The 57,671-nt window shown below is 40.0% G+C and carries 40 protein-coding genes and 2 tRNA genes (2 of these 42 cut by a window edge); 31 read left to right on the top strand and 11 right to left on the bottom strand.

The annotated features are described in order from the left end of the window. The 7 genes from ACT29I_RS11040 to ACT29I_RS11070 all read left to right on the top strand — a co-directional run. Positions 1-576 carry the final stretch of a hypothetical protein gene (locus tag ACT29I_RS11040; RefSeq protein WP_430936088.1) on the top strand. It extends 915 nt beyond the left edge of the window, so the window shows 576 of its 1,491 coding nt (coding positions 916-1,491); its start codon lies beyond the left edge, outside the window; it ends in the stop codon at positions 574-576. 142 nt (positions 577-718) lie between these two features. Then, a complete protein-coding gene (locus ACT29I_RS11045; protein WP_444793440.1) occupies positions 719-3,136 on the top strand; it encodes a zinc-dependent metalloprotease in 2,418 nt (805 codons plus the stop codon). A gap of 267 nt (positions 3,137-3,403) precedes the next feature. Beyond that, positions 3,404-3,610, top strand: coding sequence for a hypothetical protein (locus ACT29I_RS11050; protein ID WP_444793441.1), 207 nt, complete (start codon positions 3,404-3,406; stop codon positions 3,608-3,610). 52 nt (positions 3,611-3,662) lie between these two features. Continuing rightward, positions 3,663-3,929: a hypothetical protein gene (locus tag ACT29I_RS11055; protein WP_444793442.1), complete on the top strand. Its 267-nt coding sequence runs from the start codon at positions 3,663-3,665 to the stop codon at positions 3,927-3,929. Positions 3,930-4,285: 356 nt separating this feature from the next. Next, on the top strand, positions 4,286-6,658 hold the full coding sequence (locus ACT29I_RS11060) for a DUF2339 domain-containing protein (protein ID WP_444793443.1): 2,373 nt from the start codon (positions 4,286-4,288) through the stop codon (positions 6,656-6,658). Further along, on the top strand, positions 6,648-7,892 hold the full coding sequence (locus ACT29I_RS11065) for a DUF3999 family protein (RefSeq protein ID WP_444793444.1): 1,245 nt from the start codon (positions 6,648-6,650) through the stop codon (positions 7,890-7,892). Before ACT29I_RS11060 ends, ACT29I_RS11065 begins: the two co-directional genes overlap by 11 nt. Positions 7,893-8,021: 129 nt before the next feature. Continuing rightward, positions 8,022-8,285 (top strand): hypothetical protein, encoded by a 264-nt coding sequence (locus ACT29I_RS11070; RefSeq protein WP_430936076.1) that lies wholly within the window; start codon positions 8,022-8,024, stop codon positions 8,283-8,285. Positions 8,286-8,732: 447 nt separating this feature from the next. Here ACT29I_RS11070 and ACT29I_RS11075 read toward each other — a convergent pair whose 3' ends face one another. The 4 genes from ACT29I_RS11075 to sqr are packed head-to-tail and all read right to left on the bottom strand — an operon-like array spanning position 8,733 to position 11,511. Next, a complete protein-coding gene (locus ACT29I_RS11075) occupies positions 8,733-9,233 on the bottom strand; it encodes a DsrE/DsrF/DrsH-like family protein (protein ID WP_430936074.1) in 501 nt (166 codons plus the stop codon). A 26-nt stretch (positions 9,234-9,259) separates the two neighbouring features. Next, positions 9,260-9,571 carry a TusE/DsrC/DsvC family sulfur relay protein gene (locus ACT29I_RS11080; protein ID WP_430936072.1) on the bottom strand — a complete coding sequence of 104 codons (312 nt, stop codon included), beginning with the start codon at positions 9,569-9,571 and terminating at the stop codon, positions 9,260-9,262. A 28-nt stretch (positions 9,572-9,599) separates the two neighbouring features. Then, the gene (locus ACT29I_RS11085; protein ID WP_430936070.1) at positions 9,600-10,262 is read right to left on the bottom strand and encodes a DUF1641 domain-containing protein; all 663 of its coding nucleotides are present in this window, start codon (positions 10,260-10,262) and stop codon (positions 9,600-9,602) included. Positions 10,263-10,272: 10 nt separating this feature from the next. Next, positions 10,273-11,511, bottom strand: coding sequence for a type III sulfide quinone reductase, selenoprotein subtype (gene sqr / locus ACT29I_RS11090; protein WP_444793445.1), 1,239 nt, complete (start codon positions 11,509-11,511; stop codon positions 10,273-10,275). A gap of 318 nt (positions 11,512-11,829) precedes the next feature. On the opposite strand from sqr, the gene ACT29I_RS11095 reads away from it, so the two are divergent. Further along, positions 11,830-12,516, top strand: a complete 687-nt coding sequence (locus ACT29I_RS11095) for a Crp/Fnr family transcriptional regulator (protein WP_444793446.1) — start codon at positions 11,830-11,832, stop codon at positions 12,514-12,516. An 82-nt stretch (positions 12,517-12,598) separates the two neighbouring features. Here ACT29I_RS11095 and ACT29I_RS11100 read toward each other — a convergent pair. Both ACT29I_RS11100 and ACT29I_RS11105 read right to left on the bottom strand, forming a co-directional pair. Next, positions 12,599-12,671: transfer RNA gene (locus tag ACT29I_RS11100), tRNA-Lys, on the bottom strand. Between the two features lie 61 nt (positions 12,672-12,732). After that, positions 12,733-12,805, bottom strand: a tRNA-Lys gene (locus ACT29I_RS11105). Positions 12,806-13,016: 211 nt separating this feature from the next. Between ACT29I_RS11105 and amrB the strand changes: the two genes are divergently transcribed. The 4 genes from amrB (at position 13,017) to ACT29I_RS11125 (ending at position 17,416) form a co-directional block, all read left to right on the top strand. Then, positions 13,017-14,420, top strand: coding sequence for an AmmeMemoRadiSam system protein B (gene amrB / locus ACT29I_RS11110; protein ID WP_444793447.1), 1,404 nt, complete (start codon positions 13,017-13,019; stop codon positions 14,418-14,420). 12 nt (positions 14,421-14,432) lie between these two features. Continuing rightward, complete coding sequence (locus ACT29I_RS11115) at positions 14,433-15,347, top strand: metallophosphoesterase (RefSeq protein WP_444793448.1); 915 nt, start codon at positions 14,433-14,435, stop codon at positions 15,345-15,347. After that, the gene (gene amrS / locus ACT29I_RS11120; protein ID WP_444793449.1) at positions 15,307-16,347 is read left to right on the top strand and encodes an AmmeMemoRadiSam system radical SAM enzyme; all 1,041 of its coding nucleotides are present in this window, start codon (positions 15,307-15,309) and stop codon (positions 16,345-16,347) included. The genes ACT29I_RS11115 and amrS overlap by 41 nt, the downstream gene beginning before the upstream one ends. A 637-nt stretch (positions 16,348-16,984) precedes the next feature. Continuing rightward, positions 16,985-17,416 (top strand): Hsp20/alpha crystallin family protein, encoded by a 432-nt coding sequence (locus ACT29I_RS11125; protein ID WP_430936058.1) that lies wholly within the window; start codon positions 16,985-16,987, stop codon positions 17,414-17,416. A gap of 239 nt (positions 17,417-17,655) precedes the next feature. Here ACT29I_RS11125 and ACT29I_RS11130 read toward each other — a convergent pair whose 3' ends face one another. Together ACT29I_RS11130 and ACT29I_RS11135 are read right to left on the bottom strand one after the other, a co-directional pair. Beyond that, a complete protein-coding gene (locus ACT29I_RS11130; RefSeq protein ID WP_430936056.1) occupies positions 17,656-18,729 on the bottom strand; it encodes a PorP/SprF family type IX secretion system membrane protein in 1,074 nt (357 codons plus the stop codon). 106 nt (positions 18,730-18,835) lie between these two features. Further along, the gene (locus ACT29I_RS11135) at positions 18,836-23,785 is read right to left on the bottom strand and encodes a PKD domain-containing protein (protein ID WP_444793450.1); all 4,950 of its coding nucleotides are present in this window, start codon (positions 23,783-23,785) and stop codon (positions 18,836-18,838) included. 365 nt (positions 23,786-24,150) lie between these two features. Here ACT29I_RS11135 and ACT29I_RS11140 point away from each other — a divergent pair, with 365 nt between their 5' ends. Then, positions 24,151-25,062, top strand: coding sequence for a proline dehydrogenase family protein (locus tag ACT29I_RS11140; protein ID WP_430936052.1), 912 nt, complete (start codon positions 24,151-24,153; stop codon positions 25,060-25,062). 72 nt (positions 25,063-25,134) lie between these two features. Here ACT29I_RS11140 and ACT29I_RS11145 read toward each other — a convergent pair whose 3' ends face one another. From ACT29I_RS11145 to ACT29I_RS11155, 3 genes are all read right to left on the bottom strand, one after another. Then, complete coding sequence (locus ACT29I_RS11145; RefSeq protein WP_444793451.1) at positions 25,135-27,930, bottom strand: T9SS type A sorting domain-containing protein; 2,796 nt, start codon at positions 27,928-27,930, stop codon at positions 25,135-25,137. 58 nt (positions 27,931-27,988) lie between these two features. Further along, positions 27,989-28,378 carry a hypothetical protein gene (locus ACT29I_RS11150; protein WP_430936048.1) on the bottom strand — a complete coding sequence of 130 codons (390 nt, stop codon included), beginning with the start codon at positions 28,376-28,378 and terminating at the stop codon, positions 27,989-27,991. A 158-nt stretch (positions 28,379-28,536) separates the two neighbouring features. Then, the gene (locus tag ACT29I_RS11155; protein WP_430936046.1) at positions 28,537-29,838 is read right to left on the bottom strand and encodes an MATE family efflux transporter; all 1,302 of its coding nucleotides are present in this window, start codon (positions 29,836-29,838) and stop codon (positions 28,537-28,539) included. A 278-nt stretch (positions 29,839-30,116) separates the two neighbouring features. Here ACT29I_RS11155 and ACT29I_RS11160 point away from each other — a divergent pair, with 278 nt between their 5' ends. The 18 genes from ACT29I_RS11160 to ACT29I_RS11245 all read left to right on the top strand — a co-directional run. After that, positions 30,117-30,719 carry a superoxide dismutase gene (locus ACT29I_RS11160; protein ID WP_430936044.1) on the top strand — a complete coding sequence of 201 codons (603 nt, stop codon included), beginning with the start codon at positions 30,117-30,119 and terminating at the stop codon, positions 30,717-30,719. 172 nt (positions 30,720-30,891) lie between these two features. Then, the gene (locus ACT29I_RS11165; RefSeq protein WP_444793452.1) at positions 30,892-31,929 is read left to right on the top strand and encodes a polysaccharide deacetylase family protein; all 1,038 of its coding nucleotides are present in this window, start codon (positions 30,892-30,894) and stop codon (positions 31,927-31,929) included. A gap of 5 nt (positions 31,930-31,934) precedes the next feature. Further along, positions 31,935-33,491 (top strand): lipopolysaccharide biosynthesis protein, encoded by a 1,557-nt coding sequence (locus ACT29I_RS11170; protein WP_430936040.1) that lies wholly within the window; start codon positions 31,935-31,937, stop codon positions 33,489-33,491. A gap of 104 nt (positions 33,492-33,595) precedes the next feature. Beyond that, the gene (locus tag ACT29I_RS11175) at positions 33,596-34,714 is read left to right on the top strand and encodes a glycosyltransferase family 4 protein (protein WP_444793453.1); all 1,119 of its coding nucleotides are present in this window, start codon (positions 33,596-33,598) and stop codon (positions 34,712-34,714) included. Between the two features lie 482 nt (positions 34,715-35,196). Beyond that, positions 35,197-43,122, top strand: a complete 7,926-nt coding sequence (locus ACT29I_RS11180) for a T9SS type B sorting domain-containing protein (RefSeq protein ID WP_444793454.1) — start codon at positions 35,197-35,199, stop codon at positions 43,120-43,122. 18 nt (positions 43,123-43,140) lie between these two features. After that, positions 43,141-44,070: a PorP/SprF family type IX secretion system membrane protein gene (locus ACT29I_RS11185; RefSeq protein ID WP_444793455.1), complete on the top strand. Its 930-nt coding sequence runs from the start codon at positions 43,141-43,143 to the stop codon at positions 44,068-44,070. A 28-nt stretch (positions 44,071-44,098) separates the two neighbouring features. Beyond that, on the top strand, positions 44,099-46,258 hold the full coding sequence (locus ACT29I_RS11190) for an OmpA family protein (protein ID WP_444793456.1): 2,160 nt from the start codon (positions 44,099-44,101) through the stop codon (positions 46,256-46,258). Further along, complete coding sequence (locus ACT29I_RS11195) at positions 46,248-46,661, top strand: VOC family protein (protein ID WP_444793457.1); 414 nt, start codon at positions 46,248-46,250, stop codon at positions 46,659-46,661. The genes ACT29I_RS11190 and ACT29I_RS11195 overlap by 11 nt, the downstream gene beginning before the upstream one ends. A gap of 42 nt (positions 46,662-46,703) precedes the next feature. Then, positions 46,704-47,486: a polysaccharide biosynthesis/export family protein gene (locus tag ACT29I_RS11200; RefSeq protein ID WP_444793458.1), complete on the top strand. Its 783-nt coding sequence runs from the start codon at positions 46,704-46,706 to the stop codon at positions 47,484-47,486. Between the two features lie 81 nt (positions 47,487-47,567). Next, positions 47,568-49,928, top strand: a complete 2,361-nt coding sequence (locus tag ACT29I_RS11205; protein WP_444793459.1) for a polysaccharide biosynthesis tyrosine autokinase — start codon at positions 47,568-47,570, stop codon at positions 49,926-49,928. Positions 49,929-49,937: 9 nt separating this feature from the next. Further along, positions 49,938-50,357: a sugar 3,4-ketoisomerase gene (locus tag ACT29I_RS11210; protein WP_444793460.1), complete on the top strand. Its 420-nt coding sequence runs from the start codon at positions 49,938-49,940 to the stop codon at positions 50,355-50,357. Positions 50,358-50,562: 205 nt separating this feature from the next. Next, positions 50,563-50,997 carry a sugar 3,4-ketoisomerase gene (locus tag ACT29I_RS11215; protein ID WP_444793461.1) on the top strand — a complete coding sequence of 145 codons (435 nt, stop codon included), beginning with the start codon at positions 50,563-50,565 and terminating at the stop codon, positions 50,995-50,997. After that, entirely contained in the window at positions 50,987-51,925 is a 939-nt protein-coding gene (locus tag ACT29I_RS11220; protein ID WP_444793462.1) for a hypothetical protein, read from the top strand. The genes ACT29I_RS11215 and ACT29I_RS11220 overlap by 11 nt, the downstream gene beginning before the upstream one ends. Positions 51,926-51,977: 52 nt before the next feature. Beyond that, entirely contained in the window at positions 51,978-52,904 is a 927-nt protein-coding gene (locus ACT29I_RS11225; protein ID WP_444793463.1) for a DegT/DnrJ/EryC1/StrS family aminotransferase, read from the top strand. A gap of 16 nt (positions 52,905-52,920) precedes the next feature. Then, positions 52,921-54,048 carry a DegT/DnrJ/EryC1/StrS family aminotransferase gene (locus ACT29I_RS11230; protein WP_444793464.1) on the top strand — a complete coding sequence of 376 codons (1,128 nt, stop codon included), beginning with the start codon at positions 52,921-52,923 and terminating at the stop codon, positions 54,046-54,048. Positions 54,049-54,098: 50 nt separating this feature from the next. Next, the gene (locus tag ACT29I_RS11235) at positions 54,099-55,721 is read left to right on the top strand and encodes an O-antigen translocase (RefSeq protein ID WP_444793465.1); all 1,623 of its coding nucleotides are present in this window, start codon (positions 54,099-54,101) and stop codon (positions 55,719-55,721) included. 32 nt (positions 55,722-55,753) lie between these two features. After that, a complete protein-coding gene (locus ACT29I_RS11240; RefSeq protein WP_444793466.1) occupies positions 55,754-56,722 on the top strand; it encodes a glycosyltransferase in 969 nt (322 codons plus the stop codon). A gap of 35 nt (positions 56,723-56,757) precedes the next feature. Beyond that, positions 56,758-57,671: the 5' portion of a glycosyltransferase family 2 protein gene (locus tag ACT29I_RS11245; RefSeq protein ID WP_444793467.1), read on the top strand. It continues 115 nt past the right edge of the window; only the first 914 of its 1,029 coding nucleotides appear in the window; the start codon lies at positions 56,758-56,760; its stop codon lies off the right edge, out of view.

The raw sequence follows: 57,671 nt of genomic DNA on the forward strand, positions 1-57,671 counted from the left end.
TGGATGGATTACAATAGTGAGCCTGGTTGTGAGTGGACCGCTTTTAATACCTTCACATATCCGTTGGTTGTTCCAGCCACAGATTCAATGGCAGTGTTGTATTCCGATAATGGTACTTCAGATACTAATGACGATGTTTATCACCATGCATTTAAGGTAGGTTTTTATTCGCCTAATGCAGGAAGAACAGTAAATTCATTTAATTTGAAACGCTGGTTCACTAATGACTATACAGATGAAGATAAGTCTCCAGGGTTTAACATTAGAGATGCGTTGGAGTTTTTCCCGAAAGATGGAACCAGTGCATCAGAGGGAATAGTGAAGGTAACCGGACAGGAGTTAACCATTTCAAATAAGACTTATGAAGAATTTAAGATAGAAATTAGTGGAAGTGGCACATATCAGGAAGTTTCAGAAGGTCTTTTCGAAATAATTTTGGTTTTAAAAGCTTACAGCGAGGAATTGTTCGGAGGGACGCGTGAGTCCCATTACCGGATATATAATAAAAATAGTTATGGAGGAGATCCAGAACCATTAAGCGAAGGATGCTTTGAACCTCAGGAATTAGTGAAATAATTTTCTATTAGAAAAATAACTAAAAATGCAATTATATAGATTGTAAATAAAGTAATGCAGAGCCCGGAGTGAAGAGGTATATTAAAACGATATGTCTCCAAGTCTTTGTGTTCATCCAATTTGATTCTAATTTTAAAAAAAAATGAAAATATTCCATTTATTGATAAGCCTATTGGTTATAGGTTCATTTTCGGTACAAGCCGAAGAAAAAAACGAAACTAAAACCAACGGGAAAATAAAACCTTACGAAAAGGTGATCACCTCCGATTTTACCACGCAAAAGGGAATGTGGACGGTGCATAAGAGTGAAGATAAGTTGTATTTCGAGATACCGGATTCTTTATTCAAACGCGAGTTTCTGATGGCTTCGCGTATTGCCAAGGTGAGCAACCCGGCACGCGGAAAAGCTTATGCAGGTGAGTTACGTGTAGGACCTGTGGTATTCCAATTTTCACACGATGAAGAAAATGTATACCTTTTGGTTCCTAATGTAAAAGACGTATTAGGAGAAAAAAGTGAGGACATTAAAAATGCCTTCGCCCGAAACTACATGACTCCGGTATTGGAAACCTTCCCAATAAAAGCTTTTGGTAAAGACAGTGCTTTGGTGATTGATATGACCGATTTTTTTGATAAAGAATTACCCGTGGTTACACCGTTTAAAAGCAAAGGAAAACCCGGAAAACTGGATACAGAATCATCGTACCTGGCCAAAGTGCAGGTATTTGAAAAAAATATCGAGTTACAATCTTATTTTAACTGGAGCACAAATTCTACACCCTACCGTACCATGGTCAACCGTTCCATTGTATTACTCGATAAAGAACCCATGATGCCCCGATTAAGCGATCGCAGAATCAACTTTTTCGATGGCGGTATAACCTATTTCGAGGACAATGGCGGAACATCCCGGAGGGAATCTTATATTCATCGCTATAGGATGGAACCTAAACAAAAAGACATAAAAGATTACCTGGCAGGAAAATTAGTGGAACCTAAAAAACCTATTGTTGTTTATATCGATAATGGTATGCCCAAAAGGTGGCAAAAATATGTAAAACAAGGTATCGAAGATTGGCAAATGGCCTTTGAAGCCATTGGTTTTAAAAATGCCATTATGGCCAAGCCATTTCCTGACGACCCGAAATTTAATCCTGATAACCTGATCAACACCACTTTCCGCTATGTGCCAAATACTACTATAAATGCCCAGGGGACTCGCTGGACAGATCCGCGTTCGGGCGAAATCATAAAAGGAGATATTATCTGGTATGGCGATGTGATTCAAAAGCTGCACGACTGGCGTTTGGTACAATGCGGACAGGTTGAAGAGGAGGCTCGCGAGAAGTTGTTCTCGGATGAGCTGATGGGACGTTTGATTCGTTATGCAGCAGCTCACGAAATGGGACATACACTAGGATTTGAGCACAATATGAGAGCTTCATATGCATATCCGGTAGATTCGCTGCGTTCGGTTACTTTTACCCAAAAATATGGCACTACCCCATCTATTATGGATTATGCCCGATACAATTATATAGCGCAACCAGAGGATAAGGGCGTGGAACTAACGCCGCCGCCACTGGGCGTATTCGATATCTTTGCCATTAAATATGGATATCAATGGTTACCTAACATTGCCAAACCAGCTGAAGAATACGAAACATTAAATAGTTGGTTTTTAGAAAAGGCCGATGACCCCATGTATCGTTTTACGCCCCAATTTGCCATGGGTATTTCCGGCGATCCGGCAGCTCAGGCCGAGGCTTTGGGCGATGATGCTGTTTTGGCGGGTACCTATGGTATGAAGAACCTGAAATTTATAATGAACCACCTGGTAGAGTGGGGGACTGAGCCTAACAAGGATTACGATTATCTACGTCAGTTATATAAAGAAGTAACCAGTCAGTACAACCGTTACCTGGAGCATTCCATGTCTTACATTGGTGGGGCTTACCAGTATTTTGGTGTAGAAGGTGAGGATAAACCCTTGTTTACACCGGTTAGTAAAGCCAAACAACAAGAGGCCATAGCCTGGATAGTAAATGAAATGGCCAATAGCGAATGGCTCGTTAACAAAGATATTGAAGACCGATTAGGTTCGTTACGAAATGATTACTATAAAAAAGTGATTGGTGCCTTTGATAAGATGATGAGCGGATTCTTCTTTCAACGTATCGAAACCAACCGTTCTGTTTATTCATCGGAAGCGTACTTAAGCGATATGAGCGATTTGATTTGGGGATTATCCGAAGGTGGATTAACTGATATTGAAATGGCCTTGCAACAAAGCTACGTGCATAATCTCATTACGATGACCAACTCGGTAAAAAACCATTTAAAACCACAGATTTCCAGTAAGCTGTTTGAGGATAGTTTTGGTAATGAAACAGCCCTGGCAACAGGAAATGCAGCTAAAGTAAATTATGTAGATCGTTTTATCGTGATGGCTTCTTTAACTGAGTTAGAAAAAGCAGAGAAGATAGTAAAGAAGCAAATCAAAGGAACCCATAAAGCACATTATGCGTTGATGTTAAAAATTATTGAAGCGAATAAATAGAGGGATGGCATCGCTCCAAGCGATGCTATCCTATTAATATAACTCACCGGATGAATATTTACATTACGCAAATTTTCATCCGGTGAGTAAAAACAACCTAAAGCTAGCTCGGATTTGTAATCCGAGTTCAAATAAACATTGTGCACCTTAGTGCCCTTCGTGCCTCCGTGGTAAAAAAAACCAATGAGAAAGATTTCCGAGAAATTATCATTACTTCTTTTAGCTATTTTGTTTGCATCAAATACCATCGCCTAAACCTCCTATGCCGTGGACCAGGTAAAAGGCACCAACCTTAAAACTATTGACAGGTTCTCGCTCAACTACCAATATATCGATAAAGATAATAATGTGGTTATCGATTCCGTTACTTTTCAAAAAGCATGTGTAACACATAAGCTACCTGCGTCACAAATGAAAACCTACACCGATTCGGTAGCTGTGGTTATGATGCTGGAGTTTAACGATGGAACATAGCCAACAAAGCCATTAGTACCGCGGGTATACCTGGACCAAACAAAGTTATTTTATGTGGATAGCTCCAACTGAAGCCAAAAAGTTTGCATCATCACTTGACTTACACCATTCTTATAAGCTACGCCAATGGTTAAGCGCCGAGAATAATCCCGACAAAAAGGTTTTAAAGGCATTGAAGAAGATTAAGTCAAAACTCAAAAAAGCAGGGCTATCAGAGTATGACGGAGCCTCACGTGCCAAGTTTTTAAGTTATGCTTATAGCAACAATCCTGAAAAGATTGCTTTCTATGCTAAAAAAAGAGCAGAAAAAAACGTTTAATGGAGGTCTAAAAAAAACGACATGGTAAAATAGATCGTTTAAAAATTGGCGTAGGCTGCGATGAGGAAAATTGTTGCCAGAAGTAAAGGTCAACCAATAAACGCCGTGGTATCCTCGATGATCAAGAACCTGGTTTGGGAACAACGGAGGTTTATTCCATACAGAAATGAATAGCCTATATTTCTAAAATTGGTTTTATAGTAATCCGAAGTAGTTGTTTTAAAGGATTTCACCATTGAAAAGCGTTCAGGACCTCCAATCGTCGCAGACATTGGAGCGTCAGAATATACCGTCCCTCTTGTTTCAAAAAAAATCGTACTTTGTAATACCTAAATTACAAACCGAACAGACTTGATATGGATAGCTCAGACGATCAAATCAGAAAACTGGAACAAAAACTTGACTATATCCTTAAGCGACAAGTTGATTTTACCAAGGAAATTAATAACATAAAGGAAGAAATAAACCTTATCAGAAAAATCGAAAGTTTGTCATCTTCGCAAACAGAGGAGTCGACCTCGAAAGTTTCGACAGAAAAAGGTATTTATAATCCGGCAGGTGTTAGATCGTTGCAGGAAAATAGTAATCCGGAGCAAAAGCAAAAGGCAACAGAACCTGCTATTTCTTTAAAAGAACAGGCTAGGCCAAAAGACCTGATTAAACACCAAAGCAAAACAAGCCTGGAAAAGTTTATCGGCGAAAACCTGATGAACAAAATAGGAATTGCCATCTTGGTAATAGGAATTGCTATCGGAACCAAATATTCCATCGAGCATAATCTAATCAGTCCCTTAACACGGATCATCCTGGGCTATGTAAGTGGTATTGCACTCCTTGTGGTTGGGATGAAAATGCGGAGCAAGTACGAAAACTACAGTGCCGTATTGGTCAGTGGTGCCATGACAACCATGTATTTCATCACTTTCTCGGCCTATAGTTTTTTTGGTTTAATACCGCAAGTACTCTCCTTTGGTCTAATGGTTGTGTTCACGGTTTTTACGGTTATTGCAGCGCTATCCTATAGCCGTCAGGTGATTGCCCTAATTGGTTTGGTGGGTGCTTATGCCATACCTTTTTTGTTGAGTGATGATAGCGGGAATGTACTACCCTTGTTTACTTATATAGCCATCATCAATGTCGGTATTCTGTTTATCTCTCTAAAAAAATACTGGAAACCACTTTACTATGTTTCTTTTGGTTTAAGCTGGTTGATGTTTTTTATGTGGTACCTGCCCGAATATAAGTTTGAACCGTATTTTGCCCTGGCATTAACTTTTGCCAGTATTTTCTTCATATCGTTTTACATCACCTTTTTAGCCTACAAGCTACAGAAAAACGAAGTGTTCAAACGACCCGATATTATTCTGTTATTAGCCAATTCGTTTATTTTTTATGGAATAGGATATTCATTGCTCGATAAACAGATAGGGTACGAGCAATTACTGGGTTTATTTACCCTTTGCAACGCCATTGTTCATTTTACGGTAGGACTTATTGTTCATCAACAAAAACTGGCAGACAAGAACCTGTATAATTTGGTGACAGGGCTGGTACTGGTTTTTGTGGTGATTGCTATTCCTGTTCAATTGGACGGAAACTGGGTGACACTGCTTTGGGCAGGTTTGGGTGCATTGTTATATTGGATTGGTAAAACAAAAGAGGTTTCCTTATACGAACTGCTATCTTACCCGTTAATGCTGTTGGCATTTTTTAGCCTTCTTCACGATTGGATGTTTAATTATAATGTGCCATACAGTGGTGTTGACAAGAGTTTAGTCAGTATTTTTAATATTAACTTTTTGTCTTCGTCGCTGGTGATTGCAGCTTTCGCATTTATACAATATGTACAGCATAAAAACCAATCTCACTTGTTGGAATACCCACGAATATCACAACGGTTTACTTATGTTATTCCCGGTATGTTGCTGTTTGTTACCTATTACGCATTTAAAATGGAGATATCTTATTATTGGAATCATCTTTTGGTGGATACCAGAATTTCGGTTAAACCAGAGGGAAAGGATTACTATAATTTTATCAGTAATTATGATTTAAATCGGTTTAAAACCATCTGGTTGTATAATTACTCAATGCTATTTGCAGCTATTCTATCGCTTATCAATTTAAAGAAAATTAAAAGCATAAGTCTGGCCTATGTTACGCTAGGCGCAAGTGTGTTGATTATTGGCTTGTTTATAACCAATGGCATTTACACCCTGGGTGAATTGCGGGATAGCTATGTACTTCAATCGCAGTCGGAATATTTTCATCGTGGATTTTTTAATGTAGCCATGCGGTATGTGTGTGTCGCTTTTGTGGCAGCACTTATGTATTTTGCTTATCTAAATCTGCATATCAATAATCTGTTAAATAAATATAGGCTTTACTTCGACCTGTTATTACATATCACGATTATAACAATGTTGAGTAACGAGTTGGTTACCTGGTTGTCGGTAAATGGTTTTGAATCAGTTTATAAAACCACTTTGAGCATTTTGTTTGGGGTTTATTCGCTTGCAATCATAATCCTGGGTATGGTTCAAAAAAGGCAACACTTGCGGATAGGGGGGATGTCGCTTTTTGCAGTCACGCTGTTAAAACTTTTCTTTTATGATCTGACCAACTTAAGCACCATACAAAAAACTATTGTGTTCGTTTCCCTGGGGGTGCTACTTTTGGTGATCTCATTTTTATATAACAAATACAAACCCGTAGTCAATGAAGAGTAGATATATTGTATTTCTTCTGTTTATATTGCTCAACTCTTTGATGTGTGCACAAATAGAAAAATATAAGTACAAAAGGGAGATTTTGAATATAAACGAAACATGGCATAGATTGGAGCTTCCAGATAATATGTTCGGAAACTTAGAGGATAACCTTGCCGATATTCGAATTTATGGAATAACGCCATATAAAGATACGGTTGAGGCACCTTATTTTTTAAAGGAAAATGTTCCGCAAACATCTGTCAAAAAGATCCGTTTTAAAACGATTAATAAATCGCATGATAAAAATGGTTATTACTATACCTTCGAATTAAAAGAGGGTGTATCGGTTAACGAGATAGAGTTAGACTTTACACGGAAAAATTTTGATTGGCAGGTGCGTCTCGAAGGAAGCTCGGACAGCAAAGAGTGGTTCACGATATTAGATGATTACAGAATCGTATCCATAGTGAACGATTTTACTGATTTTCAGTTTAACAAACTGTCATTTTCTTCATCAAAGTATAAATACCTGAGGCTATTTATTCCTGCAACAAAAAATCCACGTTTAAGCAGTGCGGCTCTTGTTCAATCGAGTACACTTGATGGGGAAGGAAAAAAATATCCAGTCAAGAACTTTTATGTAACCGAAAATAAAAAGTATAAGACGACCGAAATTGAAGTGGATTTTGATGACCCAGTACGTGCAGGAAAAGTGACTATTAACATTAAAAGTGATTTCGATTATTACAGACGCGTTAGTATTAAATTAATACAAGATAGTATTGAAACAGAAACTGGATGGGTTTATAGGTATGGTAAATTGCTCATAGGAACTTTAAATTCGCTGGCAACGAATGATTTTAACTTTAAAAGTACAACATTAAAGAAGATGCTCGTCTCTATCGAGAACAATGATAACGAGCCGTTGGATATTGAGTCAATAGAAGTAACGGGCTACAAACACGAATTGAACGTCAGATTTGCAAGAGAAGCGACTTATTACTTGTTTTATGGTAACAAAATGGCTTTGTTGCCCAAGTATGATATAGTCAGGTTCCAAGATCAAATACCTGCACGGTTGACTGCCCTGAATTTAGGTGATGAAGAAAGGATGTTTGACCGTAAAAACATCCCCCCATCCGCAATTTTTAACAAATTCTGGCTTTGGGGTGTAATGGTTGTTGTAATTGTTTTATTGGCGTGGTTCTCTTTAAAAATGCTTAATGGAAAGCACTCATCGGATGACGGTTAGTTTTTAGGTATAGCCGTCAGATAAGTTTGCAGTGCAGCAGCCCATAAAGCGCGTGAGGATAATGTAAAATAGAATTGACTTTTGACAGCCAAAACACTAACTTCCTGTCAACTATTAAATCCAGACATTATGAACTCAGAAAAAATCACAATTTTAGGCGTTAGTGTGTTCGATCGTACCAAAGAAGCGGGAGAAGTGCAAAAAGTGTTAACTAAATTTGGCTGCTCCATTAAAACCCGTTTGGGATTGCACGAAGTTTCGGATGACTTTTGTAGCAAAAGCGGATTGATTATCCTCGAATTGTTTGGCGATAAAAAAGAACAGAAGAAACTGGAAAAGAAACTGGTAGGCATTGAAGGTGTTGAGGTACAGAAGATGGCCTTTAAGTGTTAGTCCTAAACTCATTGGGTGACTATTTATATTGTATCAAAAGTCATCCATAAGTGTTTTGGGTTAGCCGCTTTGTTTACGGCATGGCACCTGCATTTTGTTCTGGCGAAGAGGCTGATATCTCGGTTACCAGGTTGGCAGGTTTTTGGATGTCAGCAACCGATCTGGTAAATTTCTTTCCAACCCTTTGAACTACATCTAAGCTATTGGTACCTTGCTCACTAATTTCATTGGCACAATTACGACGGCGTTCTGCTACTTATCTGCATCTTGGAGAAAGCTTAAGTACGAAAACAAAAGGTAAACCCTTTGAAGTATGAAAGTACCTATTGTCCCTACACCGGAAACCATTTGTAATAAGTATTAAATAATTAATTGGTATAAAACCTATCGACAAAGTTGCCGGTAGGTTATTTAACACTAGTCACAGATTCAATTAGAATGGTTATATTAAGTAAAAATAATCTGCGTGTTATCTCCGCCACACATGGCATAAAAATCGGCAACAGTTAATACCGCAGAGACCTCTTCGTACAAATCATCCTTGGTTAATTTAAACATGTCCATGGCTAATTTACACGCATAAATTTCTCCACCTCCCGCAGTAATCATTTCAAAGAATTCTTCAACAGGAGGAATATCCAAATCTTCCATTTGCTTTTTCATCATAGATGATACGCCAGCTTCTACGCCCGGTAACATACCCAGTAAGCTCGGAAATGCCAGGCCACCAGGCATTCGCATTGCTGGATTTCCTATGGTTGCCGTATGTAGCTTGTTCATTTGTTTTTTAGTGATCGCATCTAAACCAAAAAAGGTAAAAAATAATTTTGCTTCGATGCCTTCCATAACAGCACCGTTAGCTAATACAAGCGTAGCATAAACATCTTCAATGGATCCTTTTGCACATATAATACACACTTTTTTTAATGGACTATCTTCTTTATTCATGGCTTTTGTTTTTTAATGAGACTGACTTAAACACAGCTTGAAGGTTTTGGAATACCTGCAATTCGGGAGGCATATTTTAATGGTCCACCAGGGAATAGCTTGTATAATCCCTTAATGTCTGTGATGCCTGACTTACCCACTTTACGAATAGTTAATACTTCACCACTTTCAAATTTCTCTCTTAAATAAGCCAACACTTCAAAGTGTAATTCTGTAAGTTCAATACCTATCTCCTTGGCAATGGCATGGGCTATTTCCCGATCCCATTGTGCCGGATTGGTCATATAACCTTCATCGTTTACATCTACCGTTTTGTTTGCATATTCTTTTTGTGCCATCGTAGTATAAATTTAGTTTGTTAGAATATTATTCTTTCGACATATTTTTCATGAAGGCAACCATAAAACCCATTGCCTTCTTCATTTCAGGTTTATTCAGTTCGCGAATTAATTTAAACACGGAATACTCCGGAGTGTCTTTTACATCAATGCTTTGGTACACCTTAAGGGCATTTTGTACCGAATGCATTATTTCTGGCTGGGTGAAATTTTTAAGAGTGCCCATAATGGTCACGATATTATCGGCCAATAGACGAACATCCTCAGATGAAAAATTAGTGACTACATTGTCGATAATGCGACTTGCTTCGCGAAAGAACTCGAAATAGCCCTTTTGCTCTACTTTGTGTAAATTTCTTGTTAAATCGATGATGGAATTGCGAGCTAAGGGTGCTGCATCTTTTACGAAATCTATCGAGCTTTCAAATAGAGATAGGATATCAGATATATTATCGACGTTTTGCAACAGTTTTATGCCGAGTTGTTTTAATTGGTCTATATCAATTTCCACCTGTTGGTTCTCCAGTTCAACAACCGCCGTATCGTACATGTCCTTGCCCACAATTTGCAAGTCGGCTAGTAAGTCCTCTACGCTTTCCGCCTTTTGGTTTTGCAGATTGAGCGAATCAAGTACCAAATCCATTTTGTGATTGAGCAAGTTTATTTGCTCTTGTAAATATTGCTCATTCATAGTGTTGGCTTTAAAAGGTTACACGTTTCTTGCCGGCCATAGTCATATCTGCTTCCACAGGCAATTCCTTCCCTTTTAACAGTAAATGCCAATAAATCCATCGAAACATTATTTTGCCATAATGATTTATTTTGGTGTTTTTGAGTAAGCCAAATGGTCCAATGCCAGGTAAAGGAAAGGTGCCCGGAAGGGGTTCTGTTTCATAGTTAAAATCTATTAATGCCCCCATTCCGTATCCAGTTTCAATATAACAGTTGGCATGTCCATCGAAATGAGCGGTCAATGGTCTTCCATCTATCGCGTTCATCAGGTTATCAAACAATATTTCAGAAGCAAAATGTGCCACTGAACCAGCTTTGGACGTGGGTATGTTAGCGGCATCACCAAGTACAAATATATTGTCGTGATCCCGATGTTTTAAGGTGTGTTTATCCGTAAAGGCAAAATTGAGTTCATCACCTAAACCACTGCGATTCACCATCTCATCGCCCATATTCACAGGAATTATTGTCAGGGTATCGAATTCTACTTCCCGCTCGTCGTACGACACCAAAGTTTTTTTATCATTATCGATACGCTCGATATAAAAATCGGCAACTACATTGATGTTTTTTTCGTTGAGCAATTCTGAAAGCATCTTGGTGGCAATAGGCTTGGTAAATACACCCGACATGGGCGTAACGATGGTAATATCAACCTTATCGCGCATCCCTTTCTTAGTAAAGAATTCCTCCGCTAAAAACACAAACTCTAATGGAGCAACCGGACATTTGTAAGGTATCTCCGTAATTGCCATCACTAATTTACCTCCATTCCAACGTTTAAAGTGTTTTTGTAAGGCAAGCGCTCCTTCAATCGTATAAAAGTCAAATATATCTTTATACCAAAGCTCTTCTTTCAAACCCGGGGTTTCATCCGGCCGTGTTTGTGTTCCTGTAGCTATAATCAAAAAGTCGTATGGCAATACTTTTCCACCTTCTAATTGCACTTTTTTATTTTCGGCATCTACTTTATCTATGGAAGTGTACAACACTTTAATTCCTGCCGGAAAGAAAGAGCTTTTGGGCTTTGTGACATCGCGTTCGTTATAAATACCAAAGGGAATAAATAAAAAACCCGGCTGGTAATAGTGCGTACGGTGTTTATCAACAATTGTGATGACCCATTCTTCTTTATCCAGAGCATTGGCTAGCTTATTGGCCATCATGGTGCCAGCTGTGCCTCCACCTAATATTACAATTTTCTTCATTTCGGATATTTTATCAATGTTATACTCTTTTCCGGCAATTCGTTTTTTTATTTCGAGGTATTCAACTTTGCACATTATGAAACTTGACATGGATCATACCGCGTACATTGGGCAAATCATTATTTTTAATCTCCTTAATTTTTAAGTATATTAGAATAGTTACCTCGATGTAATTATTTGTTAAATAATCCTAGCTCTAAATGATATAAGAAAGTTAGTTGTTGTGAACGGTAATAAAGTGTAGTGAGTGGGTAATAAGTATCAGTTTATGATATATATCAATTGAAATCAAAGAATAAGATGATATAAATCAATTATATGGATCAGGAATGTAGTTGTGAAGCGTGTGAACTAAAAGAATTGTTTTTTAAGAATGTATCTTCTGACCAATTGTCGAGTCTTTGCGGAAGTAGAATAGAAAAAAAATATAGCAAAGGTGAATATATAATTGAAGAAGGAAGGTTCATAGAGGAATTTATATACTTAAAAAGCGGTTTGGTTAAACTGTTTGTTACCAATACAGATGGCAAGGAACAGATACTTTCATTTGCCAAGCCTTTTGATTTTGTGAGTCTGCTTAGTTTATTTTCAAAGCCACACTATAGTTATTCGGTTATGGTCATTGAAGACTCTACTACATGTAATATTCCCATTGAACACATAAAGAGTCTGATTCTTCTGAACGGAACTTTTGCTAAAAGTATTATTGAAAAAATGAACCGTGTAAGTGATGCCGTTATTCGCGAATCATTGGAAATAAGAAGACGAAATCTTCGTGGAAGAATAGCCTATGTATTGTTACATTTCTCTGATAACATATACAAAAGCAGAGAATTTGAACTACCCGTCAACAGAAAGGAGATTGCAGAGTATATTAGCATGACCACCGAAAATGTGATTCGCGCATTGACCGAATTTAGAAAGGATGGCATCATCAAAATTTACGGTAAATTTATTGAGATTTTAGCTTACGATAAATTAGTACAGATTTCGGAACATGGGTAACTTTGGGCGTGATCCTTCAATATTTCGCGTGATCTATAGGAATCATAAAAAAAGGAGAACAAAACTTGCTCTCCTTTCTTTGTGATTCAGCTGGGGTTCGAACCCAGGACCCCATCCTTAAAAGGGATGTGCTCTACCAGCTGAGCTACTGAATCATTCTGATATATCGGGAACCCCGATTTTATTTTCAAGACCGCTTTCGATCTTTTTAAAGTGTGATTCAGCTGGGGTTCGAACCCAGGACCCCATCCTTAAAAGGGATGTGCTCTACCAGCTGAGCTACTGAATCTCCTTGTTGCGTCGTCTTATTTCGTTAACGCGGATGCAAAAGTAGATGTTTTTTCTTAAATGCCAAATTTATTTGGCGCTTTTTTTGTGATAGTTTTTTGTAGTGTTATAACGGTTGATAACAAGAGTTTTGTTGTGAATAACTTGTGTCAAATAATCATTACAAATAAAAAAATAAAGCATTAACTTTAAAGTACTAAATACAATATGTCATGTTAAGTGTTGAAAGAGAACCTGTGGTGGCGGGTACGTTTTATAATTCAGATCCTGCGGAGTTAATTGTTCAGTTGAAAAAATGTTTCGATGGAGTTCAGGAAGCTGTTCAACGCTGCGTTTCTGCACTGATCGTTCCACATGCCGGATATTCTTATTCAGGAAAGGTGGCGGCGAGTGCATATGCCCTCGTTGATCAAGAAGCCGAATTTGATAACGTCTTTATTATTGGTTCAAGTCATCACGTGGCCTTTAACGGAGCCTCGGTATACAATAAAGGGCATTATAAAACGCCATTGGGCGTTGTTCCGGTTAATTTGGATATCGCTAATGATTTGATCAGTAAAAGTAAAAATATGCTTTTTAACAAGGAAGCGCATTCCGAGGAACACACAATAGAAGTTCAATTACCTTTCCTGCAATACAGAATTAAGAATCTTAAACACATTGTGCCGATAGTTATTGGGGTTAAAGATTATGCTCATTGTAAAAAAATAGCTGAGGATTTGCGCCCGTATTTTAATAGTAAGAACCTGTTTGTTTTTAGCACCGATTTTTCGCATTATCCTAGCGATGATGATGCGAGGAGAGTGGATGAAGGAACGGTAAATGCAATTTGTAGCAACAAACCTAAAGTGCTTATCAAAGAATTGGAAAAAAAGGAAGTGCGAAATATACCCAATCTATTTACAGGATTATGCGGCTGGAGTTCAATACTTACTCTTTTGTATTTAACCGAAGGGGAGTCAAGGTATCAGTACAAGAAAATTAAGTATATGACATCTGGCGAGACCCAGTTCAGGAATAAGGATAGAGTGGTGGGGTATCAATCTATTCTCATAGTGGATAACGGAAGAGATGAAATGGGTATCAGTGAAAAGAAAAAAAATATGTTATTGCAAATAGCGCGTCAGGCTATAAAAAGGCAATTGGGAGTAAAAGTTGACGAATCCGGGTTTATTGTTGATGACAGTATCAAACATCTCGACAGTGCATTTGTTTCGGTATATGTGGGCAGTAATTTGAGAGGTTGTATCGGTCAATTCACTTCATCCCATAGCCTGCCCGAACTGGTTGCTGAACTGGCGGTTTCATCCGCATTTAACGACGGCAGGTTTACGCCGATCTCAAAAAAAGAATTAGATGATATAACTATAGAAATATCTGTGTTGACACCAATGCGTAAGATACATAGTATCGAAGATATTGAATTGGGAAAACATGGTGTGTATCTAAAAAAGGGAGATAGAAAAGGGACATTTCTGCCGCAGGTTGCTACGAAAACAGGATGGAACCTGGAGGAGTTTCTAGGGCATTTGGCACGTGACAAAGCCCATGTTGGTTGGCTTGGATGGCAGGATGCTGATTTGTATGTTTTTGAGGCAATTGTTTTTTCCGATTAAACGTTTCAGGTAATGGGTACAAAATTAAATAGGCGAGAATTTATCCGTAATGGCGCATTGATTATAGCAGGCCTTTCTTTTTTGCCATCATGGGCTAGTCCCAGTAGAAAATTAAGGTTTGGGTGGGTCACTGATATTCATTATGCCGAGGCGCCCGTAAAATGGGGGAGATATTATTCGGAAGGAGTTTTTAAACTTAAAGAGGCGGTGAACCTGTTCAATAGTGAAAATGTAACTTTTGCCATTGAAACGGGAGATCTGAAGGATCAGTCAGAACTCCCTGTCGAAAAAGAAACTTTGGGTTACCTTAAAAAGATAGAAAACGAATTTGCCCAATTTAAAGGGCCGCGTTACCATGTCCTGGGTAATCATGATCTAGATTCCCTTTCTAAGGAACAATTCATGAGCCATGTGGAAAACACGGGAATTGATAAAAGTAAAACGTATTATTTCTTTGAGCATGCAGGGTTTAGGTTTGTGGTATTGGATGCCTGTTTCAAATCGAATGGTGCAGATTATGACCACGATAACTTTGATTATCGTGATACCAATATTCCTCAGGAAGAAATACTGTGGTTGGCCGATGTGTTAAAAAAGAGCGATAAGCCGGTTGTTATATTCGTGCACCAGTTGTTGGACGGCGAAGGGGATTTATATATTAACAATGCTTCTGCCGTGCGCGATGTGTTAAAGGCATCAGGTAATGTTGCGGCGGTGTTTCAAGGCCATCATCACGATGGAGGAGCAAAAGTGATCGACGGTATTTTATATTACACTTTAAAGGCCTTAGTTGAAGGAAGTGGCGCGGCAAACAACAGTTATGCTATCGTTAATCTGGACACAGACGGTGAGATAACTATAGAGGGGTACAGAAAAGCAGAGGGTTATGAATATGTATCGTCACAAGAAAAAATCCTTGCCATGTAAAGAAGCGCTGTATTGGCATGCGAAAGGAGATGGCGTGCAATGTGTGTTATGCCCGCACAATTGTTTTTTAAAAGAAGGCGAGGTGGGCATATGTCGTACCAGAGTCAATCGAAACAGTAAATTGGTTGCCCTGACTTATGGATACCCATGCGCTATGCATGTGGATCCCGTCGAAAAAAAACCGTTGTATCATTTTTTACCCGGGAGCAAAACTTTTTCTATCTCTACTACCGGATGCAATTTAAGGTGCTTAAACTGTCAGAACTATAGTATATCTCAGGCAGATTTTATCGAAGATGAGTTTCAATTTGTTTCTCCGGAAAATATGGTGGATGCTGCCCTGTCTCAAATATGCACCTCTATCTCCTACACATATACCGATCCTGTTGTCTATTATGAGTATGCCTATGATATTGCGGTTCTAGCAAAAGAAAACAATCTGAAAAACATAATAGTTTCCGCAGGATATATTCACAAAAAGCCTTTGCGTGAGCTGTGCAGATATATTGATGCAGCTAATATCGATTTAAAATGTTTCGACCCCAAAATTTATAAAACATTATCGGGTGTAGCCATGAATAATGTTTTGGATACGCTATTGGCATTGAAAGAAAAGGGAGTCTGGCTTGAAATAACAAACCTGTTAGTTCCGGGTTATAGTGATAGCATAAAAATGATAGAGAGGATGTGCTGCTGGTTGGTGGATAATGGATTGTCAGATTTTCCTTTGCACTTCAGCCGGTTTCACCCAACATACAAGTTATTAAACAGTCATCCAACTTCAATCTCAATATTGGAGGAAGCTTATTTGATGGCCCAAGAAATAGGGATTAAATATGTTTATCTGGGAAATGTCCGGGATGAAAAATATACTAATACGAAATGTCCGGCATGTAATAACGTAATTGTTCAACGTGATGCGTATCGTATCAGGATAGATTTAAAAGAGAACGGTCGATGCAGGTTTTGTGATTGTAAAATTGAAGGAGTTTGGAACTGAAAATTGATCATGTATCTTTTTTGTATTCATTTGTTTTTCTGTGCCTGAAAATAGCATTCTACGAAACAAAAATTTACTTTATAATCAGGTGGATTTTATAAGAGAAATGCAGTGTTTTTAGAGTTGTTGACTATGGTAGTGATTCCGACCAGGCTGATGGCATAGGTGGATCTGGAATAATTTAAGGGAGTAAGCGCTCTATGCCTAATGATCCCAATATATTATAATGTCGCAAAACAGCGAAAAAGAATAAATGAAGTCTCCGCTTAATCTATCTTTGTTTAACTTCCATTTAGGCAATACAAAGGAGGTCATATTCAGAATGAATACGACCTCCGGTACACACAGGAATTGTTGGGAGGAAAAAATTTTCTTTTGTAATATCTGAAGGCAAATATCAGTTTTTAAGCATTCTTTACTATTACCCATCTGTTACCATTATCTTAAATTAAATTACACGTTGTTTTATAGGTGTAGGACAAAATGGCGTAAAAATAAGGAATAACAATGTCAAAATGACATTGTTATGTTGTGAATGTATGACTTTATGTCCTGATTAGTAGGGTGGTATAAAGTTTGAGAATAACAGTTCAAACAATGAAAAATATTAAAAACTAAAAAATAGGAGGATTTCATTATGACACTAGTTAGAAGAACAAACAGAAATTTAGATTCATTATTAAATGATTTTATGGGTGGTGACTTTTTTATGAACCAAAACGGATTGTATTCGGGAAGTAAGTCTATCCCAGCCGTAAACATTATCGACGACAACGATCAATATTTAATTGAATTGGCGGCAGCCGGATTAAAAAAAGAAGATTTCAACATCGAGTTTAATAATGGTAAACTGACCATTTCGGCTAAGGAAGAAGAAAGTAAAGAAAACGTTAAATACACACAAAGAGAATTTAACTATGCCGGATTTACCAGAACCTTTGCGGTACCTAAACAAAAAGTAGATGATGGAGCAATCGCTGCAAATTACGAAAACGGTGTATTGAGAATTACACTTCCCAAGAGGGAAGAAGTGAAACCAAAACCGGCACGATTGGTTGAGATTGCATAATTGATTTGGTTAGTATGATTTGTATTAGGGGGCCTTCGATAGAGGGCCCTTTTTATTACGAAGTCTTTTAACTTAAAATCTATTGTCTGATTGGTAACTGTTTAAAATCATTGACCAATGACTAATTGAACCGGTATCGATCACTGAATGTCAATTCCTAAAAAAAACCGATTACTGATTGTTGAATCCCAAACACCTTTCATTTCCCACCTCTCATCAACTCACCGGTTCACCAACCACTAAAACACCCTTCGCCTTTTGCGTTTATATTTGCTTCGGCTCGTACTTGATAAAGGATTCGCTGTTTCGGAACAAGGTAATGCCGGACGCTTACCGTTAAGCCGTAAACCCATTCTCTGGTTAAACTCAAATATTACCGATAGTTCATGGGCGCCTTGAGAGTTCCATCCCAAACTGGATATGGAAACATCGTAACTATAACCAAAACGGAGTGGTCCATATTTATACGACAGTAATGCAACTATGGCATCTTGATTAATGCTTGAGCTGTTTTCCGTTGATATAAACGGAAGTCCGCGGTACCAGATTCCAATCTCTATCGGATCGTTAAACCAGTATACGCCCAAATCCATTTGAACATCCTGAGCTTGTTGTTGCAGTCTATAGCTTAATGAAAAAGATCTGGCATGACCTTTTAGACGTCTTTTTTCGTTCCAGATATTTACCCCTCCAAACAAAACTGTTTTCAAAGGCATTCTCATCTCTTCGTTTAAAAAGGAATAGTTGGGTTGAGCTAAGTGGTCTACCGTTATCCCAAACCAATATTTCGAACTGTAAAGAAATGCCGAGGCGGCAAAGTCTATGTAGTTAGCTTTTTCGTTGTTTAGTCTGCTCCAGGATCCTGATCCTCCTAAACCTTGCATTTCATCCACAAACATAAGTTTGTTAAAGTCAATAGTCTTATCGCCGTAGGTAAACTGCAGTCCGGGAATTAATTGCCATTCATCGTTAATTACCAGATTGTAGCTGTACTGAAAGGCAAAATTAGTTGTGGTTAAGCCGGCACTTCCAGCCTTGTCTTGATATAGCAAAAAACCAAGTCCGCTATTTAGACCTTGAAAGAAGTTGTCAAATGAGATGGAATAAGTTTCAAAAGCGTTTTGTATCCCTGGCCATTGGTTTCGGTAGTTAGCTATTAATCGGCCACCATCGGTAGAGCCTGCTAAAGACGGACTCATATACAGCGGATTAGCATAGAACTGCGAAAAATGCGGATCTTGAGCCATAGTGCTATTTACCATACCGCTTATAGCGATGATTAGAAATAATAGGTATGTTTTAAATCTATTCATCTGTTTAAAATTATTGAAACCTCTTTAACCTGAGCAATATTCTTTAATTATTATATAAAACTTATTTTACCCTCAGGGCCTTTTGCCAGCAGGCATGCATCCCGGTTTATCTCAATAAGGTTACATCTCCGGTATACACTTTAAACTGGCCCGTACTAAACCTACAGGATACTTTCCATATATACACGCCCTGCGAACAGAGCTGCTTTTTGTGATATCCATTCCAGCCCACCTCGATGTCTTCACTCTCGAACACCAACTGACCCCATCGGGTAAAAATCTGGAGTTTATATTCAACCACTCCTTTTTGAATCGCCGGATGGAAGATGTAATTGTTGTTGTCGGTACGGTCATATCTGCCATCTCCGGGCCCTGAAGTGTTAGGGGTGAACGCGTTCGGAAAAGTGATTTCTCCGCCCTCCTTGGCTGTTACTGCCTGGTATTGAATGTACGAGTTGGTGCAGCCAAATTCGTTTTCGGCGTCCAGGGTGATGTCGAAATTGCCTGCGGAAGTATAGTTGTAAACCGGGTTTTCGTCGGTAGATGTTTGCCCGTCACCGAATCGCCAAAGGTAACTATCCGCATCCATCGATTGGTTCACAAACGTTACGCCTTCTCCCGGAATGGTAACTACGTTAGGGCGTACATCAAATAATGCTGTAGGTTCGGGATAGACCTCCACCTTAAGATCATCTTTTATCGTTGTGCCACCGGGGCCTTCCACAGTAAGGGTCACAGTATAGGTTCCTTCGGTATAATAAATATGTGTGGGATTAGGATCGGCAGAGATATTTCCGTCACCAAAATCCCAGTGATAGGTTTCAACGTTTGTCGCATTGCTGTAAAAATCTACTTTTAAGGCAGGGCATCCTTCGGTGGGTGGCCCATATTCCAACGTTGGCAGGCCGGCAATAATGATAATTCCTTTTTTAATTGTGTTTTCACATTTATCGGAATAAACCCGAAGGGAAAGATCATATTCACCGTAATCCGTGTAAGTGTAGCTGTTGGGTTGTCTTTCCGTTGAGGTATTTGAATCTCCAAAATCCCATTGATATTCCCAAATATCTCCTTGGGTTAAATTGTTAATTTCTATGGTCGATTCCGGCATCTGTAGTTCTTGTGGTGCAACACTGAAATCAACATTTGGAGTTGCATAAACGGTAACTTTTGTGTAGGCTGTATCACTACATCCATAAGGTGAATTGGCAATCATACTCACATCGTATTCAATGTCGGCATCCGTATTATTCTTAAACATATTCAGTCCGAGGTACGATTCGGAAGTGTTTCCGTCACCGTAATCCCAAATAAAATCGTTGGCTCCTTCCGACTCGTTACCAAAACTGACTTCCAAAGGCGAACATCCTTTGCTGTCTCCCGTAATTTTAGCCACCACATTGGGTTTTACACTTGTATAGCCTTCCATCGAGTCTTTACATCCAAAGCTGTTTTCGGTGAGGAGTTTAATTTTAAACTCCTTTGGCGTATAATGGTCGTTGGAATAAATATGGTCTACGCTTTCGTTCCCTGTCATGGTAGCTGAAGTACCGTCGCCAAAGTTCCAGGTTGAGCTTACAATATTTTCGGTATAGTTTGTAAATGTTACGCTTTTGGGAGAGCATACCGAAAAATCGTTGGGTTCGAAATAAGTGTTTGGGCTGGGTAGTGCTTTCACTTCTACCGAGGCTGTGTCTGAACATCCATAGGGAGAAGATGCTATCATCTGAACGTCGAAAGTTAATTCTTCGTCTGTGGCATTTTCAAATATATTCTGACCTAAGACTCCTGCTGAGGTATTTCCGTCTCCATAGTCCCAAAGATAGCTGTTTGCGCCGGTTGAATTATTGGCAAAGTTGGCTTCGAAAGGAGCGCAGTCTGTCACCGCTTCGCTGATATCGGCATGTACGGATGGATTAACGGTAGTAAACCCATCCAACGAATCTTTACAGCCAAAACTGTTTTCAGCTATTAATCGTATCCGGTAATTAAGTGGACTGAATGTGTCGTTGGTGAATGTGTGTTCAATGTTTTCAGTGTCGCTAGTCGAAGCTTTATCACCATCGCCAAATTCCCAATAGGATTTAATTGTGTTTTCCGAATTGTTTTCAAAAAGAATATTCTTTGGAGAACAGATGGCAAAATCGTTGGGAACGAACTTAGCAGTGGGAGACGGCAATACGGTTACCGTTACTTCGGCAGTATCTAAACACCCAAATCCGGAGGTAGTGTAAAGGGTTACTTTATGTTTTTCTTTTACCTGGTTATTGTTTGAAAACAATTTTGCATTTACATTTCCTCCTGTAACAAGATTTCCATCTCCAAAATCCCATTCGTATTTAAAGGCTCCTATGTCAGCCACAAAATCTGCGTTTAAAGGTGAGCATCCGCTGTCGGGATTAGCGGAAAGGTTAAATTCCTGTCTTGGATAAACGGTGGTGTACAATTCGGAAGTATCGGTACAACCAAAAGCGTTTTCGGTTACAAGTTGTACCTCAAATGATTGTGTATACGACTCGGGGTTAATGAATAGGTGCGCAGCATTTTCTGAAGTTATTGTGTCTGTGCCATCACCAAACATCCATTCATAAGCACTTCCTCCTTGCGATTTGTTGGTGAAGTTGCTTTCCAAAGGTGTACATCCCACTGCTTCATCTATCTCGAAATAAGAAATTGGAGTAGGGGCTACCTTAACGGAGTGGATAGTTGTATCTGCACATCCATTTAGGGTTCGTGCAATTAATGTGATTTCGTAATCAACGGCAGCTGGTGTTTTGTTGGTAAATACCAGCTGTGGGTTTTCAAGGTTCGAAATGATTCCGTTTCCAAAGTCCCAGTAATAATTGTCCGCATGGCTTGAAGTGTTTTCAAATTCTATTTCCAACGGAGTGCAGCCCACGGCTGGAGGAGGGGTTATTTGCGCATCCGGTAGCTGGAAAAAATTGATTTCAACAGTGTCTCCACCAACACATCCATTGCCGTTATCCTCGTTCCAGGCAAATTTAAAGGTTCCAGGTGTGTCTACGGTAACATTTGTAATTTCCGATGCGTCGTTATTAAAGTTGGCGGTTCCTGTTCCTTCGGCTTTTGTCCATTTGCCGGTTCCAACATGTTTGAACGCAATTAATTGTATCGACAAACCACAAGTGTCTTTGTCCTCCATAACGGCAGGTAATGGTATTTCGGTGAAAGAAAGGTTGATGTCGGCCGAGTCAACGCAACCGTTGTTTTCTTCTATCCATCTTACTACGTAAGTGCCATAAGTATCGGCAACAACATTTGGGTCGGGTAAGCTGAATGACGAAAATGCCAGGTTACCCGGGCCACTGACGGTTTTCCAGCTTCCTGTTCCTATACTTGGCATCGCTGTAAGAATGGTTTGTAAACCACATTCGTCAATATTGTTGCCGGCATTGGCTATAGGTTGAGCATCCACTGTTATAGTAATTGTTTTGGTATCCTGACAGCCATGCGTATCCCTGACGGTATAATTATATTGAAAGGTGCCGGCTTCATCGGCGGTGAAAACAGGTGATTGAATATCAGTTGCAGATAACTTGTCCGTTCTGGTTCCTGTCCATTGATGAAATATGTAAGCGTTGGAACCACCGGATGGCTGTGGATCTAGTGTAATGTTCGTGCCTAAACATACTTCAATGTTGTTATTGGTAATACTGATGTTAACTTGCTGAACATCCATAATTATGGTGTCACTGCTCCAACAGGTGTTTTGGTCTTCCACGCGATAAATAAGTTCATATTGTCCACTTGTAGCTGTTGTAAAGTCCGGGTCGACGATGCTGGTACTGCTTAAACTACCGGTTTGGCCACTCCATGAATGTGTATACGGCGCAGTTCCCAAGCTGGGGTTACCATCGAGCCCGATTGCAACCCCGGGACAAAGATGGGTTGTATCCCCTTGTGCGATATCTGCTTTGGGTGATTCCAGTACTTGAATGTTTACAGTACCTACATCGGAACAACCATTGCCATCGGTAATAGAATAGGTAATAGAGTGTGTTCCGGGGCCCGCTATTTCGGGATCGAACATAGCACTCCAGGGGTCACTAATTCCCGGGCCTGCCCATTGTCCACCTCCGTCAGCTGCAATCAATAAAAAGGGATCTTCCGATTCGCAAACAGCTGCTACCGGATGAATTGAAGCATCAGGTAAATCCACAATAATGGCTTGGGCTGTTGTGGTCACCGGAGGAAAATCACCGTTGATAGGGTCGGCAGGAGGCAGACCGTCGTACAGGTCCGCATCGTAAGGGTTGCAAACATTCCAGTTGCGAAGCGTTACTTCAAAAAAAGCGCCAACCGGATGCCCCGTTGGAATGTAAATATCCAGTGTTGTATTGTAAGGAGCAGAAGGTGCCTCAACTGGGCCCGGCATATAATCTATCGATCCTGACCAGGGGTAAGCCCTTACGGAACCATCTACCTGGGCATTGGCAATTGTGCTTCCCCCAGTACCGTAGATCCATTGAACCCACCTGTCGGCATTGTTGATCACATCGTTTTCGTCAGGTGGAGTACAATTCCACTGGCTTACATCTTCAAAATGGAAAAGAGCATCGTTCCCAACACAAATTGGTTTAGGATCGGGAGTGATGGCTAAATAGCCCCCGTTTTGGTCGTCCGTGTCCCATACTGTTACAATCTGTTCCTGTTCGGAACTGGTGCAAACAACTCCATTAACAACCAAAGCCACTCTCGGATGATAATTGCACTGGTTACCTGTGTTGGGATACGTATGGCTATGGGTTGTTTGCCAATCCCTCTCGGTGGCATTAATCAAGGTAGCATCAATGACCTCAACCGGGGTGCCATCGTCCCAATCGTACTGTATTTGTATGGTCGCTGTGCCTTTGTCATTTACGCCGTAATACGTAACCTCCCAATCTACATCTACCGGGGCACATTTTCCAATGGGGTGAATGTCGTTCCCTTTTGAAAGATGGGTGCAGTCTTGTCCGAAACTGAAGCTGTAAATCAGAGTGAACAAAATAATGCAAAGCCCCAGGCGATATGGTGTGCTGTGTTGATTGATCACCGTGGTTAATTTATATGTTGTGTTCCCTTTGTTACGTAGTATATCCAAATTAGTTTTGACAAATAGATGTTTTTTTGTGATAAAAACTTTTATACGCACATTTTCAGTAGATTATGATAATAAAAAAGTGGGTGAGGTTAAATCTGTAAATATTTTGGCAATGGGTATATTCTGATTCGTGAATTGTCTTTTTAAATATGATTTATGTCAGGATTACCCTGTACGTAAGGGTTTTATGAGAATAGTCATTTTTTCGGAATGTAAAAAAGTAGAAGTTTATACTGGATAACAATATCAATCGATTTGAAAAAAAATGTAGTTGTACTCATAAATTTAATAATAAGCGATTGATGAAAATAATGGATATGATTAACAAAGCAGTTGCCACGGTAGTACCCTATTTTCCTAAGAAGTTTATATGGGTATTCTCTAAGAAATATATAGCAGGAGTTACCGTGCAAGATGCCATTCAGGCTTCTCAAAGCCTGAATATGCACGGAGTATGTGTTACTGTGGACTTGCTCGGGGAGTTTATCACGAATATGGAGCAGGCTAGCTTTAATAGGGATCAATATTTGCAAATTATCGAAGCATTTGAAAATGCCAAAATTGATGGTAATTATTCCCTTAAACCAACAAGCTTTGGATTATTGATAGATCCCGAGAAGTGTTATCAAAATATTCGTACCATTGTTGCCTTGGCTGCCAAATACGGCAATTTTGTACGAATCGATATGGAAGATTCAGCATGTGTTGATTTGGAATTGACATTGTACAAACGATTAAAACAAGAGTTTCCGAAAAGTGTGGGGTTGGTATTGCAGGCGTATCTAAAAAGGACAGCGGATGATATTGATGCGCTGTTAAATTTACATACACCGGAGTCACCTTTAAATTTCAGGCTATGCAAAGGAATCTATAATGAGCCGGAGGAAATCGCAATTAAGGATGGAAAGAAGATAAATGAAAATTACCTCAAACTACTAGATAAGTTGCTTTTTAGAGGTGTGTATGTAGGTATTGCAACACACGATAAGGCATTGGTAGACGGAGCCAATAAGCTTATTGAAAAATACCAGGTTCCTAAGGATATGTACGAGTTTCAGATGTTATACGGGGTAACACCTGAACTGAGAAACAGTATTGTAGGAAATGGAAATAAAATGCGGGTTTACGTACCTTATGGTGAGGACTGGTTTGGATATTCAACGCGAAGATTAAAAGAAAATCCGAAAATGGCACAGCACATCATTAAATCAATTTTTGTCAAAGGTTAGGTTAATATATTGGTTATGTTTATGTGAGGGTAAGGTCGGGGAAGGCCTTACCCTCTTTTTATTTTATTTATTTTATCGAATGCTAATTTTTTGAGCATAAACCTGGTTATCAAGATTAAGCTTAATGATGTATATGCCTGCACTTACATCGGTAAGATTAAACTGATACGAGTTCAATTCTTCCTGAGAATTAAATTTGTTTTCAAAAACAATACGTCCGTTGTTGTCGAGAATAGAGATGAACATGTTGCTGCCAGATGCAGTTTTTACATCAATATTAAACATTCCATCACTGGGGTTTGGGTAAACCGTAAATGATGAATTATTCTTCGCTGTTGACTCAGGGCTAAAGCCTGTGCCTGAAGAAGGCTTACCAACAAAAATTCCTCTTCCATGAGTGGCAGTTACTACTTTACCATCCAGATCGCTGGTTTTTACCATGTTGCATACTACGTTTCCAAGATTGTTTGTTGCAACATTTTCCCAAACCGTAGAGGTACCATTGAGTGTTTGTGTTTTGTATAGGCCAATACTGGTTGAAATATAATAGGTTTTTTCATCGTCCCAATTCAAAATGGCTGCACCTCTAACCGAAACATCGGAAGCGGTAGGATCTGTAGTAACAACCGAATAACTAAGGTTACCGTCGATCTGTGTGTAATTAACTCCTCCATCTGAAGAATAAAAGATACTGGGGACGTTGTAGTTTGAAAAAATTACGATTATTTCATTGGCGTCTCGCGGGTTAATGGCAATGCAGTTAGGGTACGATCCGGAGTTGGCTTCGTTTATTGAAATGTCGTTCCTAACCAGGCTCCCTTCATCGACAGTACTGTTTTCAACCTTATAAACCAACGGATTGCCCGATTCGGCGTAGGCAGCATAGTAAAGCACATTTGCCGGAGATTGTGAAACAGCCATGGTTGTTACCGTATAGCCCGGTACGTCCAAAACGCTTGGGGCAGACCATCCTGACATATTGGAATTATCAAAATCGAAAATATCCTCAATTGCTTTATTGATCCATACGTTTTCTCCTGCCGCATAATACATTACCTCTTCGTTATTAGGGTTGATGACAAACGGGTTGATATATAATTGTCCGGTAGCGTCAGCCGGTACAACAAAGGACCATTCCGCACCATCATTACCAAAAGGGTTTATCGGAAAATTTTGGGCATCGTAATTTGTCCGTATCACCGTACCGTTTTGCGATGAAACATAAGCATAGTTGGCACCAAGATAACAATAACCGCCATCCCCGCTACTAATGTTCTCGGAGCCGGAAGTGGAAGTGTTGTACCTAAAAGCAGGTGTCCCGTTGTCCTGTGTTCCACCTATATAGCGATCATCGTCAGCAGTATTGATATCGGCAATCGTATAAAATTGCGTAACATTGTAGCCATTGTTCTTATCAATCCATGGCATTAACGAGCTGGCCGTAGTGTTTTGTGTAATATCTGCAACATAGCTCAAGCCTCCATCGTGACCGCTCCAGACAGCATCATTGTTGTTGGGATCAAAAATGGTAATATGGCAATCGGCATGATGATTTGTATATTGACCATTACCACCATCTGTTTCATATCCCCCAATCCAACTATAATCTTTGGTAGGAGAGGATGCAAAACCATCATTGGATCGGAATAGAGAAGTGTTTCCGATGATAATAAAATCTTCATCATCCGGCTTTACCGCCAAAGTCATATTATAATTGGCTTGTGGTCCTAATTTTCCATTGTTACTATCGAAGGCTGGTAAATTCGCCGTCCTGTCTATCAGTTCATTATTTGTCAGATCTATTTTATGAAACGATATGTTGGTTTCGTCAATGTTTGTAAATACATAACCGATATTTGTATTTGATGGTGCGAATCGTATTACGCTTCTATCGTGTGTTGAAGGGAATGTTGTTGAACTGGCATCTATCTGAGAAAAGGCAGTCGCGTTGAACTGCTTATAATATACTCCGGGCGAATTATCCGGCGTGCTACCCTCGTTAAAGTTTGCTTCGGATAGAACGGCTAAAATGTTTCCCTGCGAATCAATGTCAAAATCACAATAAACATGGTCGTTACCTCCACCTAATTCGCCACTTAACGAATATGTGCCGTCCGTCTCCGATAATTTGATTAACCCATAGCTATGGGCGGCCAGAATTAAATCTCCGTTGTAAGGGTTTACTTTTATCTTTGAAATATAATCGCTTATATTGTCCCATTCAAAAGGTGCTGTATTGCTGCCATAAACGATATTCCAAGTTTCACCATTATCTGTAGATTTGTATATCCCATAACCTGAATAGAAAGATCCCGTTGCATCGGCAGAGTTGCCATTAAATTCCCCACTGGCATAATACCAATTGTTTTCTTGTCCGGATCTGGTGTCTTGGCATATGGAAGTTACCGAGTATGTTTCGTCAGGAGAGTTTTTTAATTGCCAGCTCTCTCCCTGGTCAGTCGATTTCCAGATACCGCCGGAGACACCTCCCGCAATAACAATGTTCGAGTTACGCGTGTCAATTGCCAAAGCCCGCGTTCTACCCCCAACATCATTGGGGCCTGCTTCGCTCCAGTCATAAGCCGCGCTACCGCTTTTTAAAGTGCTTTTAGGCAGTGAAGAATAAAGTGCCAGTTCTTTACTCCTGATACCATTAGGTATTTTATTCACTGCCGGATCCCTAAGCATATGAAAGAAATAGGCTTCCCTGTTTTTAATGGTTTGGGCCGCTGCTTTTGGCGAGTGTGACGACCTAACCTTTGGAGGTAATTTAATGTGGTTGCGGGTTACATGGCGGTTGGTTAAGACAACAGTTGCAGCAATGGCAACACTTGCGACGCTAAGTAAAATATAAGATCTGTTTTTCATACTTTTAAATTAGACAAGCGGATAATAATTATTAACGTTAGGTTCCAGGGTGTTTTTGCTATTGTTGGGAGATTAATATTAATTTCCAAGATTGCGAATCGTGATATGGCCTTACTTTGTTAACTAAAATACATTTAACCGTTTTGTAGGCCTTTGGTTTGGTGTTTACATAGCTTTTAATTACTAGTTTCTCCCCTTCGGAAATAACAGGGGCGGAACTTCCTCGCATATGGATGGTATCAATAACAAAGTATTCGGCCCCGTTTGCAATAGTTAAATGACCGGTGACCAAGGTTTCGTTATGACCTATTTCGTCACCTCTAAATTTAGGTTTTGGGTGGGTTGATGATGTATCTGATTGGATAGTTTTATCGATAGGTTTGCACCCAATCAGGGATAAGGCAATAAATAATATATAAAATTGGCCTGAACTTATGGTTTTTTTCATACGGAGGATATGTTTATTTTAAACAAGTGACAAATTTTGATTGTTCACCAACAAGTATTATTTCACTCTATTGAGCCATGAAATATAAAACTATACAACATTACAATTGAAATATTCTTTACGGAGATAAGCCAAATTTGATTCGATATATAATAAGATTATTTAATTTTAACAAAAACCGCACTTTTAGCTAAAAGGCTTTGTGAAATACTTCTTGATAGCATAAATAATAACATGGCCAACCATAATGCATGTACTCCAATATAGCCGGCTAATATATAATAAGGTGCAAAGAAGAACAGAATTGATGAAATGAGCATGGTGTTTCGCATGGCTTTGGAAGCTGTTGCTCCAATATAAATTCCGTCCCATATAAATGAAGCAAAGCTGGCCAAAGGTAAAAACACAAGCCATATTATATACTGCGAAGCTTCGCTTAGTACGGTTTCCTTATTGGTGAACAGTTTTAAAAGTTGGTTTCCCGCACTATAATAAGCTAAGGTAAACGACAAGCCAAAAAAGATGCCCCAATAAAAAAGTTTTCTCGAAGCTTCTACAAGTTTGCTTTTGTTACGGGCGCCATAGTATTTACCCACTATAGCTTCCGCCGCATAGGCAAAGCCGTCTAAAAAATACGAAAACAGAAAAAGAAACTGTAATAAGGCACTGTTGGCAGCCAGCGCTATATCTCCGAAGCTGGCAGATTTAGAGGTGAAAAAAGTAAAAACGGCAATAACGCACCAGGTTCTGATAAATATATCAGCACTCACATTTAAAAATCCCTTAAAATGTTTGGCTACCATAACGGCTTTCAGGTTAAGGTAGTGAAGTGTTTCTTTGTATCTTTTCAGAAATAAAATGATGGCAAGTACCAGGCCGGTATATTGAGCAATTACCGAACCCAAAGCAACACCTCGTTCCTCCATGCCTATTTCGCGTACCAGGAAAAAACTGCATCCTATATTGACAATATTTATCAAAACTGAAATAATCATAGGATACAACGCGTTTTGCATTCCTAAAAACCAACCATTAATCACCATTAGCGAAATAGCGGCTGGTGCCGCCCAAATTCTTACGTAATAATAGTTTCGGGCTAATTCCTTAACTTCCTGCGATCCGTCCAATAGCCAAAAGCTTAGTTTCTCGAGACCAGCCTGAAAGATCAGCAATACTAAACTGCCCACAATTGCTATTAACATACCGCGAAACAAAACCATAGCCATTTCCCGATTGCTTTTCTTGCCAAAAGCCTGTGCTGCTATCCCACTAATGCTCATCCTAAGAAAAGCAAACCCCCAATACACAAAATTGAAGATAACGCCACCTAAAGCAACTGCTCCCATAAATAATTCAGAATCCAAATATCCCATTAAGTGTAAATCCACCATGCTCAATAAGGGAACCGTTAAATTGGTTAAAATATTGGGAACGGATAATTTAAGTATGTCTTTATGCACTGTATGTCAGTTGTTTTTGTAAAAAGTAATACTAAGAATACAATTGGAAGTATGATCATATCCTGCGTAATCTTAATGATATGTTCTGGCCTCGCCGGTTTAATTAATTTGGGAGTCGAAGATAATATTTTTATTTTTTTTTAAACATTTTGTTTTGGGTGGTGTTTTACCCTTGATTTTAACAAAGCGGAAAAAAAGATGTAAAAATCTTATTAAATTGTTTTGATTTAATCTAAATAAGAAATAAATTTGTATCACATTCATAACCGAAAACAATTATGGCATTTGAATTACCAAAATTAAATTACGCTTACGATGCTTTAGAGCCGCATATTGACGCCCGTACTATGGAGATTCATCATACGAAGCACCATGGGGGATACACCAAAAACCTAAACGCTGCTATTGAGGGAACTGATATAGCCTCTTTTTCTATTAAAGATATATTAAAGGATGTTTCAAAGCATTCAGTGGCGGTAAGAAATAATGGTGGCGGATTTTATAACCACGATTTATTTTGGAAGGTAATGTCACCCAACGGTGGAGGAATACCATCTGGAGACTTGTTTCAGGCGGTAGTAAAGAATTTTGGATCGTTTGATGCGTTTAAAGATCAGTTTTCAAAAGCGGCTGCGACCCGTTTTGGTTCAGGTTGGGCTTGGCTGGTAAAAAAAGATGATGGAAGTTTAGTGGTGAGTTCCACGCCAAATCAGGATAATCCGTTGATGGATGTTGCCGAAGTTAAAGGTACCCCTATTTTAGGATTGGATGTTTGGGAGCACGCCTACTATTTAAAATATCAAAATTTACGTCCTGATTATATCAGTGCATTCTGGAATGTAATTAATTGGGACGAAGTTTCTAAACGATTAATAGGTTAGTTTGTTTATTTTGTCTGGGTAATGTGGGGTGTCCGTTATAAATGGGCACCCCATTGTATTTTATACACTTACAAAAATTTGAACCTTATCGCCAACGAACAAACTGAAAAAGTGTGTATAATTGATTTGAATGATTAGTTTTGTTGGTGACTAATTTCATCTGCCTTTCAAATTGAAAAAACTAAGACAAAACCTAAAACAACTTTTCTGCCCGCTTGCCGGGATATTGCCATTTAAAATGTTACGACAGTTTGCCAATCGTGATTTGTTGGTAATTAACTATCATAGTATAAATAATGCTGATCCCGATCCTGTTATTAACAAAAACATTTATCGTAGCGTTGAAGAGTTCGAGCAGGATATCAAATTCTTAAAAAAATATTATCGGTTCGTTTCATTAAAAGAAGTGTTGGAAGGCGTGGCGGGCACTAGAAAGTTAGGAAAAAAATGTGTGCTGCTGACATTTGATGACGGATTAAGGGTGGTGTATGACAAATTCCGTCCCGTCTTAATAAAATATGATATTTCTGCGGCTGTTTTTATAAATCCCTGTTTTATCGACAACAAAGAACTGCACTACCAACGAAAAAAGAATCTAATTCTACATACCGTCACAACACGCGAGGTTGAAGAGAAAAAGAAGCATTGGAAAACAATTTTCGCCGAGCAGGAAATGTATTCGCGAAATTTTTACGACAATGTGAATTCCATTTGTTATAAAAATTCATCTTTGCTGAATGACCTTTCAGCGTTGTTTAAAATTGATATCGACAAGTACCTTAATCGCCATCCGATTTATCTAAGCAGTGATCAAATCGAGAAAATGATGGAGGAGGGGTTTTATTTTGGCGGGCACAGCATGGATCACCCAAACTATGACGAAATTTCCTTTAATGAACAGCTGCGGCAAACCCTTGAAAGTATAGAATGGGTGTCCAAGAAGTATGATGTTAACTATAAGGTGTTTGCTTTCCCATTGCGTGATCATAATATTCCGGTTGAATTATTTGAAGCAATTAAAGGTCAATGCGACATCTCATTTGGGGTAAGGGGCATGGGACCGGATACGATAAATAATCATTTGCAGCGGGTGGAAGTTGAATCGAGCTCCATGAAGATAGAACATGCATTGAAACTTGAATACTTAAAGTATATGTTACGATGCCTTGTTGGAAATAGGAAGTACAGACGTAAGAACTTGGTGAAATAGGATTTATGGCAGAATCGCACAAAAAGCAATTGGTTGAAAATACAATGTGGGTTTATGCGAGTAAAGTTATTACCCAAATATTAGGTCTCATCGCTACGGTTTTAGTCATTAGAAAGTTACCGGTTGATACTTATGGAACTTTTACATTTTTATTTGGGTTGTTTTTTGTGTATCAGTTGTTTATTACAAGTCCCATAAAAAATGCTTTGCTCCGTTATGTTCCGGAATTTAGTGAAAATGGTAACGTGATTGTTGTTCGCAAAATGTTGGGATTCGCATTAATACTGTCCATGGTATTAATTACTGTATTTTCATTTGCTCTCCTATCTTTTAAAGACGTATTTGCCAGGTTTTTTAATATAACCGGCTTTGAAACGCATATAAATGCTTTTTTTGTTTTTGCATTTTGTTATGCCCTCAAGATTCTTTCCGAAACGATTATTGCTTCTTTTTTAAAACATCCACTCAGTGCTAAAGCCGGTATATTGGTTGTTGCTTTCAGATCCACAGCCTATCTTGTTTTACTGAATGAAATTTCGGTTAATTTGCTTTTGTATATCGAGGCCTTTGTTTCAATAGTCTTTGTGTGTTATGTAATCCGCGAAATATTTAAACAAATCCTTTTAAGAGACAATAACGAGTCTAATGGAAACTTTAAGGAGATCAAAGGGAGGGTATTGCGATTTTATTTGTTGTCATTTTTTTCGGAATTGGGTTATGGTATTATCGGGAAAACCAGCGATCATTATATCATAGCTGCCATGTCGTCTCCATTTTATATAGGACTATACGGGTTTGCACTTAAAATATTCGAGATGTTCTATAAGATTCTTCCTTTCAGGGAGTTTGAGTCAATTTTAAAGCCTGTATTCTTTAAACGGTTTTCTAAGTCAGGAAGTGATCTTGAAATCAACGAATTTTACATGTTCTCAATTAAGATATTGGTGCCTTTGTTTATGTTACCGGCGCTGTACTTTTTGTTGTTTGGTAAAGGTGTTATCATAAACGTGTTCGAAGAGAAATACTTGCCGGCCTATTGGGTTTCTTGTATTACTTTAGTTGGAATTTTACTGAACGGTTATTTTTATCCGCTTAATCTGGTCATTCAACTAAAAGAACGGTTGGAGATTAATTTATATTCAAGAGTCATAGCGGTGTTCAGCATTGTAGCGGGTATTTACCTGATGAAAATATACGGAATCATTGGTGTAGCGGTTGCAACTGTTGTTGGAGAGTTCCTAAAGAATATTTTTATGCTGTTTATGCTCCGAAGGTATGTGCCAATACGCTATACAAGAGGCGTTTTTAGCAAGTATGGGTTGATTGCGTTGTTAATGGTGGTCTTTTTAATACCCTTTTCTTCTTTTTGGGAAAGTGCACATGGGTGGTTGATGGGAAGTGTCGTGTTTTTTCTGTTATACGTATTTCTGGTTCTTAATGTGAATCCGTTAAGCGATAGGGACATAAGGAAATTAAAAGAATTGTTGGCCAGTTCTACCATTTTGGAAAAGGTTTACGTGAAATTAATGCCATTTATTAATTTTATGAGGTTAAGAGGATAGATCACTGTGACTCATTGTATCTTCTGCTTAAGCGGAGTAAGTTGTGCATGTAGTCGTTTGACCCTTATCGTCTATCTTTAAGTCTCATATCTAACTTAAAACTGATGAAACAGAGTCTTCATAAAAAACCTACGATCGTAGTTATTGGATTAAAGGGATTACCAGGTTTCGGAGGAGCCGCTACGGTTGGGGAAAATATTATTAACCGGTTAAAAGGAGAATTCAGATTCACGGTGCTATCGGTTGAAACACATGCGGATAAGGGTTTTGAGTTAGGCGATGTTCGCCAAATCATATTTAAGAAATTTCCCATATCTAAGTTAAATATTTTTGTATACTATATAAGATGTGCCCTGTATGTGCTTTTCTGCAAAAAGCATGATTTGGTGCACCTGCACCATACCGATGGGGCCTTTATTCTACCATTGTTGAAGTTGCGCAATAGAGTTGTTTTAACATCTCATGCACGTCCACAAGAGCATGTCAAGTGGTCCAATTGGGTTAATTGTTTTTTTAAGATAAATGAAAAAATAGCGATTAGGTTGGCGGATACGTTTACTGCCGTATCCGAGCCCTTGCAGAGGACATATAAAAAGCATTATAATAGAGAAATAATGTATATTCCTAATGGTGTGGATCTGGAAGCGGCTAAACTGGAAGTGCATTCAAATAATGGTGAACCTTATTTATTGTTTGCCGCCGGAAGGATTATACAATCAAAAGGCTTACATATCTTGCTACAAGCATTAAGAGCCATAAACTTTACAAATAAGATTAAAATTGCGGGAAACCTGGATCAAGTCGCTGAGTATAAAAAACAAATATTAGAGCTTTCATCAGGACTAAATGTTGAGTTTTTAGGCATGATTAAGGAGAAGAGTACGCTGCTTAAACTGGTAGCAAATGCAGAAGTTTTTGTATACCCAACTCTGTATGAAGCCATGTCTATTATGCTTCTTGAAGCCGCATCGGTAAAGGTGCCGGTTATTTGCAGTGATATTCCCGCGAACACGGCTATTTTTTCGAATGATGAACTTACTTTATTCGAATCAGAAAATGTGGAAGATTTAAAGAAGAAGATTAAATACTTTTATGAACATAAGGATGAAGCATCACTTAAAACACATAAAGCTTTTAAAAAGTTAGAGAAGTCCCACAGCTGGCTAGGTATAGCTATGCAATATAAAGTAGTTTTCGAGGTTTTGATGAAAGAAAGATCTTAATATTAAGTTATTTAATATTCATATAAAACCAGATGATTTTTCTTAATAAAAACACCTTTTGTGTAATAAAATCATGCTTTGAATAAAGATTTAGGTCGTTTATCAAATTCGAAGATCAACACACCTTTTTTTAGTTAAGTTTGTTAAAGTTCAAGTGCGGGTACACATTTGTGTTTATTGTTAGTTGGATACCTTTTGGAATATTTTTCTCGCTATAATGAAAAGCCATTGTCCGCATACTGACTAACCAGAAAGTATTACTTTGTTAGGCACTGTAAAGTGGGACTGACGGGTCGGAGACATGCCAGGAATGAACAATAAAGAGGTTCAAATTGCTTTCTATAAAACCCTAAGGTAGTGTTTCTATCTTTGGGTAAATTCCATATCTGATTCGTACAAAAAAATATCCTGCACCCATTCGTTACATTCAAATTATGAATTCTGATTTTCAATTGAAGCTAATAAATAAAATATTTGGCAGAATGAATAAATCAAACCTGCTGTTAGTATGTATGTTTGTTTTATCAGTTAATGCAATTGGACAAACAGCAGACTTTAATGCTAACAATACAACTGTTTGCACAGTTAATTCTGTAGTTTTTACCAATGCTTCAACTGGAGGAGTTGGAATTGTAACTTACACCTGGGATTTTGGAGCGGGAGCTACTCCTTCAAATTTAATAGGTGAAGGACCTCACGAGGTCACCTACACTGGCTCTGGACCAAGCACAGTTACTTTAACCATGCGTGATACCGATGGGGAATACGTAGAGACTAAAACCAATTACATAACAAGAGTAGCGGCGCCCACTATAAATTTAGCTACAGGATCAAGTAGTCAAAACGTTTGCCCCGGAACGGCTATTACGGCTATTACCTATAACATTGCCAACGCCACAGGGGCCACGGTAACCGGTGTCGCCGGACTGAGCGGTTCCTACAACAGCGGGGTATTCACGGTAACGGGAACACCAACCGAATCCGGAACGTACACGGTAACCACGAGTGGCGGCTGCACCGATGTATCGGCCACCGGGACGGTGACACTGAGTCCCCAGCCGACGGTGACGCTGACCTCCGGGTCGGGCACCAATTCACAAAGCGTTTGCCCCGGAACGGCAATTACGGATATTACCTATAACATTGCCAACGCCACAGGGGCCACGGTAACCGGTGTCGCGGGACTGAGCGGTTCCTACAACAGCGGGGTATTCACGGTAACGGGAACACCAACCGAATCCGGAACATACACGGTAACCACGAGCGGCGGCTGCACCGACGTATCGGCTACCGGGACGGTGACCCTGAGTCCCCAGCCGACGGTGACGCTGACCTCTGCCACAGGCACCAATTCACAAAGCGTGTGCCCCGGAACGGCAATTACGGCTATTACTTATAATATAACCAATGCCACGGGTGCCACGGTAACCGGTGTCGCGGGACTGAGCGGTTCCTACAACAGCGGGGTATTCACGGTAACGGGAACACCAACCGAATCCGGAACGTACACGGTAACCACTGCTGGCGGCTGCACCGACGTATCGGCTACCGGGACGGTGACCCTGAGTCCCCAGCCGACGGTGACGCTGACCTCTGCCACAGGCACCAATTCACAAAGCGTGTGCCCCGGAACGGCAATTACGGCTATTACTTATAATATAACCAATGCCACGGGTGCCACGGTAACCGGTGTCGCGGGACTGAGCGGTTCCTACAACAGCGGGGTATTCACGGTAACGGGAACACCAACCGAATCCGGAACGTACACGGTAACCACGAGTGGTGGTTGCACCGACGTATCGGCTACCGGGACGGTGACCCTAAGTCCCCAGCCGACGGTGACGTTGACGTCCGCCTCGGGCACCAATTCACAAAGCGTGTGCCCCGGAACGGCAATTACGGCTATTACCTATAACATTGCCAACGCCACGGGTGCCACGGTAACCGGTGTCGCTGGACTGAGCGGTTCCTACAACAGCGGGGTATTCACGGTAACGGGAACACCAACCGAATCCGGAACGTACACGGTAACCACGAGTGGTGGCTGCACCGACGTATCGGCTACCGGGACGGTGACACTGAGTCCCCAGCCGACGGTGACGCTGACCTCCGTGTCGGGCACCAATTCACAAAGCGTTTGCCCCGGAACGGCAATTACGGATATTACCTATAATATAACCAATGCCACGGGTGCCACGGTAACCGGTGTCGCGGGACTGAGCGGTTCCTACAACAGCGGGGTATTCACGGTAACGGGAACACCAATCGAATCCGGAACGTACACGGTAACCACTGCTGGCGGCTGCACCGACGTATCAGCTACCGGGACGGTGACCCTGAGTCCCCAGCCGACGGTGACGCTGACCTCTGCCACAGGCACCAATTCACAAAGCGTGTGCCCCGGAACGGCAATTACGGCTATTACTTATAATATAACCAATGCCACGGGTGCCACGGTAACCGGTGTCGCGGGACTGAGCGGTTCCTACAACAGCGGGGTATTCACGGTAACGGGAACACCAACCGAATCCGGAACATACACGGTAACCACTGCTGGCGGCTGCACCGACGTATCGGCTACCGGGACGGTGACCCTAAGTCCCCAGCCGACTGTGACGTTGACCTCCGCGTCGGGCACCAATTCACAAAGCGTGTGCCCCGGAACGGCAATTACGGCTATTACCTATAACATTGCCAATGCCACGGGTGCCACGGTAACCGGTGTCGCTGGACTGAGCGGTTCCTACAACAGTGGGGTATTTACGGTAACGGGAACACCAACCGAATCCGGAACGTACACGGTAACCACTAGCGGCGGCTGCACCGACGTATCGGCTACCGGGACGGTGACCCTGAGTCCCCAGCCGACGGTGACGTTGACGTCCGTGTCGGGCACCAATTCACAAAGCGTTTGCCCCGGAACGGCAATTACGGCTATTACCTATAACATTGCCAATGCCACGGGTGCCGCGGTAACCGGTGTCGCCGGACTGAGCGGTTCCTACAACAGTGGGGTATTCACGGTAACGGGAACACCAACCGAATCCGGAACATACACGGTAACCACTGTTGGCGGCTGCACCAACGTATCAGCTACCGGGACGGTGACCTTGAGGTCCCAGCCGACGGTGACGTTGACCTCTGCCACGGGCACCAATTCACAAAGCGTGTGCCCCGGTACGGCCATAGGGCCCATAACCTATAACATAGCGAACGCCACGGGGGCCATAGTAACCGGTGTTCCAGGACTAAGCGGAACATATAGCAACGGTGCCTACACGATAACGGGGACACCTACAGCGTCGGGCACCTATACGGTAACCACTAGCGGCGGCTGCACCGACGTATCGGCTACCGGTACGGTGACCTTGAGGCCCCAGCCGACGGTGACGCTTGCTTCTGCCTCAGGCACCAATTCACAAAGCGTGTGCCCCGGAACGACTGTAACACCCATTAGATATAACATCTCCGGAGCTTTGGGTGCCACGGTAACCGGTGTCGCGGGACTGAGCGGTTCCTACAACAGCGGGGTATTCACGGTAACGGGAACACCAACCGAATCCGGAACGTACACGGTAACCACTAGCGGCGGCTGCACCGACCTATCAGCTACCGGGACGGTGACCCTGAGGTCCCAGCCGACAGTTACGCTGACCTCCGCCTCGGGCAGCAATTCTCAAAGCATGTGCCCCGGAACGGCTATTTCGGCTATTACCTATAACATTGCTAATGCTACGGGCGGCGTGGTAACCGGTGTTGCCGGACTGAACGGTTCCTACAACAGTGGGGTATTCGCGGTAACGGGAACACCAACCGAATCCGGAACATACACGGTAACCACTAGCGGCGGCTGTAACAACGTAACAGCAACGGGAACAATTACTGTATTGCCTGCACCTTCAATAACGCTTACGTCAATTAACAATCAAAACCAATCCGTTTGTCGAAATGTTGCTATTAGTAATATTACTTTTGCAGTTGGAGGAAGTGCAACAGGTGCATCTGTAACAGGACTTCCTACCGGTGTTACAGGTACATTTAATGCGGGAGTTCTTACTATCAGTGGTACACCAAATGTTTCCGGAACCTATAATTATACGGTTGATACTTCAGGGGATTGCGATGTGTTAACAACGAACGGAACTATCATAGTTCGATCGGATCCAACGATAGGTCTTACATCAACCAATAACAATATACAAACAGTATGTCGCAACAATCCGATCAGTAATATTACTTATGCAATAGGAGGAAGTGCTACCAGTGGCACTGTGGTAGGGTTGCCAGAAGGATTAACTTTTGGTTTTAATGAAGGTATATTAACAATTAGTGGCTCTCCAACCGCTGCTGGAACATTTAATTATACAGCAAGTGCAACAGGAACTTGTGTTGCAGCTGTAGCGGATGGGACTATTACAGTTCGGCCTGACGCAACGATAAGCTTAACATCAGGAAATAACAATAATCAAACTCTTTGTATAAATGGAGCTATTGAACCCATTGCCTATGTAATTGGAGGTAGTGCAACAAATGGAAGTGTTATTGGATTGCCTGAGGGAATTTCATATGAATATAATGATGATACAGATTTATTAACCATTAGCGGAACCCCAACGGTTTCAGGGGTGTTCAATTATACAGCCAGCGCAACAGATTCTGATCCATGTCCCTTTGCAAGCATAAATGGTACCTTAACAGTAACAGCTGATGCAACATTAACACTGACAACTGATAACAGTAACCAAGGAGTTTGTATAAACGAAGCGATAAGCCCAATTAGAATAACTGTTGGAGGCAGCGGTACTGGAGGTACTGTTTCAGGACTGCCATCAGGAGTAAACTGGACATACAATAGTGGCGTAATAACCATAAGCGGTACGCCATCGGTGTCCGGAAACTTTAACTTTACAGTAAGAGCCAGCGGATCCTGTATTCAAGAAACAGAAATTGGAACAATAAGGGTTACTTCCGACCCAGCGATTACCTTGTCTTCCTCCAGTCGCAATCAGACAGTTTGTTTAAATAGTCCATTGACACCGATAACATTTAATGTGGGAGGAAGTGGAAGTGGAGGTACCGTAACAGGGCTTCCCGCTGGTTTAACAGGGGAATATCGCAATAGTATATTAACAATTGAGGGAACACCTACAGAAACGGGTACTTTTAATTATGTAGCTATGGCGACCAGTTCATGTGGTAACGTGCAAACTGCCGGAATAATCAGTGTGCGACCCAATGCCACTATTGATTTGACGTCAAATAACAGTATGCAAACCGTTTGTGTAAATAATTCAATTGACGCCATAAGGTATTCCATCAGTGGAAATGTTACAGGTGGATCGGTAAACGGATTACCAACCGGGGTAAGCGGAACTTACAATAATAATGTGATAACCATTAATGGAACACCTTCACAATCGGGGGTTTTTGAATATACGGTGGTTACAGTCGGTATCTGTTCTGAGGTGGTGGCAACGGGTACAATAACAGTAAACGCTAACGCTATAGTTACCTTGACATCTTCTAACAATGATCAAACGGTTTGCATAAACACACCTGTTGAGAATATAGTGTTTCAGTTGGATGGTAGTACTGAAAATGCAACTGTTTCCGGGCTTCCTGATGGTGTATATGGAACTATCGTTGAACCCAATTTGGTCATTAGTGGATCACCAACTGTTTCAGGTATATTCAACTATACAGTTAATCCTGTAGGTTCTTGTATTGCACAATCAGCATCAGGAACTCTAATCGTTAACCCGGATGCGACTATCTCTTTAACGACCTCCAATGATAATCAAACCGTGTGTATAGGCTCCGGAATAGCGGATATTGTATATACGATAGATGGATCTGTTACAAACGCTACCGTAATTGGTCTTCCTACCGGGGTTAACGGTGTATTTGAAAATGGTAATTTGACTATTAGTGGAATTCCAATAAGTGCCGGTACTTTTGACTTTACAGCAACAGCCTCCGGTCCTTGTGCCAATAGTATTGCAACAGGAACTATAACAGTAAACACATTACCAACTGCTCAAATAAGCGGTACAGCTACCGTTTGCTATTCGGACAATAATCCTACGGTTGTGTTTACAGGAGCACTGGGTACTGCCCCATATACTTTTACCTACACCATAAATAGTGGAGCTGAACAGACGATTACATCTTCAAACGGTAATACAGCATCAATATCTGTTTCTACTGATCAGGAAGGTGTTTATACCTATTCTTTGTTAAGGGTTGAGGATTCTAGTCCATCGAGTTGTGGGCAATCGCAAAGCGGTAGCGCAACGGTTGTTGTTAATTCTTTACCAACCGCAACCATTATTGGAACTACTCAGGTTTGTGAAGGAAGTGAATCACCGGAAGTAATTTTTAGAGGCGATAATGGTACAGCGCCATATACATTCTTCTACAGCATTAACGGAGGGGAAACGCTGAGTGTTAGCACCACGTCGGGTGAAGAGACCAGCGTAGATGTTCCAACCGATGTGGTAGGTGAGTTGGTTTATGAATTACTAAGTGTTAGAGATGCCAGTGCATCACAGTGTGAAAGAAGCCAAACCGGAACTGCAACAATAACAATCAATTCATTACCTCAAGCCGAGATTTCAGGAACAACAACTGTTTGTTTGAACGAAGCACCTCCCGAAATAATGTTTACAGGTTCTGAAGGTACTGCCCCATATACCTTTAATTATTCCATTAATGGAGGAGATGTTAGTTCTGTAACAACTGTTCAAGGTAATAGCGTTTCTGTTTTGGCACCTACAGCTGGCTTAGGCGTATTTGAATATAACCTGATAAGTGTACAGGATAACGGAGGTAGCATTAGTTGCGAGAATAATGTAGTTGGTACTGCATCAGTAACAGTCCAAGATCTGCCATTGGCTTCAATTACTGGTACTGCTTCAGTATGTAGAGGAGATACCCCACCGAAAATCACCCTAACCGCATCAAATGGAGTAGCTCCATACACATTCACGTATACGATAAACGGAGGTAGCGTTCAAGTTATAACTACCCAGGAAGGAAATAGTGTTGCTATAGATGTACCAACGGATAATGCCGGAGATTATTTATACGAACTGGTAAGTGTGAGTGAAGCTGGAAATAACTCCTGTTTTAACCAGCAAGAAGGAAGTGCTCTCGTTTCGGTTTTTGAAATTCCGCAAGCAAATGCCGGATTGGGTGGCAATAACTGCGGGCTGCGTTATATCCTAAATGCAACACCAAGTTATGGTTCCGGAGCATGGACTATGTCATCCGGACCTGGTAATGCAGTTTTTACACCGGATGCTAATTCTCCAGATGCACAAGTCAGCGTCGATGAATTTGGCATGTATGAATTTACCTGGACCGAGGAAAATGGGCCTTGCTCGGATATGGCTTCGATTGAAGTCAATTTCCTTGAAGGTACATCTGCTTTTGCAGGTGATGATTTTTCTGTTTGCGGGTTCGAAGCCAATTTAAATGCGGATAGTGACGCAGGTGCAGGTACCTGGAGATTGCTAGACGGTCCAGCGGAAGTAGTTTTCAGCCCCAATGCACAAGATCCTAATGCTGAAGTAAATGCAAGAGAAACAGGGTCTTACCAATTTGAATGGACCATTGTTAACCATGTTTGTGAATCGCACGATATTGTAGAGGTTGTGTTTAATCCAGTTCCCCATGTGAATGCAGGGCTCGATACGATGATTTGCCTGGGGGATGAAGTTCAGCTGCAAGCGACAGGGGATGGTACATTTACTTGGGAACCCGAATTTTCGCTCGACAATGCAAATATTAGCAATCCTGTGGCCATGCCGTTGGAAACAACAACTTACCATGTAATTCTTACGAACGAATATGGATGTACGAATCAAGATGACGTAATAGTTCACCCCTTGAGGCAGCCTATCGCATATGCGGGAGGTAATTTGACCTTAGATTATATGTTTACATTTGAAACGCAAGCCGAACCCCTTGGGGAATTGGAAAAAGGTAAATGGGAAGTAGTATCTGGTAATGGTATATTTAGTGATGATACCAACCCGGTAAACACCATTTCAAACTTGCAAATCGGAGATAACATATTTAAATGGATTGTGTCAAACGGGGTCTGTCCTTCATCTGAATATTATTTAACAATAACAGTAAATGATCTAGTGATACCTACCTTAATAACGCCAAACTTTGACGGTAAAAATGAAAAGTTTATCTTGGAGGGAATTCAAAGTCTGGGAAAAACAGAGTTGCTAATTTTTGATAGGAGAGGACTATTGGTTTACAAAAACTCTAATTACGATAATAGCTGGGCTGGTGTTGACCAAAACGGAAACCCATTGCCCGATGATACCTATTATTTTTCAATTAAGCCTGAAAATAGACGGGTTGTTAGTGGTTATATAGTTATTAGAAGGTAGCATAGACATATGGATAATATGAGAAAAATATGGGTCGTACTCTTAATTGTTGTTTTAGCCGGAAGATTATGTAAAGGGCAGGATTACACGTTAAATACGCAGTATATTCTTAACCCTATGTCAATAAATCCCGCTTATGCAGGAGGAAATAACGCCTTGAATTTATCGTTGTATTACGGTAAAAAGTGGATAGGGGTAGAAGGTTCTCCACAATCTACCGCATTTAGCGTTGATGCTCCATTTCTGCACCAAAAATTGGGTCTGGGGTTAATGTTGGTTAGCGACGATTATGGTGTTACAAACGAAAAACATTTGAGAACCAATTATGCATTTAGGATATTAATACCCAATGGTGTTTTAGCCTTTGGTTTAGGAGTAGATGTTAAGATGACCAAAACATCGTTTCAAGATTTGATAGCTTTGGATCAAGATGATGATATTTTTTTACTGGACTCCAAAAATTATATCGTACCTAATTTTAGTTTTGGTATTCATTACACAATTAAAAATTATTTTATTGGGTTATCCATTCCGCAAATGCTAAGCTATACATTTGACATGGCCAAAGATGAGTATTTAGCCGAGAATGATTTCAGCAAATATTCTTATTTGTTGAATACGGGATATAAAATAGGTTTGAATAAAAGGATTAAGCTGTACCCTTCTTTGCTTTTACAATATACATCGATGGAGTCTCCAGAAAAATTTCAGTATGATTTTAATACGCTGGTTAGTTACGATGATCGTTTTTGGCTGGGTGGTTCGTTCAGAAACGAGCGTTCCGCTACCGCTATTTTGCAGGTAAGTGCAACTAGTCAATTTTCAGTAGGATATGGATTTAATTTTGAAATAAGTAAACTTAACAGACACAGTAACGGATCGCATGAGATAATGCTTAGATATCTGTTTAAATATAAAGTTGATGCCCCTACTCCTTTAATTTTTTAGCTAGCGGCATTTAACTACCTTTGTTTTTATGAATAAAAAATATCTAACACTGTCGGTAATCATTATTCTTTGCTCGTTGGTATCAAAAAGCCAAATAAAATGGTGTGAAGTAGAAAAAACTTCATTTAGCACCAAGAGATATGATGAGTTTTCGCCTGTGTTTTATAAGGAGGGGTTAGTTTTCTGTTCGAACCGAAGAATATCTTCCCTTATTGATTATTCCAACGATGCAAGTCAGAGCCAGTTTAATTTGTACTATGTCAGTAAGGTTCAGAAAGAATGGAAGAATATCAAGTTGTTTTCGAAACAGTTAACAACAAGGTTTAATGACGGCCCCGCATCATTTAATCCGAAAGAAAATAAAGTATATTATTCCAGGAATATGTTGGCAGATGCGAATTTGAAAAAAATACCGTACCGAATTAATAAATTAGGAATATATTCTGCTAATTTAGGAAATGGAAAATGGGGTAATATATCGGAATTTCATTATAATAACGATTGGTTTAATATAACAACCCCATGCTTATCCCCCGACGAAAATAGACTATATTTTTCTTCAGACAAGCCAGGAGGTTATGGAGGTGCCGACCTGTATTATTGCGAATGGACAAATGGTTATTGGAGCGATCCCGTGAACCTCGGATCCCAAATAAATACCTCCGGGAATGAGTCATATCCTTTTGTGAACCAGGTAGGCGAATTATTCTTTTCTTCCGACGGGCATCCCGGCCTAGGGGGTAAGGATATATTCGTAACCAAAGTAGATGGTGATTCCTGGCATGATCCTGTTCGATTAAATGCCCCTGTTAATTCCATCCACGATGATTTTGGGATTGTTACCGATGCCCTGATGGATAGCGGCTATTTTTCATCCAACCGGGACCGAACCATGGATATCTATAGCTTTAGTACCATAAAGCATCATGTATGGTTCGCTCAGCCACAAAAGGGAAATAATTACTGTATAAATTTAGGCGATGAAGGTTCAATTGTGGTGGACACCTTGCTGCTTCAGTATGAGTGGGATTTTGGTAACGGGGTTAAGCAATACGGTAAACAGGTGCGACATTGTTTTTCGGAAACAGGTAGCTTTACCGTAAACGTGAATATAGTGGATCGAAGAACAAAGGAAATGTTTTTTCATAAGAGCACTTACCAAGTCGAGATTATGGATTTTGAACAGCCTTTTATCCGCTCAGATGATTATGTAATGGTTGGTGATACTATTCACATAGATGGTTCAAAGACCAACTATCCGAATCATGATATAATTGAGTTTTACTGGCAGTTGGAAGATACTGCCTATATAACAGGACGGGAATTCACCTATCAATTCAAAAAAGAAGGCGAGAATCTTATAAAACTTGGTGTGGCCTTAAAATGCAAAACAACCGGAGAGATAAGCAAACAATCGGTTACAAAAAACATATCCGTTTTTTCAAAGGAGAGCCAAAGAGATAAATTTTTGGCGGAACGGCAATCCTTTGCAAATGACGATATAGTCGTTGCTCAAGCCAATAAGTTTAAAAAAAAACGAATTTACGGTGCAGTTGTTAATGAAGGAAAAGAGAGTGTTTTTAGGTTACAACTGTTGTTGTCGGATAAAAGAGTGCCTTTGGATAGTCCGGTGTTTAACACAGTTCCCTCAAAATATCAAATTCGTGAGTATTTCAACAAGCAGGATAGTACGTTTAGTTATATAGTCGATGAGCAAAGGCAACTCATATTGGTTTATCCAGCCTATAAAGCACTTAAGGAAAGTGGTTTTGAGGGGGCAAAAGTAACTTATAACGTATTAACAGAGCCTGCCGAAAGAGAATTGTTCAGGATAGTGGAGAAATATGGTGTTCAATTAAACGATCTGTTTAACAATCGTAACATATTAAAGACAAACGGTATATTGATGCTTAACAATGTGGTGGGCTTGTTGCATAAATTCCCTGAAATAGACTTGCAAATTGATGTTCATACAGACAATGTTGCCTCTTCCGTTAGAAATTTGTATTTGTCGCAGTCGTTGGCACAAAAAATAGCAGACTATCTCGGAAGCACGGGAATTAAAAAAGGAAGATTGATTCCCCGGGGAAAAGGGGAAGAATTTCCGCTTAGGTCCAATCTTTTGGAAGAGGGCAGGAAGATAAACCGTAGAGTGGAATTTAAAATCATCCATCAAAATGATAATTGACCATATTTGTATTGCTGTAAAAGATTTATATCAAGGCGTAAAGTATTGGGAAGAGGTGTTTGGCTATACCCAAATGACGGATTTTGTTGAAAATTCGCGTCAAAAAGTTAAGGTTACCTTTCTTAATAAAAACAACAGTCTCAAAGTTAAATTAATCGAACCAATGGACAGTAATAAATCCCTTTTTGATTTCGTCAAAAAAGGTGGTGGCTTTCATCATATTTGTTTTAAATGCGATGATATTAACGATAAATTAGCGGAGTTGAAAGGCAACGGGCTCCTGACGCTTGTTCCCCCACAGCCCGGGGAAGCTTTTGATGGGCATAATATCGCCTTTTTACTGGCCAGGTACGGGTTAATCATAGAATTAATTGATACCGATCGTATAGCTGGATTGAAATAAGGATATAGACAGAAACAATTTTTTATTTATAAAGATATACTTATGACCTCCAAACAATATTTATTCTTGATGCTGGTTTTATGCATGGCCTTTTTTAGCTCTTGTGTTTCGCGCAAGAAGCTCACATATCTTCAATATTCGGGTTCCATTGGCACAGAACAAGCTGCAGGCAGGGTAAACCTGGTACCCTTGGAGTATAAGTTGATGCCATATGATAACCTGTACATCAATGTGGTTTCACCGGATCCCAAATGGTCGGCCATGTTTAATCCTGTTGCCGGAGAGGGAACCATAACGGAGGAAAGTGCTATTCTGCAGGGTTATGTTGTAGATAGTGAGGGAAATATCGAAATACCATTTGTGGGCAAGGTCTATGTTGAAGGGCAAACGTTAAATAGTGTAAAAATAAAGTTGGAGAGTACTTTTAGCAGTTATGTGAAAGATGCGTCTATTACGGTTCGTCTGGTCAATAATTATGTAAGTTTAATGGGCGAAGTGGGCAGTCCGGGTAGATATCCCTTGACAAAGAATAGGGTCAATATTTTTGAGGCCTTGGCTATGGCGGGCGATCTTGCCGATTATAGCGACAGAAGAAAGATACAGTTGATCAGACCAACAGCGTATGGACCGGTTGTCAAAGAGTTCTCACTCTCCGACAGGAGCATTCTTGAATCGGAATATTATTATGTAATGCCAAATGATATTATTTATGCCCCACCTCTAAAGGGAAGGACGTTCCAAATGAATTCGGCCATCTATTCGATTGTGTTGGGGGTATTAAATACCGGTTTTGTGGTATATGCCTTAATTCAGAACCAAAATTAATAAGATTTTGTTTAAATCTGAAGGTTAAAAATCCTATTTTTAAAGGGGCTTTCATATCTGACGAACCATTAATATTGTACAATGAAGAATAACAATAAAGTACTAAATAGTAACAAAAATAATCCTGCACTTAAAAATATAGGTGTAGACCCGGGGCTTATTGTTAATATACTTATCAAAAATTGGTACTATTTTGCTATAACAATTGTATTGGCATTTATAGGGGCTAGATATTATATTTCGCATTCAATGCCCGTGTACAGAGTATATACCTCGGTACTTATATATGAAGAAGAAAATAACACGGGACCGGATAACGATGAGTTGCTAAAAGGGTTGGGGTTACCGGGAGGTATGCGGAACCTGGAGAACCAGACTATGATAATCACCTCCAGGGAATTGACCGCACGGGCACTCAAAGAGCTGGATTTTGAACTGGAATTTTACTTTAAGACGGTTAGTAACGAGATATCGCTGTATCCAAATTCTCCCGTAAAGATAAAATTTAATGGAGAAAATCCGCTACCGAAAAACGTAGAGTTTGGTATCGAATATTTGGGAAATGACAATATCAGGTTATTTTCTGAATCACAGGGGGTGAATATCCGGACCGCATTTGGAGAACCGATTGAATTCCCTGGTGGTAATATAAATATTATATGCACAGATAAATCGTGGTTTGCGACACATGCCGAGCATCAATTGTGTTTTGTGGTGAATAGTTCGGAGAGTTTGGTGAAGTATTTTAACGGACGTATTTCTGTGGACGTGCTCACACGTTCCGGTTCCATATTGGAAATCAGCATTACTGGAACCAACCGCACACAGGACGTGGAATTCCTGAACAAGCTGACATCCGTGTATCAGGATATCTCATTGGAGAAAAAAAACATGGAAGCCAACAGGAGAATCCAATTTATAGAGAATCAACTGGTCGGGGTAAAAGACTCATTGGTAATCACGGAGAATAAACTTACGGAGTTCCGGTCTTCCAATAGAGTGATGGATTTTTCTGTTCAAGGGCAAGCTATTATCCGAAGTGCATCCACACTGGAAACGGAGAAAAGAAGACTGAAACTTGAGGCGGATTACTATGATTATTTGGCGGACTACCTGGCTGATGATTCGAAAGGAGAATTACCCATGCCGATTAGTATGGGCATCGAAGATCCCGGACTGACCGGCTTGGTTACAGAGCTGGCCGATTTGCAGGGACAACTGTTGGGGCAAGGCGGTGGCGAAAAAAACCCACTGCATACACTGATCAGCCAAAAGATAAGAAGCAAAAAAGAAGAGCTGATAGAGACCTTGAACGGATTACGCAGGGCAAATGGATTGGCAAGATCGGAAAATCAAGATCAAATAGCAAGAATAAACTCACAAGCGGCCGCACTTCCCGTAACGGAACGACAAATGCTCGGTATTGAACGTAAATTTAAATTGAACGATGCCCTTTACACTTTTCTACTGCAAAAAATGTCGGAGCTGCAAATGCAAAAGGCGTCCAACAGGCCCGATAATGAGGTGGTGGATCCTGCCAGCGAAATGTACAGTCAATTGGTTGCCCCCAATGCAAACATGATTTATTTTATCGCCTTTTTTCTGGGTTCCATTGTTCCGATGTTGTTCTTTTATTTATCATATGTCCTTAATAATCGGTTTAGAGAAGAGGATATTGACAAATTGGGGGACTTACCTATGATGGGAAGCATTCCCCGAATAAAAGGGAATCCGTACACGCTCATCTTCGGTAACCCGGATTCGGCGCTGGCTGAATCGTTCAGGCTGGTAAGGTCCCGAATGCAGTTTATCACCGATGAAAAGAAAAACCCCGTTATATTAGTTACGTCTCCTATGCCGGGTGATGGTAAAACTATCACATCCATAAATTTGGCGGCGGTATACAGTTTGTTGAACAAAAAAACCGTATTGGTGGGCTTTGACCTTCGTAACCCGAAGTTTGCCAAAGCGTTTGAACTTGCAAAAGAAAGCGGTGTGTCAACCTTTCTGATAGGCCAGGATAAGGTGGATGATATCATACAGGAAACGTTTCACGAAAACCTTTCCGTAATTTCCTCGGGTCCCATACCGCCAAACCCCTCGGAATTGGCGGCTTCGGCGTCTGCAGCAAGGTTGTTTGAAGAGCTAAAAAAACGATTCGATTATATCATCGTGGACTCGGCCCCCATAGGGCTTATTTCCGATACGCATCAGCTGACCGAACATGTGGATTCTGTTTTGATGGTGGTGCGCGTTAACAAAACACTAAAGAACATGATGAACCAGGCGCTTGCCGAAGCTACAGCAAGCAACGGCCATGTAAGCGTACTGGTTAACGATGTTGATTTTAAGCCTAAAAAATACGGGTACGGAAAAAAGTACGGTTATACCAGCGAAACGAAAAAAAGTAAAATAAGCGAAAGTCTACTTTCAAATATTTAAACGATAAACATGAAGCCTTCGATCATTGAATTGCCAAAATATCTCGATATAAGGGGCAATCTGTCCTTTGTTGAAGAGGACACCCATTTGCCGTTTAAAATAAAAAGGGTGTATTGGATATATGATGTGCCCGGTGGAGAAATACGGGGAGGTCACGCCTTTAAAGAAACCCAGGAACTGATCATTGCACTATCGGGAAGTTTTGATGTGGTGCTGCATGATGGCGAAAAGGAACATAGGTATTCCCTCAACAGATCATACTATGGTGTGCTTGTGCCAAAAATGACCTGGGGACTTATGGAGAATTTTTCCACAAACTCACTGGCCGTAATTATTTCTTCAACGGAGTATAATCCCGATGACTATGTTCGGGATTTTGATGAGTATAAAAGATTGAAGCTGGTGCAAGGAGATAATATTGTGGATTAAACAGGATGCTTTTTAACTTTTCTTGTTGTTATAGACTTACGATTAGTATTTTGAAGTATCCGGTTTTGAGTTGTTTGTGCCATAAATATTCAATTTCGTATTAAACTGGTTTTAAGCATCTTGTAAATAAATCTTCTAAATCAAGTTCGGGAAGATTATTCTCTCTTATCTAAGGATCTATTATTTATGTAACCTATGGAAATTTATGATGAACTTTGTTTCTGATATTCACAATTGTAATGTTATTGAACTAACCAAAATCCAAAACCCTGCAGGTAATATGTCCATCATACAAAACGGGGAACATTTACCTTTTGATGTTCGAAGGGTATATTATTTATATGATGTTCCCGGTGGATCTGAAAGAGGCGGTCATGCACATAAAGACCTTTATCAACTTATAATTGCTGCTAGCGGCTGTTTTGACGTAATCATCGATGATGGGAAAAATAAAAAAATAATACAGTTGAACAGGCCGAATTTCGGATTAATGGTGATTCCCGGAATATGGAGAGAGATCGTTAATTTCTCGTCGGGAGCTATCTGCTTTGTGCTGGCCTCGGAGAAATATAGCGAAGATGATTACATCCGTAATTACGATGAATTTTTAACCTATAAAACATCTGAACATGCTAGTTGAAGTTAGCGCAAAATCTTTTGGGCAATACTTTCCGACCAACCCACACTCGTTTAACTCTGAGGATTTTGTGGAACTTAATATTAATAAAATAGATAAGGTAATACGCTTGGTAGAAGATGTAGCCAAACCGGAAATAGGTCTGGTGGCCGGAATAAAAGATAATATACTGCTTTCTCCGTTTTCCGCTCCTTTTGGCGGATTTCATTTTAAAAAGGAGAACATGTATTCCGATAAAGTGGATGTTTTTGTGAATGAATTAAAGACTTTTGCACAGGCTAACAATTATGAGGAATTGCGAGTTACGCTCCCACCGGATATTTATCATCCAACCTTCAACTCAAAATGTGTCAGCGCTTTTTTTAGGGCTGGTTTCGAACACGAAACCCCGGAGATAACAAGTTATATCGATCTCGAAAAGTTTGAAGGCAAGTACAAACAAAAAAATAGCCGCGAATATTATCGGCAAGCACTTCGTAATGAGCTGGTTTTTGGGCATACTACAGACTATGAAGACAAACGTATGGGCTACGAATTGATCAAGGAAAACAGGGCCAAATTTGGCAGACCTATATATATGACGTTGGAAGACATTGAAAAAACTGGAGGTCTATGGCCTGTGGATTTTTTCAAGGTTTGCACTTCAGGTGGGGAAATGGTCGCGTCATCCATTTTTTATCGTTCGCATCCGGAAATAATATATGCGGTGTTTTGGGGTGATAATGATTTGGGCAGACCACTCCGGGCTATGGATTTTATGTTATTTCATTTATGGGAGTATTATAAAAATAAAGGTTATAAATATGTCGATTTGGGGATCTCCACAGAGGACGGTGTTCCCAATGCCGGGTTATTAAGATTTAAAGAAACCCATGAAGCCACTTCCTCAATTAGGTATCGGTTTGGATTAAAACTGACTAAAAACGGATAATATAGTTCCCTCCAAATGGCATTCAATATTTAATTAACGTAGCTTTATTCTCATGTTTATTATCAACCCTGATCCATATAGTTTACCTTGTTACCGAATAGGCCCGTTTCGTACAAGTGATCTGGCCAAAAATCATAATCTTCCGGATAACAACAGTATCGACCGTTATTTCGACAATAGATTTGGGGAAAACAGGTTTGTGTATACCGAGAATGGCCGAGGGGCAATAAACCTTGCATTAGAGAGGCTGGATTTAAAATCAGGTGATGTAGTTACCATTTTAACCACTTCGGGTAACTTTTACATTAGCGGATGTGTAACCAAAGAAATCGAAAAGTTCTGCCTTTGGTCCAGGGAATTTACACCGGATACGAAAGCAATATTTTTGAATCACGAGTTTGGATTTCCATATGAACATCCTGAGAAGCTGAAAGAATATGGTTTACCTATTATAGAAGATTGTGCGAATACTTTTTTCTCTAAAGGAATAGGTGCAGATCCAGGTACAATTGGAGATTACGTAATTTATAGTTTTCCTAAAACTTTTCCTTTACAGGTAGGGGGTCTTTTAGTTGGCGATAACTTGAATGGGCTTCATTGCGATTCTATTGTTAACATGGAATTGTTACGTTATATCAAAAATGTGTTGTCGGAATATATAGATCATAAGGATGTGATTGTTGAAAAAAGAATGGATAACTATAATTATTTGAAATACAAGTTTCACGAATTGGGGTTTCCCGAAAGATTTGCTTTAACAGCAGGGGTAATGCCAGGTGTGTTTATGTTTAAGTCGGAGACTGAAAAAATTGACTTGCCAAATCTTAAGAAATATTATTACAATCATGGAGTTCAATGTAGTGTTTTTTATGGTGAGGAAGCATTCTTCATCCCGGTTCATCAGGAACTAAACCAAGAGGACTTGGACTATTTTGTCGAAATATTCAAATCCTTTTTAAAATCAAACAATAACCAATGATATTTAACATTAAGCGATGATTAAATTTCTTGACCTTCAAAAAATTACGGAAAGTTTTCAGCCCGAAATTTCGAACGCTATTCAGGACACTGTGAAAAGTGGTTGGTATTTATTAGGCAATGAGGTAGAAGCATTTGAAAAAGAATATGCCGCTTTTATCGGAACAGATTATTGTACAGGTACGGCAAATGGTTTAGACGCCTTGCGATTAATCTTTAGAGCCTATATTGAAATGGGTATAATGGAGAAAGGTGATGAAGTGATTGTTCCGGCCAATACCTATATTGCCTCTATTCTTGCAATAACCGATAACCAATTAAAACCAGTGTTGGTTGAGCCCGATATTAAAAACTATAACCTGGATATTTCTTTAATAGAAAAACATATTACATCGCGTACCAAAGCTATTATGGTGGTTCACCTTTATGGTCAAGTGTGTTGGTCGAAAGAATTGGAAATGCTTGCAGAAAAATATAACCTAAAAATTGTTGAAGATAACGCCCAGGCGGCAGGTGCACAGATTAAAACCTCTCCGCTTGTTAGGAGCGGTGCACTCGGAGACGCTGCCGGACATAGCTTTTATCCAGGTAAAAATTTGGGGGCACTCGGTGATGGAGGTGCGGTAACAACGAATGATGAAAAACTAACCTCCGTGATTAAAGCTCTAGCAAATTACGGTTCAACAAAAAAATATGTTAACGATTACCAGGGCTTAAATTCCAGGCTAGATGAGATCCAGGCCGCAGTTTTGAGGGTAAAGCTAAAGAGGTTGGATGCCGATAATCAACATCGCCGTAAAATTGCGAATTACTATTTACAAAACATTAGCCATGCGGAAATTATCTTGCCTTCACGCAACACGCAACACGCAACACGCAATACTTTCGATCATGTTTGGCATCTGTTTATAATAAGACATAATAAACGTGATGAACTTCAAAAATATTTAATGAAGAACGAAGTACAAACCTTGATTCACTATCCGATACCGCCCCACAAACAAAAAGCATATAAAAGCATGAACAATACTTTTCTCCCAATTACAGAAAAAATTCATAATGAAGTGTTAAGCTTGCCTATAAGCCAGGTAATGACAAATAGTGAAGCCGAAAAAGTAGTTACAGCTATCAATAATTTTATTTGAAATTTGATTGAATTGGTAGGTTATCAAATACCTGAACTAAACTAAAAAGTTTGAAACAAGAAATAATCAAAAAGTTGGATATAACGAAAGAAAATTTGTCGGTAATAACAGAAGGTAAGGATGACGGTCAATCTGTGGTTGGTTCGGATCCGATTGAAATGGAAAAAATCAAAGAAAACAGCGTCAAAGCTTCTTATCGACAGATACTTAAAGCTACTTCTATTTTTGGTGGCGTCCAGGTATTCAGCATTCTGATAGGGATCATCAGGGTAAAGTTTGTGGCAGTTTTATTAGGGACTGCCGGTGTGGGAATCATGGGCTTGCTCAATGCACCCATTCAGTTGATTATGTCAATTACCGGGCTTGGGATTGCTTTTAGTGCCGTCCGGGATGTTTCCGAGGCGCATGGGCATGGCGACAGTTTCAAAATAGCAAAAGTTATAGTGACCCTTAGAAGATGGTCGTGGTTGACAGGTATGCTTGGGGCCGTGGTTACCTTGTCAATGGCATCCTGGCTAAGCAAATGGTCGTTTGGAAATACCGAATATACCTGGGCTTTTGTATGGCTGTCTGTTACACTGCTGCTAACAGCCTTAAGTAATGGTCAAAAGGCCATATTACAAGGTACACGCCGTTTAAAGGATTTAGCTATGGCCGGGGTATTAGGTTCGGCTTTGGGCCTTGTAACTGCGATCCCCCTATTTTATATATATGGATTGGAAGGTATTGTGCCTTCCATGGTGTTGGCGGCTGCAACTGCCTTATTTTTGTCCTGGTATTATTCGCGTCGCGTTAAAATACAAAAGATAAGTTTAAAGCCCACGGAAACGTGGAGGAACGGGCTGGGAATGGCCCGGCTGGGTTTATCGATGACATTGGCCGGATTTATCGCCACGCTCTCGGCGTATATATTAAATGCTTTTATAAGCCAGCAATCAGGGGTGGAACAGGTAGGGCTTTATAATGCCGGATGGGGTGTTGTAGGGCAATATACCGGAATTGTATTTGCGGCCATGGCTACCGATTACTTTCCCCGTTTGTCGGCAGTGCAGTCAGATAACCAGAAGGTTAAAACTTTGGTCAGCCAACAGGGAGAAACGGCACTTTTAATTATGGCCCCAATGTTGTCTTCGTTGATTGTAGGTATGCCGCTTATAGTTAGGGTCTTATACACAGATGAATTTTTACCTATTGTTATGTTTGCCAACCTTACCATGTTAGGAATGCTGTTTAAGGTGATTTCATGGGCTATGGGCTATGTTTTTTTGGCCAAGGGGGAAGGACGTTTGTTTTTGATCTTAGAAATAATTTCGGGATCCATTATCCTGGCCCTGAACCTGTTGTTTTATTATCTCTACGGACTTAATGGACTTGGTATATCATTTATCATATCGTATGTGTTGGGTGTAATTATCGGCTACAGTGTTTTGCAGGGTAGATATCAGTTTAGCTACCCGCGTAAGTTCTATGGAAGGTTTTTAGCCACAAACGGTCTCGTATTTTTGTCCTTTATTTCCGTATTTATACCAAACATTACGCTTAAATATTTGGTGGGTGGCTGCATACTCGCGGTAACCACTTTATATTCCTATTATAAGTTAAACGAACTGATGGACTTTAAGCAATTGATAATAAGTAAAATATCGAGAAAGATCAAGCCAAACGATAAATAACACCAGAATAAATAATTTATTAATTATATTTTGTGAACAAATTAGTTTCAGTTATAGTAGTTACATACAATTCTTCGAGGTTTGTTGAGGAAACATTGAATAGCATTAGTGCCCAAACCTGGCCCGAAATTGAATTGATCGTCACCGACGACGGCTCCGGGGATGATACGGTTGAAGTTTGTAAAAAATGGATTGATGCCAACAAAAAAAGATTTTCGAGAGCCCTCGTTGTCGAAACTGAGTATAACACGGGTGTGTCGGCCAATGCAAACAGAGGCCTTAAGGAAGCCAGCGGGGAATGGCTTTGTTTGCCTGCGGGTGACGATACTTTAAAGCCGGATTGCATAAGAGATAATGTACATTGGGTTAACAAAAACAATGATATTAAGGTATTGTTCTCAATAACTGATGTTTATTTAGATGAAATTAAAGATGAGACGTATGTTAAATCTACTCCATCCGGAGATATTGAACCTAACAGCATTGTCGCTCCGGAACGAACTGCGGAATCCCAATATAAAATGCTGCTTATTTCCGACAGGATACACTTCACCCCATCCTTGTTTATCAACACAAAGGTATTGCGATCGGTGGGGGGCTTCGACGAAAGGTTTAAATTGCTTGAGGACTACCCGCTTTGGTTGAACCTGACGAAAAATGGCCATAAACTACACTTTATGGATAAACGTACCGTTAATTATCGTACCCATGCAAATGCCATTAACAATACGGGCAGTTCTTTTCACGTTAACCCCAATTATTTTAAACTTGAGGGATTCAGGAGAATCTATACCTATCCAAATTTACCTTTAGATATCATGTTGTATCAAAGGTTTTATTGGATGGGGGCCCAAATTTTCCGCAACAACCGGATCAACCGTAGTAAAGGGACCGGGTTTCTTTTGAATCTGCTAGCGGTTTACCTAAACCCGTTTAAATATTATATATGGATTAAGTTGCGCCTGGTTAAGGGTTTGAGGAGGAGTGAATTATATACTTAACAGTAATTTTTGAAACAAAAAACTTACCATCTATCGTGAAACGTCTTTCTATTATCGTCCCAATGTATAACGTCGAACCTTATGTGGAGAGATGCCTTCGCAGTCTCGAAAATCAAGATATCACACAAGAGGATTACGAGATTATTTGTATTAACGACGGGTCTCCGGACAATAGTAAGGAGATCGTAATTAAACTGCAAAAAGAATTCGACAACATTTTACTCATCGACCAGGAGAACCAGGGGGTATCGCGTGCCAGGAACAACGGCATGGACAAAGCGACCGGAAAATACTTGTTGTTTATTGACCCCGATGATTTCGTAGATGAAAACAGTTTCGGTAGGGTTTTAGATAATGCGGATAAGTATAACATTGAGGTCTCTTACCTTGGTTTTACCTTTCACCGGGAGGATGGAAGTGTGCACAGGCAAGTGCTAAATAGCGAGTATAGCCTAAAAGTACTTAATGGGAACCAAATTTACTATATGGCAAGGGGAGATGGACGGACGGATCCGGACAGAATGTGGGCGGTACTGTTCAATACAAAGTTTATGAATAAAAACGGTCTTCGATACTTAGCCAATGTCCCATATCTCGAAGATGGCGAGTTAATTGCTCGTGTTTTATGTCTTGCAAACAAATGTATCTTTGATGGAAATTCGTTTTATCAAAGAACTACACGTTTAGGATCGGCAACTAATTCTAAATTATTTTATACTCAAGGAGCCACCCATGGCTTTGTCCTCTCTGCAATTAATCTTAAAAAATTTCAAGACCAAGCTAATCTTACAGAAGCACAACGTTATTTCATCAATCAACCTATATGTAAGTTTGTTTTTCTAATTACAAATGCTGCTACTTACAAACCCTATTACAAAAACTACAAAAGGATTAAAAAAATATTGGAATGGAATGGTTTAAGTAGAATAGATAAGGATGGCGTTAGCAA

Origin of the sequence: Saccharicrinis sp. GN24d3, from assembly GCF_052400645.1 — a bacterium.
Lineage (GTDB): Bacteria > Bacteroidota > Bacteroidia > Bacteroidales > Marinilabiliaceae > Saccharicrinis.

What these genes read in the sequence shown, in the direction of transcription:
- ACT29I_RS11185 (WP_444793455.1), top strand. Translation starts at nt 43,141, where the DNA reads ATGAGAAAAATATGGGTCGTACTCTTAATTGTTGTTTTAGCCGGAAGA.
- ACT29I_RS11205 (WP_444793459.1), top strand. Translation starts at nt 47,568, where the DNA reads ATGAAGAATAACAATAAAGTACTAAATAGTAACAAAAATAATCCTGCA.
- ACT29I_RS11125 (WP_430936058.1), top strand. Translation starts at nt 16,985, where the DNA reads ATGACACTAGTTAGAAGAACAAACAGAAATTTAGATTCATTATTAAAT.
- ACT29I_RS11225 (WP_444793463.1), top strand. Translation starts at nt 51,978, where the DNA reads ATGTTTATTATCAACCCTGATCCATATAGTTTACCTTGTTACCGAATA.
- ACT29I_RS11215 (WP_444793461.1), top strand. Translation starts at nt 50,563, where the DNA reads ATGATGAACTTTGTTTCTGATATTCACAATTGTAATGTTATTGAACTA.
- ACT29I_RS11200 (WP_444793458.1), top strand. Translation starts at nt 46,704, where the DNA reads ATGACCTCCAAACAATATTTATTCTTGATGCTGGTTTTATGCATGGCC.
- ACT29I_RS11195 (WP_444793457.1), top strand. Translation starts at nt 46,248, where the DNA reads ATGATAATTGACCATATTTGTATTGCTGTAAAAGATTTATATCAAGGC.
- ACT29I_RS11180 (WP_444793454.1), top strand. Translation starts at nt 35,197, where the DNA reads ATGAATAAATCAAACCTGCTGTTAGTATGTATGTTTGTTTTATCAGTT.
- ACT29I_RS11045 (WP_444793440.1), top strand. Translation starts at nt 719, where the DNA reads ATGAAAATATTCCATTTATTGATAAGCCTATTGGTTATAGGTTCATTT.
- ACT29I_RS11080 (WP_430936072.1), bottom strand. Translation starts at nt 9,571, where the DNA reads ATGGCACAAAAAGAATATGCAAACAAAACGGTAGATGTAAACGATGAA.
- ACT29I_RS11055 (WP_444793442.1), top strand. Translation starts at nt 3,663, where the DNA reads ATGTGGATAGCTCCAACTGAAGCCAAAAAGTTTGCATCATCACTTGAC.
- ACT29I_RS11095 (WP_444793446.1), top strand. Translation starts at nt 11,830, where the DNA reads ATGGATCAGGAATGTAGTTGTGAAGCGTGTGAACTAAAAGAATTGTTT.
- ACT29I_RS11210 (WP_444793460.1), top strand. Translation starts at nt 49,938, where the DNA reads ATGAAGCCTTCGATCATTGAATTGCCAAAATATCTCGATATAAGGGGC.
- ACT29I_RS11070 (WP_430936076.1), top strand. Translation starts at nt 8,022, where the DNA reads ATGAACTCAGAAAAAATCACAATTTTAGGCGTTAGTGTGTTCGATCGT.
- ACT29I_RS11140 (WP_430936052.1), top strand. Translation starts at nt 24,151, where the DNA reads ATGATTAACAAAGCAGTTGCCACGGTAGTACCCTATTTTCCTAAGAAG.
- ACT29I_RS11085 (WP_430936070.1), bottom strand. Translation starts at nt 10,262, where the DNA reads ATGAATGAGCAATATTTACAAGAGCAAATAAACTTGCTCAATCACAAA.
- ACT29I_RS11065 (WP_444793444.1), top strand. Translation starts at nt 6,648, where the DNA reads ATGAAGAGTAGATATATTGTATTTCTTCTGTTTATATTGCTCAACTCT.
- amrB (WP_444793447.1), top strand. Translation starts at nt 13,017, where the DNA reads ATGTTAAGTGTTGAAAGAGAACCTGTGGTGGCGGGTACGTTTTATAAT.
- amrS (WP_444793449.1), top strand. Translation starts at nt 15,307, where the DNA reads ATGAATATGTATCGTCACAAGAAAAAATCCTTGCCATGTAAAGAAGCG.
- ACT29I_RS11060 (WP_444793443.1), top strand. Translation starts at nt 4,286, where the DNA reads ATGGATAGCTCAGACGATCAAATCAGAAAACTGGAACAAAAACTTGAC.
- ACT29I_RS11145 (WP_444793451.1), bottom strand. Translation starts at nt 27,930, where the DNA reads ATGAAAAACAGATCTTATATTTTACTTAGCGTCGCAAGTGTTGCCATT.
- ACT29I_RS11075 (WP_430936074.1), bottom strand. Translation starts at nt 9,233, where the DNA reads ATGAATAAAGAAGATAGTCCATTAAAAAAAGTGTGTATTATATGTGCA.
- ACT29I_RS11115 (WP_444793448.1), top strand. Translation starts at nt 14,433, where the DNA reads ATGGGTACAAAATTAAATAGGCGAGAATTTATCCGTAATGGCGCATTG.
- ACT29I_RS11170 (WP_430936040.1), top strand. Translation starts at nt 31,935, where the DNA reads ATGGCAGAATCGCACAAAAAGCAATTGGTTGAAAATACAATGTGGGTT.
- sqr (WP_444793445.1), bottom strand. Translation starts at nt 11,511, where the DNA reads ATGAAGAAAATTGTAATATTAGGTGGAGGCACAGCTGGCACCATGATG.
- ACT29I_RS11190 (WP_444793456.1), top strand. Translation starts at nt 44,099, where the DNA reads ATGAATAAAAAATATCTAACACTGTCGGTAATCATTATTCTTTGCTCG.
- ACT29I_RS11150 (WP_430936048.1), bottom strand. Translation starts at nt 28,378, where the DNA reads ATGAAAAAAACCATAAGTTCAGGCCAATTTTATATATTATTTATTGCC.
- ACT29I_RS11220 (WP_444793462.1), top strand. Translation starts at nt 50,987, where the DNA reads ATGCTAGTTGAAGTTAGCGCAAAATCTTTTGGGCAATACTTTCCGACC.
- ACT29I_RS11160 (WP_430936044.1), top strand. Translation starts at nt 30,117, where the DNA reads ATGGCATTTGAATTACCAAAATTAAATTACGCTTACGATGCTTTAGAG.
- ACT29I_RS11230 (WP_444793464.1), top strand. Translation starts at nt 52,921, where the DNA reads ATGATTAAATTTCTTGACCTTCAAAAAATTACGGAAAGTTTTCAGCCC.
- ACT29I_RS11175 (WP_444793453.1), top strand. Translation starts at nt 33,596, where the DNA reads ATGAAACAGAGTCTTCATAAAAAACCTACGATCGTAGTTATTGGATTA.
- ACT29I_RS11130 (WP_430936056.1), bottom strand. Translation starts at nt 18,729, where the DNA reads ATGAATAGATTTAAAACATACCTATTATTTCTAATCATCGCTATAAGC.